Annotated in this window: 50 protein-coding genes, 2 tRNA genes and 2 pseudogenes; 34 read left to right on the top strand and 20 right to left on the bottom strand. The window is 42.1% G+C overall.

All coding sequences use genetic code 11. The annotated features are described in order from the left end of the window. Positions 1-241: 241 nt before the first annotated feature. The 11 genes from JOC94_RS14935 to JOC94_RS14985 all read right to left on the bottom strand — a co-directional run bounded on the left by JOC94_RS14935 (position 242) and on the right by JOC94_RS14985 (position 13,424). Positions 242-502, bottom strand: coding sequence for an acyl carrier protein (locus JOC94_RS14935; protein WP_077113919.1), 261 nt, complete (start codon positions 500-502; stop codon positions 242-244). Between the two features lie 42 nt (positions 503-544). After that, positions 545-1,291, bottom strand: a complete 747-nt coding sequence (locus JOC94_RS14940) for a 3-oxoacyl-ACP reductase family protein (RefSeq protein ID WP_077113918.1) — start codon at positions 1,289-1,291, stop codon at positions 545-547. A gap of 52 nt (positions 1,292-1,343) precedes the next feature. Next, the gene (locus tag JOC94_RS14945) at positions 1,344-2,423 is read right to left on the bottom strand and encodes a beta-ketoacyl synthase N-terminal-like domain-containing protein (RefSeq protein ID WP_077113917.1); all 1,080 of its coding nucleotides are present in this window, start codon (positions 2,421-2,423) and stop codon (positions 1,344-1,346) included. 886 nt (positions 2,424-3,309) lie between these two features. Further along, entirely contained in the window at positions 3,310-4,380 is a 1,071-nt protein-coding gene (locus tag JOC94_RS14950) for a DmpA family aminopeptidase (RefSeq protein ID WP_077113916.1), read from the bottom strand. A gap of 52 nt (positions 4,381-4,432) precedes the next feature. Continuing rightward, on the bottom strand, positions 4,433-6,160 hold the full coding sequence (locus JOC94_RS23400; protein ID WP_083717727.1) for a sigma 54-interacting transcriptional regulator: 1,728 nt from the start codon (positions 6,158-6,160) through the stop codon (positions 4,433-4,435). A 330-nt stretch (positions 6,161-6,490) separates the two neighbouring features. Then, the gene (locus JOC94_RS14960) at positions 6,491-7,459 is read right to left on the bottom strand and encodes an ABC transporter ATP-binding protein (protein ID WP_077113915.1); all 969 of its coding nucleotides are present in this window, start codon (positions 7,457-7,459) and stop codon (positions 6,491-6,493) included. Next, positions 7,452-8,453 (bottom strand): ABC transporter ATP-binding protein, encoded by a 1,002-nt coding sequence (locus tag JOC94_RS14965; RefSeq protein WP_077113914.1) that lies wholly within the window; start codon positions 8,451-8,453, stop codon positions 7,452-7,454. The genes JOC94_RS14960 and JOC94_RS14965 overlap by 8 nt, the downstream gene beginning before the upstream one ends. An 18-nt stretch (positions 8,454-8,471) precedes the next feature. Further along, a complete protein-coding gene (gene nikC / locus JOC94_RS14970) occupies positions 8,472-9,338 on the bottom strand; it encodes a nickel transporter permease (RefSeq protein ID WP_077113946.1) in 867 nt (288 codons plus the stop codon). Between the two features lie 56 nt (positions 9,339-9,394). After that, positions 9,395-10,315 carry a glutathione ABC transporter permease GsiC gene (gsiC, locus tag JOC94_RS14975; RefSeq protein WP_077113913.1) on the bottom strand — a complete coding sequence of 307 codons (921 nt, stop codon included), beginning with the start codon at positions 10,313-10,315 and terminating at the stop codon, positions 9,395-9,397. A gap of 442 nt (positions 10,316-10,757) precedes the next feature. Beyond that, positions 10,758-12,374, bottom strand: coding sequence for a glutathione ABC transporter substrate-binding protein (locus JOC94_RS14980; protein ID WP_077113912.1), 1,617 nt, complete (start codon positions 12,372-12,374; stop codon positions 10,758-10,760). Between the two features lie 15 nt (positions 12,375-12,389). Then, positions 12,390-13,424 carry an asparaginase gene (locus JOC94_RS14985; RefSeq protein WP_077113911.1) on the bottom strand — a complete coding sequence of 345 codons (1,035 nt, stop codon included), beginning with the start codon at positions 13,422-13,424 and terminating at the stop codon, positions 12,390-12,392. Positions 13,425-13,573: 149 nt separating this feature from the next. On the opposite strand from JOC94_RS14985, the gene JOC94_RS14990 reads away from it, so the two are divergent. The 6 genes from JOC94_RS14990 (at position 13,574) to JOC94_RS15015 (ending at position 18,812) form a co-directional block, all read left to right on the top strand. Continuing rightward, positions 13,574-14,392, top strand: coding sequence for a M55 family metallopeptidase (locus tag JOC94_RS14990; protein ID WP_077113910.1), 819 nt, complete (start codon positions 13,574-13,576; stop codon positions 14,390-14,392). 241 nt (positions 14,393-14,633) lie between these two features. Beyond that, positions 14,634-15,584, top strand: a complete 951-nt coding sequence (locus tag JOC94_RS14995) for a phosphate/phosphite/phosphonate ABC transporter substrate-binding protein (RefSeq protein WP_077113909.1) — start codon at positions 14,634-14,636, stop codon at positions 15,582-15,584. Between the two features lie 305 nt (positions 15,585-15,889). After that, positions 15,890-16,678, top strand: coding sequence for a phosphonate ABC transporter ATP-binding protein (phnC, locus tag JOC94_RS15000; protein ID WP_236017116.1), 789 nt, complete (start codon positions 15,890-15,892; stop codon positions 16,676-16,678). Next, positions 16,675-17,472, top strand: coding sequence for a phosphonate ABC transporter, permease protein PhnE (phnE, locus tag JOC94_RS15005; protein WP_077113908.1), 798 nt, complete (start codon positions 16,675-16,677; stop codon positions 17,470-17,472). Before phnC ends, phnE (JOC94_RS15005) begins: the two co-directional genes overlap by 4 nt. Continuing rightward, entirely contained in the window at positions 17,469-18,254 is a 786-nt protein-coding gene (gene phnE / locus JOC94_RS15010) for a phosphonate ABC transporter, permease protein PhnE (RefSeq protein WP_077113907.1), read from the top strand. The genes phnE (JOC94_RS15005) and phnE (JOC94_RS15010) overlap by 4 nt, the downstream gene beginning before the upstream one ends. Positions 18,255-18,560: 306 nt before the next feature. Further along, positions 18,561-18,812 carry a hypothetical protein gene (locus JOC94_RS15015; protein WP_139345729.1) on the top strand — a complete coding sequence of 84 codons (252 nt, stop codon included), beginning with the start codon at positions 18,561-18,563 and terminating at the stop codon, positions 18,810-18,812. 80 nt (positions 18,813-18,892) lie between these two features. Here JOC94_RS15015 and JOC94_RS15020 read toward each other — a convergent pair whose 3' ends face one another. Further along, the gene (locus JOC94_RS15020; RefSeq protein ID WP_171974036.1) at positions 18,893-19,036 is read right to left on the bottom strand and encodes a hypothetical protein; all 144 of its coding nucleotides are present in this window, start codon (positions 19,034-19,036) and stop codon (positions 18,893-18,895) included. Positions 19,037-19,303: 267 nt separating this feature from the next. Between JOC94_RS15020 and JOC94_RS15025 the strand changes: the two are divergent. The 4 genes and pseudogenes from JOC94_RS15025 to JOC94_RS15040 all read left to right on the top strand — a co-directional run bounded on the left by JOC94_RS15025 (position 19,304) and on the right by JOC94_RS15040 (position 23,005). Further along, positions 19,304-20,039: pseudogene (locus JOC94_RS15025) on the top strand (LytTR family transcriptional regulator DNA-binding domain-containing protein). Beyond that, entirely contained in the window at positions 20,040-21,353 is a 1,314-nt protein-coding gene (locus JOC94_RS15030) for a GHKL domain-containing protein (RefSeq protein ID WP_077113905.1), read from the top strand. A gap of 585 nt (positions 21,354-21,938) precedes the next feature. Beyond that, positions 21,939-22,622 carry a YhfC family glutamic-type intramembrane protease gene (locus tag JOC94_RS15035; protein ID WP_077113904.1) on the top strand — a complete coding sequence of 228 codons (684 nt, stop codon included), beginning with the start codon at positions 21,939-21,941 and terminating at the stop codon, positions 22,620-22,622. Beyond that, positions 22,619-23,005, top strand: a complete 387-nt coding sequence (locus JOC94_RS15040; protein WP_077113903.1) for a DUF3887 domain-containing protein — start codon at positions 22,619-22,621, stop codon at positions 23,003-23,005. The genes JOC94_RS15035 and JOC94_RS15040 overlap by 4 nt, the downstream gene beginning before the upstream one ends. 321 nt (positions 23,006-23,326) lie before the next feature. Here JOC94_RS15040 and JOC94_RS22690 read toward each other — a convergent pair whose 3' ends face one another. Continuing rightward, positions 23,327-23,488 (bottom strand): hypothetical protein, encoded by a 162-nt coding sequence (locus JOC94_RS22690; protein ID WP_213089074.1) that lies wholly within the window; start codon positions 23,486-23,488, stop codon positions 23,327-23,329. An 888-nt stretch (positions 23,489-24,376) separates the two neighbouring features. Here JOC94_RS22690 and JOC94_RS15050 point away from each other — a divergent pair. The 4 genes from JOC94_RS15050 (at position 24,377) to JOC94_RS15065 (ending at position 28,442) form a co-directional block, all read left to right on the top strand. After that, a complete protein-coding gene (locus JOC94_RS15050; RefSeq protein ID WP_077113900.1) occupies positions 24,377-24,706 on the top strand; it encodes a hypothetical protein in 330 nt (109 codons plus the stop codon). A 693-nt stretch (positions 24,707-25,399) separates the two neighbouring features. Next, positions 25,400-26,314, top strand: coding sequence for a DoxX-like family protein (locus JOC94_RS15055; protein WP_077113899.1), 915 nt, complete (start codon positions 25,400-25,402; stop codon positions 26,312-26,314). Next, positions 26,315-26,926 (top strand): DUF4166 domain-containing protein, encoded by a 612-nt coding sequence (locus JOC94_RS15060; RefSeq protein WP_077113898.1) that lies wholly within the window; start codon positions 26,315-26,317, stop codon positions 26,924-26,926. It begins immediately after the preceding gene. A 10-nt stretch (positions 26,927-26,936) separates the two neighbouring features. After that, a complete protein-coding gene (locus JOC94_RS15065; protein WP_328799805.1) occupies positions 26,937-28,442 on the top strand; it encodes a YndJ family protein in 1,506 nt (501 codons plus the stop codon). 161 nt (positions 28,443-28,603) lie between these two features. On the opposite strand, the gene JOC94_RS15070 is transcribed toward JOC94_RS15065, so the two are convergent. Then, positions 28,604-29,080 (bottom strand): PaaI family thioesterase, encoded by a 477-nt coding sequence (locus JOC94_RS15070; protein ID WP_077113896.1) that lies wholly within the window; start codon positions 29,078-29,080, stop codon positions 28,604-28,606. Between the two features lie 313 nt (positions 29,081-29,393). On the opposite strand from JOC94_RS15070, the gene JOC94_RS15075 reads away from it, so the two are divergent. The 11 genes from JOC94_RS15075 (at position 29,394) to JOC94_RS15130 (ending at position 41,893) form a co-directional block, all read left to right on the top strand. Continuing rightward, complete coding sequence (locus JOC94_RS15075; RefSeq protein ID WP_077113895.1) at positions 29,394-30,332, top strand: metal ABC transporter solute-binding protein, Zn/Mn family; 939 nt, start codon at positions 29,394-29,396, stop codon at positions 30,330-30,332. Between the two features lie 15 nt (positions 30,333-30,347). Continuing rightward, positions 30,348-31,094: a metal ABC transporter ATP-binding protein gene (locus JOC94_RS15080; protein WP_077113894.1), complete on the top strand. Its 747-nt coding sequence runs from the start codon at positions 30,348-30,350 to the stop codon at positions 31,092-31,094. Positions 31,095-31,134: 40 nt separating this feature from the next. Then, positions 31,135-32,427 carry a metal ABC transporter permease gene (locus JOC94_RS15085; protein ID WP_077113944.1) on the top strand — a complete coding sequence of 431 codons (1,293 nt, stop codon included), beginning with the start codon at positions 31,135-31,137 and terminating at the stop codon, positions 32,425-32,427. Next, a complete protein-coding gene (locus JOC94_RS15090) occupies positions 32,417-33,301 on the top strand; it encodes a metal ABC transporter permease (protein WP_077113893.1) in 885 nt (294 codons plus the stop codon). Before JOC94_RS15085 ends, JOC94_RS15090 begins: the two co-directional genes overlap by 11 nt. A 1,167-nt stretch (positions 33,302-34,468) precedes the next feature. Next, positions 34,469-34,816, top strand: a complete 348-nt coding sequence (locus tag JOC94_RS15100; RefSeq protein WP_213089076.1) for a Na-translocating system protein MpsC family protein — start codon at positions 34,469-34,471, stop codon at positions 34,814-34,816. A gap of 195 nt (positions 34,817-35,011) precedes the next feature. Beyond that, positions 35,012-36,328 carry an NCS2 family permease gene (locus JOC94_RS15105; protein ID WP_205179785.1) on the top strand — a complete coding sequence of 439 codons (1,317 nt, stop codon included), beginning with the start codon at positions 35,012-35,014 and terminating at the stop codon, positions 36,326-36,328. Positions 36,329-36,381: 53 nt separating this feature from the next. Continuing rightward, a complete protein-coding gene (ade, locus tag JOC94_RS15110) occupies positions 36,382-38,151 on the top strand; it encodes an adenine deaminase (RefSeq protein ID WP_077113891.1) in 1,770 nt (589 codons plus the stop codon). A gap of 378 nt (positions 38,152-38,529) precedes the next feature. Further along, a complete protein-coding gene (locus JOC94_RS15115; RefSeq protein ID WP_077113890.1) occupies positions 38,530-39,432 on the top strand; it encodes an ABC transporter ATP-binding protein in 903 nt (300 codons plus the stop codon). Then, positions 39,433-40,167: an ABC transporter permease gene (locus tag JOC94_RS15120; RefSeq protein ID WP_077113889.1), complete on the top strand. Its 735-nt coding sequence runs from the start codon at positions 39,433-39,435 to the stop codon at positions 40,165-40,167. A gap of 2 nt (positions 40,168-40,169) precedes the next feature. Further along, positions 40,170-41,294, top strand: a complete 1,125-nt coding sequence (locus JOC94_RS15125) for a sensor histidine kinase (protein WP_077113888.1) — start codon at positions 40,170-40,172, stop codon at positions 41,292-41,294. Then, positions 41,291-41,893 carry a response regulator transcription factor gene (locus tag JOC94_RS15130; RefSeq protein ID WP_077113887.1) on the top strand — a complete coding sequence of 201 codons (603 nt, stop codon included), beginning with the start codon at positions 41,291-41,293 and terminating at the stop codon, positions 41,891-41,893. Before JOC94_RS15125 ends, JOC94_RS15130 begins: the two co-directional genes overlap by 4 nt. Before the next feature lie 208 nt (positions 41,894-42,101). Here the strand turns inward: JOC94_RS15130 and JOC94_RS15135 are convergent, their stop codons facing one another. After that, entirely contained in the window at positions 42,102-43,295 is a 1,194-nt protein-coding gene (locus JOC94_RS15135; RefSeq protein ID WP_077113886.1) for an MFS transporter, read from the bottom strand. A gap of 299 nt (positions 43,296-43,594) precedes the next feature. Here JOC94_RS15135 and JOC94_RS15140 point away from each other — a divergent pair, with 299 nt between their 5' ends. Both JOC94_RS15140 and JOC94_RS15145 read left to right on the top strand, forming a co-directional pair. Continuing rightward, positions 43,595-44,341: a YqjF family protein gene (locus tag JOC94_RS15140; RefSeq protein ID WP_077113885.1), complete on the top strand. Its 747-nt coding sequence runs from the start codon at positions 43,595-43,597 to the stop codon at positions 44,339-44,341. Between the two features lie 62 nt (positions 44,342-44,403). After that, the gene (locus tag JOC94_RS15145; RefSeq protein ID WP_077113884.1) at positions 44,404-46,527 is read left to right on the top strand and encodes a bifunctional diguanylate cyclase/phosphodiesterase; all 2,124 of its coding nucleotides are present in this window, start codon (positions 44,404-44,406) and stop codon (positions 46,525-46,527) included. Positions 46,528-46,973: 446 nt separating this feature from the next. On the opposite strand, the gene JOC94_RS15150 is transcribed toward JOC94_RS15145, so the two are convergent. Then, positions 46,974-48,116, bottom strand: a complete 1,143-nt coding sequence (locus JOC94_RS15150) for a glycerate kinase (RefSeq protein ID WP_077113883.1) — start codon at positions 48,114-48,116, stop codon at positions 46,974-46,976. A 176-nt stretch (positions 48,117-48,292) separates the two neighbouring features. On the opposite strand from JOC94_RS15150, the gene cwlD reads away from it, so the two are divergent. Beyond that, positions 48,293-49,006, top strand: coding sequence for an N-acetylmuramoyl-L-alanine amidase CwlD (gene cwlD, locus JOC94_RS15155; RefSeq protein WP_077113882.1), 714 nt, complete (start codon positions 48,293-48,295; stop codon positions 49,004-49,006). 554 nt (positions 49,007-49,560) lie between these two features. Beyond that, complete coding sequence (locus JOC94_RS15160; RefSeq protein ID WP_077113881.1) at positions 49,561-50,625, top strand: Mrp/NBP35 family ATP-binding protein; 1,065 nt, start codon at positions 49,561-49,563, stop codon at positions 50,623-50,625. Between the two features lie 169 nt (positions 50,626-50,794). Here JOC94_RS15160 and gerD read toward each other — a convergent pair whose 3' ends face one another. After that, complete coding sequence (gerD, locus tag JOC94_RS15165) at positions 50,795-51,385, bottom strand: spore germination lipoprotein GerD (RefSeq protein ID WP_077113880.1); 591 nt, start codon at positions 51,383-51,385, stop codon at positions 50,795-50,797. Positions 51,386-51,532: 147 nt separating this feature from the next. Between gerD and JOC94_RS15170 the strand changes: the two genes are divergently transcribed. Continuing rightward, a complete protein-coding gene (locus JOC94_RS15170; RefSeq protein ID WP_077113879.1) occupies positions 51,533-52,213 on the top strand; it encodes a KinB-signaling pathway activation protein in 681 nt (226 codons plus the stop codon). 60 nt (positions 52,214-52,273) lie between these two features. Here JOC94_RS15170 and JOC94_RS15175 read toward each other — a convergent pair whose 3' ends face one another. After that, entirely contained in the window at positions 52,274-53,023 is a 750-nt protein-coding gene (locus JOC94_RS15175; RefSeq protein WP_077113878.1) for a polysaccharide deacetylase family protein, read from the bottom strand. Between the two features lie 142 nt (positions 53,024-53,165). On the opposite strand from JOC94_RS15175, the gene JOC94_RS15180 reads away from it, so the two are divergent. From JOC94_RS15180 to JOC94_RS15190, 3 genes are all read left to right on the top strand, one after another. Beyond that, positions 53,166-53,396 (top strand): hypothetical protein, encoded by a 231-nt coding sequence (locus tag JOC94_RS15180; protein WP_077113877.1) that lies wholly within the window; start codon positions 53,166-53,168, stop codon positions 53,394-53,396. A 132-nt stretch (positions 53,397-53,528) separates the two neighbouring features. Beyond that, positions 53,529-53,603 (top strand) — tRNA-Asn (locus JOC94_RS15185). A gap of 1 nt (position 53,604) precedes the next feature. Next, a tRNA-Thr gene (locus JOC94_RS15190) sits at positions 53,605-53,677 on the top strand. A 732-nt stretch (positions 53,678-54,409) separates the two neighbouring features. Here the strand turns inward: JOC94_RS15190 and JOC94_RS23655 are convergent. Continuing rightward, positions 54,410-54,759, bottom strand: a pseudogene (locus JOC94_RS23655) (transposase); the annotation flags it as partial. A gap of 178 nt (positions 54,760-54,937) precedes the next feature. Between JOC94_RS23655 and JOC94_RS15200 the strand changes: the two are divergent. Further along, positions 54,938-56,053 (top strand): hypothetical protein, encoded by a 1,116-nt coding sequence (locus JOC94_RS15200; protein WP_077113876.1) that lies wholly within the window; start codon positions 54,938-54,940, stop codon positions 56,051-56,053. Between the two features lie 1,239 nt (positions 56,054-57,292). Here JOC94_RS15200 and JOC94_RS15205 read toward each other — a convergent pair. Next, entirely contained in the window at positions 57,293-57,448 is a 156-nt protein-coding gene (locus tag JOC94_RS15205) for a hypothetical protein (protein WP_171974033.1), read from the bottom strand. Positions 57,449-57,671 lie beyond the last annotated feature (223 nt).

Consider the following 57,671-nt stretch of genomic DNA (forward strand, 5'->3'; position numbering starts at 1 on the left):
CAAAAGGTCTAAGTGTGAGAAAACGGCACCTAAATGCCCGATTGGTTCAACTAACATTCAGTAGGAGTTCCTACTGAATGAAGTTTCACTTTATCCCGCATGTAAGGTGCCGTAAGACTCCCACTTCAAGACCTGATTTGACACAAAAGGTCTAAGTGTGAGAAAACGGCACCTAAATGCCCGATTGGTTCAACTAACATTCAGTAGGAGTTCCTACTGAATGAAGTTTCACTTTATCTAATTAGACTAGCTGACTATTTTTTTCGCGAATAAAATGACAGATTGTTTCAATCGTATTTAACACTTCATATTCATCGTCACCAATTGTGACATCAAATTCTTTTCCAATAGCAATTACGAGTTCTAATGAATCTAAGGAATCGAGTCCTAATCCTTCATTAAATAATGGTTCACTATCGATAATTTCCTCGGGTGTCACTTCTAAATCTAAACGGTCAATAATGCATTCTTTTACGCGGTATTCTAATGTTTTTTCACTCATTTTTTATTCCCTCCATTTTTGTGCAAAATGTCAAAATCATATTTAGACAGATAGGCCTCCGTCAATCGCAAAGACTTGACCAGTTATATAATTTGCTTTTTCAGACGCTAAAAAGGAAGCAAAATCAGCAATTTCTGTTGGTTGTCCAAATCTTTTTAGTGGAATGGAGTCACGATATTCCTCTAACATACGATCTGGAAAATCTCCTGTCATATCCGTTTCGATAAATCCCGGGGCAATGGAATTGACGAGAATATTAAAAGGGGCCAACTCTTTTGCCAACACCTTCGTCATTCCGTTTATTCCTGATTTACTTGCCGCGTAAGCGGCTTGTCCTGAAATCCCGCTAATACTTGCAACAGAACTAATATTAATAATTCTTCCCTGCTTTTTTTCAATCATTGGACGTAATACAGCTTTTATCCCGTAATATGTACCTGTTAAATTTGTATCAATCGTGGCATTCCACTCTTCAGGTTTTGTCATCATTAAATATTTAGGAATTAAAATTCCCGCGTTATTGACTAAAACATCAACCGTTCCAAGTTGATTGACAGTAGTATCAACCATTTCCTTCATTTTTTCAGGATCAGTGACGCTACCTTGATGAAGAATTGCTTCTCCTCCGTTTTCTTGAATGATCTCTACCGTTTTTTCAGCATCTTCCAAACTGCGATTATAGTTAACAACGACTTTATAGCCCTCTTTTGCAAGTGCAACTGATATCGCTCTTCCAATACCCCTGGAAGCCCCCGTTACAATAGCAACCTTTTCATTTGTGCTCATCATTTAGCTCCTTTAGTTGTTCAACTCTTCTTAGTCTCATCAAATGGTTTAACTTTCAACTATATGAGTCATTCCATTTTTTTATTTGAAGTGCCATATGGTTTCCACCAATTTCATTGTTTAACACCAACGCTTCTTTCGCATTTGTATTTCTATTTAGAAGGTGAACCGCGCTAATTGTATGTAAAATGCTAGAAGCACCAAATGTTTCTCCCAATTTTTCTTTGGGGCAATGCCATTCTATATTTGAATATGTATCGTTTAACGTCTGAAATATTGTTTCTTCTAATTTTTCGACCTTTTCCGAACCGTTCGAGGTTTTAACGACGATCAACTCATCGACATGTTCGTCAAGGGGAATCTGTTTAAGTAAATCAAGCATAATCGTACTATTCGGATCGATATCTTCAAACCAAAGGTGTAAAGATGGCTCACATCCAAGTGCATATTCACCAATTTCACCATAAATAATCGCATTCCTATTTTGTGCGCTTTCTAATGTTTCGAGCACGAGTACCCCAACGCCTTCACCGAAACGAATAGAACTGCCGAGATGGCAATAAGCCTCGACCATATTTTCATTCAATTCATCAGCTCCGGCTACAATAACTCTTTCTGCCTGTCCTTTTTTTAAGAGACTCATTGCATAAGGGATCGCAGATAAGCCTGTGAGGGTTGAGGTAGGTCCTTTTATGTTAAAGGAAATACAGACATGGCCTTGTGCAGAATTTAACACGGTATTGGGGAATAACCTTGGACTTGCATTCGATGGGCCGTCTTGAATTAATTGCTTTGTGTAACGATTTGTCGATTCCCAAGGTCCAAAAGTGGTGCTCATGATAAAACCAGATGTTTCCAAATCTTCTTTCTCTGTCAATTTTGCATCACAGAGACCATTGTGAACAGCGGCGATAGTTAACTTGGCGAAGCGGTCCATATTTCTAGTCTTATAGGGTGACAGTAATTCTTTGTATTGTTCATCATCGACCCGAAACCCAGTCAATGCGAGTTGCAGTTCTTCTGAAATCCAGCTGTCAGGTATGGGATCTTTATGATGGACGATAGCCTCGCGCAGCAACTGTTGACCAATGCCCAAATGTGTGACTGCACCCATGCCCGTAATGACGATACTCATAAATAACCCCCTCCTTTTCATGTAGTTTTGCTTTTTCACAAGCCAGATAGGACTAATGGATGGTGTCCTTCGTTTCATTTACTGCTTTTACAGCACCTAAATTCTACAATTTTTTTCCGATTTCACCCCTTATTTCCTATTTCTTACTCTTTATTAAATTATAACGCACTGCTTTCAGATTTCACCGCAATCCTTATTGCGGCTTTCCGTAAGGGAATTTACGTTAGGAAAAATCTAAATGGAAAATGACCGTTTTTTACTGCCTTTTTAGTAGTTTTGTTTCACGTTATTGGAATAATATGGTTTCCAAAATGCTAGATGGAGAGATTTGCAAGAGGGATATAAAAAGCCTGCACCATCCAGGCCTTACACGATATTGGGACGGAGCAAGGCTTTCTTTTGGCCTTCATTTCACGAGCTGTAGGTGAGGCATACTGTTTAGGGGAGTACTCAGTGCGGCATGCCGGGGAGCGCTTTTGTCATAGTAAATCCCCCGATTTGCTCACTCAATGAGGTATTTTCACTTGCGGTTTTCCGCAAGGTTGAAGATTCGATACGGTCATCATCACCGCCCTGAAGATCAATGCTAAAAAGATACAGGATTCGGCAAAAGAAGAAATGTATCCGGTGTATGATCAACAATACATGTCCAGACATAAAAGGCTTAGACCTTTGTTGCTCTGCAATTGGAGACATTCATTGCTCATTAAGTGGCTTAAAGGTTGCTGAGCTATTTAGAATCATCAGGCGCAGGCTCATTCCAAATGAGATACAGCACCCCGGACATTATTTATAAATCACATCCAAGCCATGGAGTGCCATATGGACAAAATGTATCGATCTTTTTTCTTATTTTTAATGGCCTTGCTTTTTGAAAAAGACCTTTTTAAGAAGTACCACCCAATAACATATCATAAGGTATCGCCTCCCGGACTCGTCCATGAATTCCTTCTGTAGTGGTCGCTTTACAAAGAGAATTCCAAATGGACTCTTCCACCGTATCTACAGTCATTTCAAACAATCGAGAAATAGTATCGCCGTCTTCTCTCAAAAATGTAAAGGGTATCCTTTTTGGGTGAGGGGGCGACTCATGAGGAATACGATGGGCAGTGGAGAAAGCAATGACAATATCTCCGCTCCCGTGAGCAGCATAAGAGCCCGTTCTGGAAAGTCCAAAAGAAGCGCGCTTTGCTAAGCGGCTTAATTGTCTTTCATTGAGGGGGGCATTTGTTGCCAGAATGATCATAATGGATCCGTCTGGCATTTTTTCTTCCTGTTCGGAGCAACTTGTCCAATCACCCCTTGGGGGACGAAGATCTTTTTTCAATCCAAAATTACTAACCACAAATGCTCCTACAGTAAATTGTTCCGTTCCAAAGGAGGCGACTCTGGAACTTGTTCCCACACCACCTTTGAACCCCAAACAAGACATGCCTGTTCCCGCTCCCACGCATCCTTCTTCAATCACTCCCGATTTAGCGGATAGAATCGCTTGGCGGGCATGGTGGGGCTTGACATGGAGTCCGCGAATGTCATTTAAATACCCATCATTGCATTCTCCCACGATCACATTCACGGTGCCTGTTGTATCGCCAATTTGTGGATTTTGATGAAGGAGATGCCGAAGGGTTCCTTCCGAGACTGCCGGTACTGAAAAAGTATTCGTTAAGAGGATAGGACTTTCTATAAGGCCCAGCTCTTGCAATTGGATCGTCCCTACTGTCTTTCCAAACCCATTAATGACATAAGCGCCGCCTAAAACCTTTTCTCGGAATACATTATCAGGATGAGGCAAAATGGCAGATACTCCTGTTTGGACTGTACAACCATTTTCTTTCTTGTCGGAAAGAGTGACATGGCCAACCATCACTCCTGGTATATCTGTAATGGAATTGTGCGTACCTGTTTTGTATCTTCCTATGGTTATGCCTAAATCTCTCAATCGAACTCTCGTCATTTATCTATACCTCCACCATTTTTAGCCATTTTCAACCGCCAACTGCTATTCGCTAAAAACTTTTTTGCTTAGCCATCTTTTTCAAGAAACGTTCCCCTTTTCTTGAGATAGTAGTTCCGGAACGTCCCTGGCGAACATTTAATAAATGCAATTGATTCAGCACTTCCAATCGTAATCGCAACTGTTGTTCGGAAAGGATGATACCTTGCTCCCGCAGTTTTTTTCTAACGATAGCGCGCCCAAAAGAAGCGCATTGTTTCTTACCTTTGGCGAAGATGTTAAGAATTGCGAGACTTTCTCCCAAAAAACCATGTTCTTCTATCCTTTTAATCAGCTCATTTACATCACTTTCGCTCATTTCTTCTGTTGAGTTATTTAGAAGCCTGCCTTTTATGTAAAATGGCAACGATTCTAACGTCAATTCTTTTTCTTCCAGACAGGCCATGTAGGATAAAGCGTTAAACAGTTCTCTTACATTTCCCGGCCATGAATACTGCTTTAAAAGTTCAATCATATTTTGGGGAATGATTAAGTCTTCCCGATGTAAATGAGAATGAAGATATGTTTCAATGAGCGACTCAAAATCTTCTTCCCGCTCTGACAAAGTTGGCATTTTACACGTTAAAACCGACAACTGATAGAATAAATCTTTACGAAAGCTATCTTGATCCACTAACAATGAAAGATCTATATTACTAGTTGTAATCATTCTTACTCGTACGGGGACAGGGTGATGCCCTCCCATTCTAATCACTTGCCCTTCTTCTATTACTTGAAGAAGTCTCCCTTGCATTGAAATAGAGAGTTCATCTATTTCTTCAATGCACAATGTTCCGCCGTTTGCCAATTCAAACAACCCTGGGGTAGTCTGCCCGTTTGCTTCAATACCGAACAATTCTCTTTCTAATAATTCCTTTGGCCATGCCGAACAATTAATATTTAGATAAGGTCCTTCCTTGTTAAAGGAGTCGTTATGAATAGACTGAGCCAGCACACTTTTTCCTGTACCAGTTTCTCCAAAAATATGTACAGGGTCATTCATCTTGGAAATTCTTTTTGCGATATACAAAACATCTTTCATTGCTTGACTATTTGCAATCATGTCATCAAGAAAATATTTGGCGTTTTTTTCGATTGTATTTCTTGCCCATTTACGAAAATAAGTGGATTCAATATTTGATTGGTTTTCATTTGCCAATGCCACTAAAGATTTCATATAACGATTCGTCAAAAAAAATTGGGAGCAATCTAATCTAATTTCTTTCACGACTTCAAAGACTGTTTCCAAGGCCAGCACACGGTAGCCGATGTCTATTACTTCAAAAAGCCCTTCTGGAACAAGTTGCATTTCTCCGGGAGTAATGACAAAGTCGATATCTAACGGAATCCCGGTATCTGGATTATAGGCATAATAGTTATGTTCAAAAACGACTTTTTTAAGAGCTTGAACCGTCTCTTCGGTGTTTTGCTTTGTATCATTTACGACAAGAATATTTTTTCCTTTCGTGGCAGAAAGCAATCTTGCCATATTCACGTAGTTAAATCCACGTTCGGCAATGATATATTTTACTTCTTTTGGTAAAAAAGGCCGCACAAGCGGTAATATAAATTTAGATCCCAATAAAATCGTTTCTTCTTTGGAAATCGTTTCTCTTGCGAGGTATTTAATAGAAATGGGGCGAATCTTTATTAAATCTCCAGCGATTTCTGTCATTTGCTTTGCAATCATATCCAAATATTCATCTTGAATTGAAATGATTGTCAGTATCTTTTCCGCCACTTTCTTTTCACTCCTTTGTCAATCACATCCAGTATATCCCGCATGTAAGGTGCCGTAAGACTCCCACTTTAGGAATTGAGTTGAAATAAAAGGTCTAAGTGTGAGTTGACGGCACCTAAATGCCCGATTGGTTCAACTAACATTCAAGGAGAAAAGCACTCCTTGAATGAAGTTTCACTTTATCCCGCATGTAAGGTGCCGTAAGACTCCCACTTTAAGAATTGAGTTGAAACAAAAGGTCTAAGTGGGAGAAAACGGCAGCTAAATGGCCCGATTGGTTCAACTAACATTCCGTGTAAAAAGCATTCCACTGAATGAAGTTTCATTTTATCATTTATATAAATGACAGGCAGAAAAGTGACCAGGCTCTATTTCTTTCAATTCAGGAATGACAGTTTTACAAATTTCCATGCATGCATTGCAGCGCGGATGAAATGTGCAACCTGTTGGTGGATTGGATGGGCTTGGAATATCTCCTTGTAAAATAATCCGCTCTCTTTTGATCCGCGGATTCGCAATAGGCACTGCGGATAGTAAGGCTTTCGTATATGGATGTAAAGGGTTCATATATAAAGACTCTTTATCGGCCATCTCAACAATTTTTCCAAGATACATGACACCAACTCGGTCACTAATATGCTCAACGACACTTAGATCATGCGAAATAAAGAGATACGTCAACCCAAATTCTTTTTGTAAGTCTTGCATGAGGTTTAGCACTTGAGATTGAATGGAAACGTCCAGGGCTGAAACGGGTTCATCTGCGACGATCAGCTTGGGATTGACAGCGATTGCGCGCGCAATTCCTATTCTTTGTCTTTGCCCGCCGCTGAATTCGTGGGCATAACGGTTGGCGTGATAGGAATTGAGGCCAACATACTCCAATAATTCATGTACGCGTTTATCTCTTTCTTTTTTAGTCATTATCTTATGAACAATTAATGGCTCGGCAATAAGGTCTCCAATTTTCATTCGCGGATTTAAAGAGGCATAAGGGTCTTGAAAAATCATCTGCAACTCTTTTCTTGTACTCCGCAATTGTTTGTCATTTAAACGGCTGATATCTCTTCCATCAAACCAAATTTCTCCTTCTGTTGGCGCCAATAATCTCATGACCATTCTGCCTGTTGTCGATTTGCCGCAGCCACTTTCCCCAACCAGCCCCAATGTTTCTCCTTTTTTTATAGAAAGTGATACGCCATCGACCGCACGGACATATGAATTTTTTCGGTGAACCAGTCCTTTTTTAAGAGGAAAGTATTTTTTTAAATTTTTTGCTCTCACCAAAAGCTCAGCCAATTATTTTTTCCTCCTTTGCAGTGACATTTTCATAGAGAAAACAGCGGCAGCGATGTCTTGTGGAGATGGGCAGTAATTCTGGATTTTGCTCTTTACAAACATCCATCACTTTCGTGCAGCGTGGAGAAAATTTACAGCCCTTGGGCATATTGGCGGGAGTAGGGACATTACCAGGGATAGATTCCAGCCGGTCTGCTTTTTGGCCTAATGTTGGAATCGAGTTAAGCAATCCTTTTGTATAGGGATGTTTGGGATTTTCAAATAATTCTATTACATCAGCCTCTTCTACAACTTGTCCGGCATACATGACCACAACGCGGTCACACATTTCAGCTACGATACCTAAATCATGCGTAATCAACATAATGGCAGTCCGTTTTTCTTTTTTCAATTTCTTCATTAATTCCAGAATTTGGGCTTGAATCGTTACATCGAGAGCAGTGGTTGGTTCGTCCGCAATTAATAGGGTTGGATTGCAAGACATGGCCATCGCAATCATCGCTCTTTGTCTCATCCCACCCGATAGCTGGTGCGGAAATTCATGAATGATTTCTTCTGCGCGAGGTATTCCTACTTGTTTTAACATGTTAATCACATGTTCTCTCGTCTTTTTTTTGTCGTATTTTAAGTGCAGTTTTACCGCTTCGCCGATTTGTTCGCCAATTTTATAGACTGGATTCAATGAAGTCATCGGTTCTTGAAAAATCATCGCCATTTCGTTGCCGCGAATCTGTCTCATTTCATTTTCAGACAAAGACAAAAGGTTTTTTCCCTTAAACCGTATTGTACCGCCCACGATTTTTCCCGGCGTATGAGAGAGCAGCCTCATGACGGAGAGGGAGGTGACACTTTTGCCACAACCTGATTCACCAACAATTCCCAAAGTTTCACCTTCGTTTATATAGAGGTCGACACCGTTTACCGCGGGAATTTGGCGATCATCCACGAAAAAGAAGGTCTTTAAGTTTGTAATTTCTAATAGCTTCCTGTTCATCTCATCACTTCCCGTCTCTTAATCTTTCATTTTGGGATCCAGGGCATCTCGCAATCCATCACCTAATAAGTTGAAGGCAAGTACGGTAATGAAGATCGCGAACCCCGGAAAGAAAGTAACATGGGGGGCAGTGTTCAAAAAGTCTCTCCCGGAACTGAGCATGGCGCCCCATTCTGGTGATGGCGGCTGAGCGCCCAAACCTAAAAAGCTAAGGCTGGCGGCAGTTAAAATGGATGTTCCAATTCGCATTGTAAAGTAAACAATAATACTAGATACTGTTCCTGGGAAAATATGTTTCCAAATAATCCGTCTGGCTGGTGCTCCAATGGATCTTGCTGATTCTACATAAACCGTCTCTTTAATAGACAGGGTACTGCTCCGAACAATCCTTGCGAAAGTCGGGATGCCAAAAATAGCGACGGCGATAATCACATTCTCAAGACCCGGTCCCAAAATGGCAATAATGCCAATGGCCAGCAAAATACCCGGAAAAGCAAATAAAACATCGCAAAACCGCATGATGATACTATCTATCCAGCCACCATAAAATCCACTAACGAGACCAAGAACAGTTCCAATGACAGCTCCGACGAAGACAGAACTTAATCCGACAAAAAGAGAAATTCTCGTTCCTTCAATAATCCGGCTAAAAATATCTCTGCCAAACGCATCTGTTCCTGCCAAATGTTTGAATGATGGGGAACTCAAAATATTTTCATAGTCGGGTTCTGTTGATGAATAAGGGGCGATAACAGGGCCGATAAGAGCAATAACAAATAGTAAAACAATAAAGCCTCCGGCTATCATAGCCAATCGCTGTTTTTTAAACTTCCGCCAAAACGCCATAAACGGGGTCCGAATCTTTTCATTATTCTGTTGCGCCATCTGTTCTTCCGTTGAAACAGTGACAGCTCCATGTTCCATTTCATTTATCCCTCCCGCTATTCATAACGTATTTGTGGATTCATGATTCCATATAAGATATCAACAAGCAGATTGATTAACATAAACTCCAATGCAAAAAGCAGCATTTCTGCTTGAATAACCGGATAGTCACGGAATGAAACGGAGTCTATCAGTAAACGTCCCAATCCGGGCCAACTAAATACAGTTTCAACTACTATAGAGCCTCCCAATAAAAATCCGAATTGCAAACCAGTCATCGTCACAACAGGAATCATTGCATTTTTCAGGGCGTGCTTCCATACGACAATACTTTCTTTTAAGCCTTTGGCCCGGCCTGTACGAATGTAATCTTCCCTTAAAGTGTCCATTAATGAAGAACGTGTAAAACGGGCAATAACAGCCGCTACTCCGGCCCCTAAAGTGACAGATGGCAAGATATAGCTTTTCCAAGAATCAATGCCTTCCGTTGGGAACCACCCCAATTTCACTGAAAATAATTGAATGAACATCAAGCCCAGCCAAAAAGAGGGGAGAGAAATCCCCGAAACCGCCCCAAACATACCTGCATAATCTTGCCATTTGTTTCGTTTGGTGGCAGAGACAACACCAATCAATAGACCAAATATAATAGCCCACGCCATACTCCAAATCGTTAACCAGAATGTGGGCATAAATCTATCGGCAATTTCATCAAAAACAGGACGTTTGGTTTTCATGGATGTGCCCAAATCTCCTTGCAATAAGTTGCTCATATAGGTTAGATACTGGGTCACGATCGGTTTGTCCAAGCCTAATTCCTGCCGAACTAGTTCAATATCTTGGTAACTGGCATCCGGACCCGCGATCAATCGTGCCGGATCTCCAGGAATTAAATGAACAAACATAAAAATAAAGATAGTTACGATCATGAGTGTCGGTATGATCCCGAATAACCGTCTCACAATATAGAGAAACATCGTTCTCCTCCTTCCCGAGCGTCATTTGATTAGGGGCTGGGACATAAGCAAATACATATTATTTGTGTTAAAAAAATCCCAAACATCGCTACGTCAACATATTTCGCTTTCCGCAGGTCTTTTCAGATTCCTCGGAAACCAAAGGTCGCTTTCTGCGGGATCTTCAGCTCGAGCTATTCCCGCAGGAATCTACCTATTTTGACTACGCTAAAAGCTTGCGTATTTTACACTGGGGCAATTGATCCGGCATGTAAGGTGCCGTAAGACTCCCACATCAAAATCTTGATTGAATACAAAAGGTCTAAGTGGGAGAAACGGCACCTAAATGCCCGATTGGTTCAACTAACATTCAAGGAGAAAAGCATTCCTTGAATGAAGTTTCACTTTATTGTTTGTTTTTTCATCAGCTAATTTAGTTGTGTCCCAGCCTCCAGTCCATGTTTTATCTTTTGATTTCAGCTTCTCTGGCATTCATAGAACCGTCAGGAAGTAGATAAACACCTTCTAAATAGTTCTTCTTGCCTGCCATCGTGTCCTCAACCATTAGAAATGCCCAAGGTGCGTCTTCCCAAATCAGCTCCTGCATTTTTGCATAAGCCGCTTTTCGCTTTTCCGGGTCTGCTGTCTGCAGGGCTTCATTAATTAGTTGATCCACTTTTTCGTTTTCGTAATATGCTACATTGTAAGATTTAGGGGGGATTGCATCTCCCGCCAACAATGGACGAATTCCCCAATCTGCATCCCCTGTGGAAGAGGACCAACCTCCATAGAAGAGCTCAACTTCGGCATCCTTTGCCTCTTGAACGGACCAAATTTTGTCGGATAACGTTCCTGCCTCCATGGGTACAACATTTACTTCGATCCCAATTTCACCTAATTGTTGCTGGATGAACTCCATGGCCTTAATGGCATCAGAGTTGTTTCCTCCCCATACCGTCGTTTTGAATCCGCTTTCATAACCTGCCTCTTGTAACAATTGCTTCGCCTTCTCTGGGTCATAAGGATAGGGTGTTTGTTTAGAATAAAATTGCAGTCCGGCAGGAATGACTGAATCCATCTCACTTCCATATCCTCGGTAAACAACCTTTAAAAATGCCTCTTTGTTAATTGCGTAATTAATCGCTTGGCGAACTTTTATATCATTAAAGGGCTTTTTTGTCGTATTCATTGACATATAGCGGGCTACAATAGAGGGGCTATTTTCAACAATAATGCCGTCAGTGCCATTGATGGATTCGGCTTGTTCAGTGGGGATGGGGTAAATAAAGTCAGCCTCTCCAGTCTGCAACATGGCTACACGCGCACCACTTTCTGGCACTGGCTTAAATTTTATCCCGTCCACTATTGGCAAGCCTTCTTCCCAATAGTCTGGGTTTTTTTCAACTGCTAAGTGATCACTTTGATTCCATTCAACAAACTTGAAAGGTCCCGTTCCAACAGGGTTCATAGCAACGTCTTTTCCATACTTTTCAATAGCGGCAGGACTTATGATTCTTCCTGCGGGATGGGCAAAATGATTGAGCATGGCGCCAAAAGGTTCTTTTAGAGTAACGCTGACTGTGTATTCATCTATTACTTCCGTTTTTTCTACAAGTTCAAACATGCTATAGCGCTTTAACTTGTTATCCGGATTGGCAACACGGTCAATATTGACTTTCACCGCTTCGGCGTTAAAGGGAGTACCATCATGAAATGTGACACCTTTTCGTAATGTAAAGGTAAAGACTTTGGCATCATCGCTCGCCTCATAACTTTCTGCTAATACAGGAATCATGTTCATGTCTTTGTCAAAACCGACAAGTCCTTCCAACATGGTCGATTGAATAGATCCGGATAATGTGTCATTTGTGTCATGTGGATCCATGCTGATGAGATTATCTTTGACGGCGATGACAATGGAATTTCCTTCTTTCTTGGCAATTGGTTGTTCTTCGGGGTTCTTGTTTGTTTTGCTTTTTTGATCCGCATTTGAACTAGATTGGCCGGAACATCCTGCAAGCACAAGGTTTAACGCAACGAAAATCGTTAAAAAAGCAGTAAAAAATCGTCTTTGAAACATGTTTTTTCCCCCTTGCTATTTTTTATTTACAATAGTGCTTTTGCACTTTTGTAACGTAAAGGATGGAATAAGCTCACCTACATGTTCATTTCTGGCATTTTTTAAAGCGGGACGGTAGTGATGTTGTAAATGGTGGAGTTGATCTTGACTCATCATGCCGAGTTGTCTTAATGTCTCTAATACTGCTGGATAGACTGCACGCCCATTTCCGTCTTCTATTTTGATCGCAATACCCATTCCAGTTTCTTTATCACCTATTAGGTAAACAGCTTCTGCTCCTGCTTTTCCCAATAGGCGTCCTTTGGCGGTTCTCATAAGTTGTGTGCAGAAACGGCCTGTTCCGCCGACCATTTCGGGGTGCTTTATCATAGCCGCTGTAATTCGCTTTACTGCTTCAGCCCTTTTACTTCCTAAAGAATGGGGATGAGCCATTCTGGCGAAGCCATAAGCCAATCGTTCCAAGGGCAAAGCATGGACTGGCACCCCGCATCCATCAACTCCCGTTTTGATTTTTTCCATTGGATAATCAGTGACCTCGGAAATGACTTGTATGATTCTTTGTTGGACAGGGTGGGTAGGCAAATAATAATCTTCTAGCGTTTCATGATGGTGTATAGCCGTTATGAGCATCCCTGCGTGCTTACCGGAACAATTGTTGTACAAAGGAGTAAGATCTTTTCCTGAAGAAATGAGATTTTTATATGTATCGTGCGCATGGGGGATATGTGTGCCGCATTGTAAAGAAGATACCTCAACTCCAACCCGCTTCAACATGGAAAGTACCCGATCAGTATGTTGGGATTCCCCGCTATGGGAAGCACAACACAACGATAGCTCTTGATCAGTCATTTCGTATTGATCTGCGGCCCCTGTTTCTACGATCGGTATCGCTTGTAGAGGCTTAACGGAAGAACGGGCATATGTTACCCGGTGAGGATCACCCACTGAATAGAGCAGTTCTCCTTCCGAGTTCACAACGGCGACATGGCCGAAGTGGGAACTTTCCAAATTTTCACCGCGGTATACATCTACTAGTTTGATAGGTTGCAAAGTACAACCTCCTTTTGTAAATTTTTAAATTTTTTGCAATCATTTGTCATATTGTAATACAATTAAAAACCTATTTCAACCTATTTAGGGAAGGGGTTGTTGTTATGTGAAGGGAATATACTTAAATAGGTTTTATTAGGGGGATTAGAATGAAGGTTTTTATATCGGCTGATATGGAGGGAGTGGCAGGGGTTGTCCATCGCGAGCATACTGCGCGCAATGGCCAGGAGCATGAGCGGGCAAGGTTGCTGATGACTGAAGAAGTAAACGCATGCATCGAAGGAGTCTTAACTTGTGGAGCTAAAGAGATAGTAGTCAATGATTCACATGGATCCATGCGGAATGTAATCCCTGAAGTGATCCATCCGGCGGCTGATTATATCACCGGCTCTCCCAAGCCGCTCGCAATGATGGAAGGGATCGGTTTTCACTATGATGCGGCTATTCTTTTAGGTTACCATTCTAAAATGGGGAGCAAGGGAGTATTGAATCATACTTTTCATGGAGGGGTGATTGAAAATATTAAAATCAATCAAAAAGATATGGGAGAAATCGCAATAAGCGCAGGAATCGCTGGACATTTTGGTGTGCCAGTTGTTCTTGTTACTGGATGTCAACATACTGCTGATGAAGCTAAAGACTTTATTCCGGGGATTGAGACAGCAATCGTCAAGCGGACTATTAACGAGCTATCAGCAAGGCATTTAAGCCCGAAAAATGCCCGCAACCTCATAAAAGAACAAACTATTTCGTCCATTTCTAATATTGCCCAAATAAAACCGGTTGTAATGAAAGGTCCTTTTGAAGTGGAGATCACTTATCTTCATACAGGGCTGGCGGATGCCGCCGCGATTTTACCGATTGTAAAGAGAATAAGCCCCAAAACCCACTGTTTCCGGACCGATGATTTTATCACTGCTTTTCGGTACATTCGCAGTTTAATCGCGATAGCAAGTGCTGTTGGCTAATCACAATTAATTCTCAGTTTGTTCTCTGGAACATTTCACTAAAAACTTACATTAATAAAAATACACAATAAATTTACAATCATTTAAAGTGGAATCAACAATCACTAGATATATTAGGAGGGAATGGAAAGATTAACCATTATAGTCTCAACAGCATATAGCATTTTATGCAGCGTATGCAAAAACCGGTAGTGATGGAATGTTCACTATAAAAATTACGCATGATGGGGGTCATTTTTTTATGAAGAAATGGTTGCAAGCGTGTTTCATTTTATTAATCATGTCCCTGGCGGTGTTATCGGCATGCAGTGGTGATGAGGGATCGAAAAAAACAGATGGCGAAGCGGCCAAAGATGGCGAAGGCGAAGAAATAGAAGAGTTGTCTGTACAGTTCGTTCCATCGCAAAATGCAGATACATTAGAAGCGAAAGCAAAGCCGCTGGAAAAGTTATTGAGTGATCAGCTGGAAATTCCAGTAAAAGTAAGCGTTTCTACCGACTATAACACGATTGTAGAAGCCATGAAATCGAAGCAAGTAGATGTTGGTTTCTTGCCTCCTACAGCATATGTACTCGCTAAAGAACAAGGTGCTGCAGATGTTATCTTGCAAGCACAGCGCTATGGGGTAAATGATGATGGGTCACCAACAGAAGAATTGGTTGATTCCTATAAGTCTATTTTTATCGTCAAAAAAGATTCTGATATTGACTCTGTAGAAGATTTAAAAGGAAAGAAAATTGGCTATCAAAACGTTACGTCCTCTGCGGGGTTTGTGTGGCCGGCAGCCACCTTGATGGAAGCGGGCATTCATCCTTTGGAAGATGTTGAAGCAGTTACATTAAAAGGCCATGACCAAGCGATTATTTCTCTCCTCAATGGGGATGTTGACGCGGCTGTTACATTCCAAGATGCCCGGAATGTAGTCGTTGATGATTATAAGACAGTTTTTGATGATACAAAGGTAATCGAATTTACAGAACCGATTCCGAACGATACGGTTACGGTCCGGCCAGACATTAGTGATGAAATGAAAGAAAAAATCACACAAGCCTTTATTGAAATTGGAAAAGATAAGGAAGGACAAGAGATCATTCGTGATATTTACTCCCATGAAGGATATGTGGAATCACAAGATAGTAATTTTGATATTGTAAGAGAATATGAAGAAAAGGTGAGTAAAGAAGTTAAATAAGGAGACTGTCTCGTAACTACATAGGAGAGAAAACCTATCTACCAAACAGGGAATGCCAAGTCTGTCTCGTAACTACATATAGGAGAAAAAGCATGATAAAGGGAAATGAAGGCCGGCAGGAAACGGTTGGGCCGCCAATTTCCCTTTTATCTCGCATGTAAGGTGCCATATACACCACATCAAGACCTGAGTTGATACAAAAGGTCCAAGTGGGAGAAAACGCACCTAAATGCCCGATTCGTTCAACTAACATTCAGTAGGAGATGGAAGAAAACGCCTACTGAATGAAGTTTCACTTTATGATGATGAAGGTAGGGAATATTTTGATTGAATTTAAACATGTTTCTAAAATATACCCAAATGGAGCGCGTGGTTTAAAAGATATTCATTTACATATTGATAAAGGGGAATTTGTAGTGATCGTTGGTTTGTCTGGTGCGGGAAAATCAACGTTATTACGGTCGATCAATCGACTGCATATGATTACGGAAGGAGAGATCATTGTTAATCAAAAGTCGATTACTCGCGCAAAAGGAAAAGAGCTTTATGAAATTCGCCGGGATATTGGCATGATATTTCAAAACTTCAATCTTGTTCGCCGATCATCTGTTATGCGAAATGTGTTGTCTGGGCGAGTGGGTTATCATTCTACCTTGCGAATGGTGTTAGGCTTGTTTCCGAATCGAGACAAAGAACTGGCGTTAGAAGCGTTGGAACGTGTTGGTTTACGAGAAAAAGCCTATGTACGGGCGGATCAACTTTCAGGAGGTCAGCAACAAAGGGTTTCGATTGCCCGCGCCTTAGCTCAAGAAGCAAACATTATTTTAGCGGATGAACCAGTGGCTTCTTTAGATCCGTTAACAACGAGACAAGTAATGGATGATCTGGCCCGCATTAATCAAGAACTGCATATAACGATGGTCGTTAATTTACATTCGGTCGAATTAGCGAAGGAATATGCGACGCGCATTATCGGATTGCGTGATGGGGAAGTTGTATTTGATGGGGCTGTATCCGAAGCGACTGATGAAGTATTTGAACAAATCTATACGAAAGAAGACAAGAAACATGCGAAGATGAGGGTCGCCGAATGAAAAAAGCATATGTTTTAGAGCAAGACGCATCTCTTCCGCCAACGAAAACGAAGCCGCTCATGACAGGTATACTCGTGATGGCGATTGTGCTGGCAAGCGGATGGCAGATTGGTTTTTCTTTTTCCGAATTAATGGATGGCCTTCCCAATATGTGGGAGTTAGTTGTTCAGTTGGTGCCCCCGGACTGGGCGTATTTTTCCGAGGTGACCGCGCCGATGCTGGAAACAATCAGGATGGCTGTTGTGGGTACAACATTGGGAGGATTAGTGGCTTTCCCATTAGCGATGTTGGCGGCAAGAAATATCTTTTTTTCACGGTGGGTGACTGTTCCGGCCCGTTTGATATTAAATCTGATCCGAACACTTCCCGAATTACTATTGGCAGCACTATTTGTGGCTATTTTCGGTATTGGGCCCATTCCCGGGATTTTTGCGTTAATGTTATTTTCTTTGGGGATCATTACAAAGTTATTTTATGAGTCGATTGAATCGATTGATCCAGGACCAATGGAAGCGATGACAGCGGTCGGCGCCAATAAAATCAAATGGATCGTATTTGGTGTCGTGCCGCAAGTTATGTCTTCGTTTATTTCGTTTTTCTTATATGCATTTGAAATCAACATTCGGGCGGCGGCTGTATTAGGATTGGTTGGTGCGGGGGGAATCGGATTATATTATGAAAAAACACTTGGATTTTTTCAATATGGGCAAACATCATCCGTCATTGTATATACATTAATCGTTGTCCTTATAATTGATTACTGCAGTATGGGGATAAGGGAGAAACTAACATGACGCAGCGCAACAATATCGTTTATATTCGCCGTTTTTTCATCGGATTGGTGATACTTGCCATATATGTATGGGCCTTTGCCGGATTACCCGCCATCGAACTAAAGGAAACCTCTATGGAAATCGTCTCGGCCATTATGGCGGGTTTATTTTCGCCTGATTGGGCGTATGTGTACGATCCTGGTGGTGAAGATTTACTTCGCGGATTGTTGGACACCGTTGCCATTGCGGTTCTTGGAACATTTATCGCGGGAATTCTCAGCATTCCTTTTGCGTTTATGGCATCCAACAATATTACAAAAAGCAAAACATTAGTGGGAACAAACAAGTTTATACTAAGTTTCATTCGTGTTTTTCCCGATATCGTTCTTGCTTTACTATTTATTAAAGCGGTGGGGCCCGGGGCTTTCGCTGGTGTACTGGCTTTAGGGATTGGCGCAGTTGGCATGTTGGGGAAGCTGATTTCCGAAAGCATTGAAAATGTGGACTTGAGCGCAAGGGAAGCGTTAATCGCAACGGGGGCAAATCCGGTTAAAACGTTTATGTTTGCGGTTGTTCCGCAAGTGTTGCCAAACTATTTTTCTTTTGTCATGTATCGGTTGGAAGTAAATATGCGGGCCGCTTCAGTATTAGGAGTCATTGGGGCAGGCGGCATTGGCACACCGCTTATTTTCGCTTTAAGTGTTCGCGATTGGGAGCGGGTAGGCATTATTTTGCTGGGGATCATCGTGATGGTTACCCTGGTTGATCTTTTATCTGGTAAAATTAGAGGTCGCTTTACCTGATAATATAAAAATAGATTCAGCTCCAGGCCTGCCAGCAGCTTGGGGCTGCAAGGCGTGGGGGAGAATGGTCCGGGTGCGAAGGGCTATCCGAAACGAAGAGTGTTCGACTGAAGTGTCGACCGGATGAATGAATGTTGTCAGTTCCTTGTTCAAACGTTATTCATGCGATCAATAACTTACGGAAAAGTCGACAATATCCCACATTTTGGATATGAGCAAAGTTGTTGTACAAGAGTCGTTTCATTTTCACGTCAAACGACTTAAACAACAGGGCTTGTGTTTATTTTGGCCTTGGACTCATATCAATTGATGGTTTTTAATTCGGCTAAAATGTCCGATTTCGCAATGAAAAGGACTGCCGTTGTTTCACTGCTTCTTGGAAAAGATGGAAGGGCGCTTGGATGTTTATTCGTTCCTTCGATAGCTCCAAAGTTGAACATTCGTTTCGTGAACAAGCAGGAAATTGCCCATATGACAAAAAGGGTATCTTTAGCAGGTCTTATCAGTTTTACGGAGAAGGGGGTTGAAACAGCGATTAGTTTTATGGGGCATTTGTGAGACTGATGGATGGATCAGTAAATCCGGTCGAATGAACGTAGAAGGAATCATTAGCTTGTGGAGAAAGCAGATATTGTTCTCTACATGCTATTTTTTCTTTTGAGCAGATGGCGTGTCTTTGCAGCAACTTGTTCTAAGATAAGCTTCCTGTTTTTTGTTGCGGCGCCGACTGTATGAATAGCCATTTTTAGAAAATGGACGTGTGAAAAGGCAGTCTTGTCCAAAGTGATTCCTCCCTTTTAAAAATCATCAATGTTTCTCGGTTCATTACGGCAATAGAATTTAAATTTTTCTTGGGCTGTTTTTTTACAATCAGATTGCTTTTCGGTGCTGTTAAGCCAAGTCCAGGTCTCAGCGAATGTCTGCGCTTAACAGCAAACGTATTCCATCCGGTTTAGTTTTAGACAAGAAAACAATTGGCGAGTATGCTTCAACGATTGGGCAAATCCGTGCTATGCTATTGAGAGACTGCCTTAAAGCGAGTGATGGCATTGAGTATTTTTATTTTGGAAGATGATGTGATTCAAGCGCAGCATCTAAAGCGGCTGGTGGAGGAAATTTGCGAGAAACATCAGTTGCCGCATGATTTTATAGAAGTGACGAGTAAAAGTGCGGATATTATCGAAAAAATACCGCTGACGACTTTTGTGCCGATCTATTTTTTAGATATTGAAATTAAAAGTGAGGAGCGCAAAGGTTTGCAAGTCGCGCAAGAGATTCGCGAATATGATGCCCCAAGGCATTATTGTATTTGTCACAACGCATTCCGAATTTGCGCCGATCTCTTATCAATATATGGTGTCTGCTTTAACGTTTATTGATAAAGGATTGCCTTATGATGAGCGCTTCCGCATGTTTGAACAATGTCTTCTTCATTATAAGGCCCGCAATATGGCTGATATGCCGGCTGATGATTTTATTGTTGAAAACGCCCGGGCAACGGTACGTGTGCCGTTTGCCACAGTAGAATATATCATGACAGATGGGCCGCATCGTTTAGCCTTGGTCACGACGGACTGTTTGGTTTATTTTTATGGGGCGTTAAAAGAGATGGAAACACTGGACAACCGTTTGTTTCGCTGTCATCAATCTTATATTGTGAATACAGTGCAGATGTCCTCTTATGACGCAACGCAGAAGATGATCGTTTTAAAAAGCGGCAAACGTATCCCGGTGTCGCGCCGTTTAGTCCGCAAAGTGCGCCAACTGTTAAAGGGTGAGCTGTAAATGTATGTGTATGATATTGCCGCGATCGTGCTGATTGGTATTAGCCATGTGTTATTGTACATTTGGTTAATCCGCTATAACCGCCTGTCCTATACAATGGTGATCACTGTTAGCATTGTCTTTACGATTTTGCTTGGGATTGTTGTGCAGACAACGGGTTATCCGGAATTTAATTTGATTATGTTGCTGCTGTTTCTGTTAAGTTTGGGTTTATTGAAGGACGACTTAACATTTATCCAAAATCTTTACTTTGCATTAATGAGTATCGTCGTTATCACATTGGCGAAAATGGTGTTGATGGAGCTGGGCATGAAGCTGTTTATGTTAACGCCATTTAATTTGTATTTATGGACGTCTAGCATCATCCATCTCCTCAGTTCGATCGTCATTTTCATTGGCATTGTCCTGTGGCGTAAGCAGATTCAAAAGCTTGCACAATTTATGGTGGATAGCCCTCTTTATTATGTAACCTATATGCTTCTTATTGCCGGACTCATCGTGGAGCTGATTTTGACGGTGCCATCCACCAATTTATTGGCCGCCTTACATCAACAATATGGACAAGTAAGCTATATTGCGGCATTCATTTTATTTTTTGTGTTGCTATTAATCATATTGATCAGCTCGCATTTGTCAAAAGAAAGAATGTTGGAAGAACAACAGGAACGTTTAGACAAAGAATTGCTCGATTATGTGGGGAAGCTGGAGCTGTTGCATGAAGAATTGGCCAGTTTTCGCCATGATTATATGAATGTATTATTGGCACTGGATGCGGGCGTGCGCTCGAAAGATATCAAGCAAATTGAGCAGGTTTATCATGATGTGATCGCTCCGACTTCCAAGCTGATGAATAATCGCGAGTTGGATATTGTGAAGTTATCGCGCGTCGCTATTCCAGAAGTGAAAAGCGTGTTGAGCGTAAAATTGATCGCCGCCCAGCAACAACAAGTAAAAGTGATGGTCGATATTCCTCAGACGGTTGAAGAGATTGCTATGCCCAAAGTTGCTTTTATTCGCGCCCTTTCTATTTTAGTGGATAATGCGATTGAAGAAGCGGTTCAAAGCGAGGAAAAAGTGTTGCAACTGGCCTTTTTTGAAAAAGAGGATCGCCAATATTTTATTGTCCGTAATAGTTGCCGGGACGAGGCGGTAGATTTGCAGAAAATATATGAGAAACGCTATTCCAGCAAAGAAGGGAACCGGGGATATGGGTTATTTTCGTTAAAGCGTTTGATTGATAAAACAGCAAATGTGACGTTAGAGACGACTTTTCATGCCCCATATTTTGTGCAAACTTTTATAGTGAAAAAGTAGGGGAAAGGGCTTTATTTCCTAACCATATCGTGAAAAAGTTCTGCCTCGGTACAGGCAGAAGCTCTTATCTAAAGCAATGGATTTTGGAAAATCAATCGTCGCCTTTCCCTTTTTGATGAAAAATAGGCAACTAATCTCATTCCATAACAATGTGCCATCTTTATGTGTGGAAATCCATAAACAGTGCGAATGTTCCGGTTTTCGCTTTGTAAATTATTCTATCTTCCTTTGTGAGTGATTTTTTAACGGTCATAATGAAACAAACCGCGTGAAATCAAGTTTAAAAACCTTGATTTCACGCAATTTTATTCTCACGATCAATCAGCTTTCAACTTATGTCCAGTCCCATTTGTGTAAAAAAATCCCTATCATCGCTACGTACGTCAACATATTTCGCTTTTCGCAGGTTTCTTCAGCTTCCTCGGAAAGCAAAGGTCGCTTTCCTCGGGATCTTCAGCTCGGGCTATTCCCGCAGGAGTCTACCTATTTTTTATGACCAATTATGATGAAAAATGAACCGAATATGATAAAGCTGCATACTTTATCCGGCTGTTATTATACCCTTTTATAAGGGAGTGATTTGTTATGGCTGGCGTTATTTTTGCCGCGGCCATAAGCGTGGGGTTGCCGCTTGTTGCGCTTGTGTACGCGTTTTATCGGAAACGATATATTCCGTTTTTGTTAGGTGTATTGGCATTTGTTGTATCTCAAGTTTTATTTCGTGTTCCGATCCTGAAATACTTGGGGGAAAATAGTATAGCCTTTTCCATGTTTAGTGCCACGCAGCCTGTTCTATTTGCCATAGTCATTGGTTTATCGGCCGGGATTGTGGAAGGACTTGCTCGTTTTATCGCGATGCGTTTTTTTATGGTGCAGCGTGATTGGAAATCCGGGTTTTTATTTGGTGCGGGGCATGGCGGTATTGAAGCAGTCATATTTGTAGGGATCCAAGCATTAACCTTATTGTTTTCACCAACTGCTCTTGCCTACAATGAAGCTTTTTTTCTTGGCGGCATTGAGCGTTTCTTTGCGATATTATTGCATATAGGGCTTTCGATTATGGTGTTGCAGGGAGTTGTGCATAAGAAATTTCTTTATGTCGTACTGGCTATTTTCATCCATGGTCTAGTAGATTCATTAGTTGGAATTTTACCATTATATGTGCCGAAAGAGAGTGTAATGATTGTATTGGAAGTTACGCTGGCGATGATTGCGTTGGCTCTTTTCTCTTATAGTATATGGATTAAAAGAAAGGGAGTTTTAACATGAAGAGAATGTTATTCACTATGTTGAGTGTTGTTGTCATGCTTGCGCTTGTTGCCTGTGGGGGCAACAAAGTTGACGATGCGACTGCGGAGAAGTACGTGGCGAAGGCTGAAGAAGTCGTCTCATTAATTAATGAAGCCAAATATAAAGAAGTACGCGCCATGTTTGACGAAACAATGAAGGAAAAGCTACCGGAAGATCAAATGGAGGAGCTGACTCCGATTATCGAGCAATCCGGCACTTTTGAAAAAATTGATAAATCTTCAGTTGAAGAAAAGGACGGCTTATATATCGTTATTTTCGTTGCCAAATATAGTAAGGACAAACGCACTTTCACCATCACTTTTAATGATAAAGAAGAAGTGGCGGGGTTATTTGTTAAATAAGCAGAGAAGGGTAAATGGACGAAATGTCTAAATGAAAGAGCTTTGAAATCTAGTTTCTCACCGGATTTGACATAAAATAGACGAAATGACCAGAGGGGGGCGCCAAAATATCGTTGGATGCCCTTTTTTTGTTTTAAGAACTTTTACAAAAGGAGTTGTTCCATGGATTTCACACTTTCAGCCAGTTCAAAAAAGTTGAGAAATGCAGTTCCCTCTTAGTAATTCAAGTTGTTTTAATCAAATGTTTGATTAGCTGAAAGAGGCTTATGATGAAGTCTGTATGCACGGATTACTTCTTCAATAATCAAATGTTTGATTAAACTATTTTTCTTCCGTCACAACCGTTGCATAGATGACGAACCATTTTCCATCTAAATCAAACAGTACTTTACTTCCATATTCCGTATCCTGGATATCCATTTTTTCCTTCATGCTGTTCAATGATCTCGCATTCGTGCTATATACTTTTACAACCCTTTCCATTCCTCCGGTATTGTTGGATTAATACTCTTCAAGAGTTTTTCCCTAGATAAACTGCACCCTCCAATTCTTAGATGTGTCTAACAATTGGGGGGCAGTGGAAGCGGTGTTAAAATACCATACGACTGCGCCAATAATGAGTGCAAGAGCAATTAGTGAACCCCAAATGCCTGTTTTTTATTTGTCTTTCTCTCGTCTGAATGACCATGTATACGAGTGCGGGAGAGGAAAGCTTTTTCAGAGGCGGCAATGAAAAAATTTTACCTAGAAGACATTTTTTTGCTTGCAAAAACTTGGCCAGAAACTTTTTCATTTTGGGCGGAATTTATGTTATCTTAATGAAGATAAAGGGAAATCAATCGTTTCAGCGTTTAACGCAACGTCATGAAGTGAAAAGATTGGTTAAAGGTTATGCGGGAAAATGTAAAAGTGACATACACAAAGACTCATTTATCACGAAAAAAAGATGTACAAAAAAGCAAAGATTGTTTTGATCATCCGGGCTTAACAGTGGGTGACAATGCAAACAATCAATTCGATATGGCGAATAGATAAATATAAAGAGATGGATCCCGCTTGTTATGTTGATGCCATCGTGTACAACTGGGGGCAGTCGGCATTTACAGAAAAAGATTGCTTACAGCGGATGAGCAAAAGGAGATGGACGGTCAGTTGATTTGGTAAAATAGGTGTTGAATAAATATGTGAAACATTGGCTTTATACCTAAAAAACTGGAACGATATATTTTGTACCGTTCTGAAGGATTATGCGCGTTCGGCTAATGGCTGGGCTTTTGAGACTGAATTACTTGGGTCCGTTGGCGACCCATCCAGACAATATAAAAGGATAGAAGTCTGGAAGTTTTGTCATGAAATGAAAGGGGCGGGGAAATGAAACCAAAAATAAAAACTAGTTTTTTCTGTAATAGGTGTGGTCGTTATCATGAGTGTGAACCCGAGGACATTGATTTTACAGGCAATCTGTTTCACGATTTTCATGCGTATTTTGGCTATAGCAGTCCTTTTGATGGTGACTTACTGGAATTCAGCTTGTGTGAACTGTGCCTTTTTGAGATTCTGAGGGATTTTAAGCATGTGCCAAAGCTTGATGGTAAAAATCCAGTTGAAGCTTTTGACAGATGCAGGACGGAAAAACATCCATACTATGAGGATACTTTTATAAAAAATTATAAGGAAGTCGAGGACTTATCCAAAAAGTGAAGGGGAATTCGAGACTCCCGCGATGTTACAGTGTGACGAATGGGATTCTCGAATAACTCAGTGTTTTGCAGTCCATTTCTGTTGTAAAAACATAAACATTAGGAGGGCTGGAATAGCATTTTATCATCATATGCCATATCTTTTTACTCGCAAGTTTTGGTTCGAGAAGATACAGATTGGGATTCGCAACAGGGCGTTTTTGGCACTGCTTTAACAGAAATAGAGCGATTCCCACCAACATAGCCGTGTTATCGGGCTTTCATGTCTAAATTGTTAAGTAATCAGGCGGCGATCCCTCCACTCTTTGATTTCCCGGCACCTGTAGAAGAAGTATGGAAAATGACGCAAATCCTAAGCTTCATGGGCAATAGGATTTGCGTTTCCTCTATTACATATTTACCCAAAAGTCGGAAGATGCTCGGCAATCCTTTCGATACGAAAGGCGCCTGGGGTGCGGCGTAAAAGTCACTGGCTGATGGGGGAAAAGCATCGGCACCAGTAAGAATGACGGTTCATAAGCATCTTCCCTGCATTTTGGGACAATATTGGCCATTACAGAAGGGAAAAAGGCTATTGGAAGTATTGCCATCAAATAATGAAACCATTTTTATCACCTAATATGACCAGATGGACAGGAATTTTTCATTATGGGGCGGGATTTATGTTACGTTCATAAAATGAAGGGGGGATTTGGTGAAAGGAAAGCCTATTTATGTGGAAATACCGATTGACGCATCTGTAGAAGAAGTATGGGAAAAGACGCAAAATCCTGAACTTCATGAACAATGGGATTTGCGTTTTTCCTCTATTACATATTTACCCAAAAAGTCGGAAGATGATCCGCAATCCTTTCGATACGAAAGGCGCTTGGGGTGTGGCGTAAAAGTCACTGGCTGGGGTAAAAGTGTCGGCACACATAGTAAGAAGGACGGTTCAAAAGCATCTTCCCTCCACTTTGGGACCGATCAAAAAATATCGCCCATTTCAGAAGGAAAGGGCTATTGGAAGTATGTGCCATCAAATAATGGAACCATTTTTATCACCCAGTATGACTATGAAGGTCGGTTCGGTTTATTTGGCAAGTTTCTCGACCTTTTATTTCGCCCTGCCATGGGATGGGGGACCGCTCTTAGCTTTGATGTACTAAAACGGTGGATTGAACGGGGAGAATTGCCGCGATCACAGTATTTGCGTTTTTTTAGTATTGGCATCATCACCATGTTCTTTTTTTTTATATGGTTATACCACGGCTTGGTACCGAAGATGATTGCAAAACATCCTGAGGAAGTATCCATGCTTTCCAGCTTCATCTCCTTGGAGGAGACTGTTGTTGTAAAATGGGTATGGGTCATTGGGTTATTGGAAGTGTTATTTGCTGTGGTTTGGCTTCTTTATCCAACTAAAAGACATTTATTCGCACTGCAAATGATCATATTTCCAATTTTAACGATCAGTTCCTTCATTGCCAGTCCTTCGCTTTGGTTGGCTCCGTTTAATCCTGTTACTTTTAATGCCAGTCTTTGGGTCCTGTCCATTATTGGTTTTTTATTGGCCAACGATTTGCCATCGGCTTCAAGTTGCAGGCGTGCAAGAAGGGAGGCGGTCTAATTGCCCATTTACAAAGAGCTTTTGGGCAAGGATTTTCATAGACTTCATCCAAAGTTGCAAGAGCGCTATGCACTGACGATTGGCGAACCGTTTCATGGTGTCGGAACGATGGAAAAAATTGAAAAGGGTGCTGCTTGGCTGACTCCTTTGTTAAAAGCGGCCACACGGTGGCACTTTCTTTTTCCTGAAAATGGGGAGGGTATACCTTTTGACATCAAAAATACAAGTCGCTTATTACCGACGGATGAGGTAGAAATCTATTGGGAGCGCACTTTCTATTTTGAAAAAGTTACTCGTCATTTTAATGCGTTTATGACGATTGATGCGAAACGCAAAATGGTGAAGGATTATGTAGGTGAGCCGCGCTTATTTTATTCGGATTTACGATTTAAGGTGACTCCTGAAGGATACATGCACATTCGTTCTGGTTCTCAACGACTTGTTATGGGTAAATTCGAGATACCATTGCCTCGTTTATTAGAAGGAGTGGTAACCGTTGAGGAAAGATATGACGATGCCCGGGACGTATTTACGATTCAAGTTGATATTCAAAATAAACTTGCGGGAAGGTTGATGGCTTATAAAGGAGAATTTAAGGAGCAATCTGTTTAATTCCATTTCGGTGGCGGGTATATTCTTTTTCATAGCCAGTTGCATTCTGACCCCGAAACCATATTTGTTCATGTTGACTGCTGCCCAGTTGATTTTCATACCCGTGATGCTCCAGCTACTCGTTGAATTAAAGAGGAGACAGGTCATTTTCATTTGGTTTGTTATGGTTTCCCTCGTTTTATTGCAAGTTGTGCCTTCGCGTACAGGGCAGATGCTGCTCGCTTTGGTGTATGTGGCGTTCACCTTTTTTGTGGCTTTTCATGGGCTAAGGCGTTTTTTTAAGCGCGGTTTTACAAACTGGGCAGAAATGTCAATTGATATCGGGATGATGTATTTATTGATCGGCGGCCTCTGGTTTTTCGCTTATGTAACGGGAATTGATACGGGTTTTAGTCCATTGATCACTTGGCTTACAGCTATTCATTTCCATTATTCCGCTTTTTTATTTCCTATATCTGTCGGGTTGTTTGGGCGCCTGCACGAGTCGGGGTGGTATCGACTGATTGTAGCCATCATCTTGGCCGGCCCGATGCTTGTTGCTATGGGCATTACTTTTTGGCCTTTGCTTGAATTTATCTCAGTTATGTTATACATATTTGCTATTTACGGCTTAATCATACTGGCCTTCCGAACACATTTCCCTTTAAAGGTTCAGGCTATTTTGATACGGATCTCTTACAGTGCGCTGGGTGTGACCATTTTATTTTCACTGCTTTATGTAACGAATCACATATTTTGGTTTGCTCGTATTGATTTTATGCTAATATTCCATGGTTTCACGAATTGTTTCTTTTTTGGCATGTTGGGTGTGCTTGGCTGGGTGGTCGCACCACCTAAAACGAGTCAGGCTATTTGGCGTTTCCCCGTTAGCCAAATACGCGGTTCACTAGAAAGTACTGGCGGACAGCGGGCGGGATTGGTGGATAACCTAAGCGACTTTGTGCATATCAAAACTTTACCGAAAACGATCGTTGATTTTTATGAACATACAGATCAATATCGGTTATTTGCTTCGGTAAAGTGGTCAACCTGGTTTAAGCCATTAGCCGTCTGTTACAAATTGATCAGTACACAATTGCAGCAATTAAATTTGCCGCTCTCGAGCAAATGGACTGAAATGACATGTAACATATGTGCGGTCGATCCAATGTTGGATGGAAGAAAAAATCCGCGCGCGTGGATTCGCCAGGTGAAGGAAAAAACCGTATTTACAGCCATTTACTCCCGGCATGAAACAAAGGGCATGACGTATATGAATATAGCACTTCCTCTGCCCCATTCGTCAATGATTGGTATTTTACAGCTCAAAGCTAGCGATGGCACGCTCATTCTCACAAGCGAGGGAGAAGGAGATCCCGGTATATATTTGGCAATCGGGAAAACACTTTTCAAGCTGCCGTTATCCGAAAACTTCATCATTCAAGAAACACGTGAGGGTAAGCTTGCGGCACATCACAACATGAAAATTTTTGGGATCCCTTTTTTAAAAATTAATTACAGCATTATTCAAAAATAACGGTGGGAAATTACTGCTCAAAGACAATTTTTTTCAAGGAGTTGGAATGAGGTTCCTGTTATCCACAACACGCATTTTTCATGTGGATAACCCATAGTTTCCTTTACGAACTTAAGTTGTATTTGTAAAAAAAGCATCCCGGGAAAGGATGCTTTTTTCAGTCATTTTTTAAAAGTATCCGGCATGACGACAGCAACGACTTCGCCTGTTGCACAAACCGTATCTTTCGCAAAAACCTCCACATGTACTTTATATTTCTTCGGATGAATTTCTTCGACCTTCCCGACCGCTTTTAATGGTACGCCTTGCGGTGTTGGTTTCACATATTGAACTTGCAAAGAGGCTGTTACAAAGCGGGGAGGCTCGTGTCCGCTCCCGGGCTCATGGCCATTTTTTCTATGTAAAGCAAGCGCCGCGGAGCCTGTTCCATGGCAATCAATGAGGGAGGCGATCAAGCCGCCGTACACGAATCCGGGTATAGCCATATGTTCCTTTTTTGGCTCATAAATGGTCACTGTTTCTGTTTCTTGCCACCCCGTTCGAATATGGTGTCCGGCCTCATTTAACCTCCCACATCCGAAACAATGGGCGAATTCATCCGGGTAATCATCTTGAATGGCGTGAGTAATGTGTTCCATATTGATATCCCCCTTCATTTAAATACGAAATTTTTCTAATTATCATTATACTACATAATATGATTTGTGGAAGAAATGAACCACCAAATTTCGGAAAGAGATGTGGATAACTCCAGTTCGCAATAACTTTTTCATCATAATAAGGAACTTCATTTTGGACTTATCAACATATCAAAATATATAAAAATTTTCCCTATACCAAAAAAATTGTTGACGGGAAACAGAAGTGTAAAGTAAAGTTTTAGTAACGTTTAATTTTGCCTATGGAAACATTTTGGTGATGAGGAAAATTAATGGAGAAAAGGAGATAGAAATGAAAAGACGATTACTTGCATTAACAGCATTCATTATTCTTGTCTTCATGACAGCATGTTCGGAAGGCAGTTCCAAAACAGAAGCAGAAAAGAAAGGCGAGGGACAAGACAAAATGAAAGTGACTTCCACGACTGCCCAAATTGGGGATATTGTTAAAAATGTCGGCGGAGAGCATGTTGAAGCCGAAAGTTTGATGGGGCCGGGAACAGATCCGCATCTGTATCAGGCGACACAACAAGATATCGGAAAGTTGAATGGCGCGGACATCATTTTCTATAACGGTCTTAACTTGGAAGGGAAAATGGGGGAAATTTTCGAAAAGATGAACAAAGAAAAGCCAACCCACGCGGTCGCTGAAGGGGTTCCTGAAGAGAGCTTGATCCGGGAAGGGGAAGATGCGTTTGACCCGCATGTATGGTTTGATATCGAACTTTGGCAGTATGCAGTGGATGAAGTAGTGAAAGGTTTAAGCGAAGTGGATAAGGATCATGCTGATGAATTTAAAGAGAACGGCGAAAATTATAAACAAGAATTGACGGAACTTGATGCTTGGGCGAAAGAAAGCCTTCATGAAATTCCCGAAAAAAGCCGGGTTCTTGTCACAGCGCATGATGCATTCACTTATTTCGGAAATGCGTACGGCATGGAAGTAAAAGGGCTTCAAGGATTGAGCACAGAATCGGAATACGGAATCAAAGACGTCCAGAACATTGTAAATGTCTTGGTCGAGCGTGAAATAAAAGCGGTATTTGTTGAAAGTTCCATCTCAGAAAGGTCAATCAATGCCGTTGTGGAAGGCGCGAAAGAAAAAGGACATGATGTTGAAATCGGCGGAGAATTGTATTCTGACGCCATGGGTGAGGAAGGAACCGAGGAAGGGACATACATCGGTATGTTTAAGCACAATATCAACACAATCAAGGATGCTTTAAAATAAAGGAGCGACTAAAGGATGGAACCGCTGAAAGTTGAAAATATCACTGTTGCGTATCATAAGAAGCCTGTCTTAATGGAGGTCGGCTTTTCGGTGCCTGAAGGGAAACTGATCAGTATTGTGGGCCCTAATGGCGCGGGGAAATCTACTTTGATTAAGGCCATCTTGGGACTTGTGCCAAGAGCAAGCGGGACAGTTGAAATTTATGGCAAACCGTATCGGAGTCAAAGGAAATTGGTCGGGTATGTGCCACAGCGCGGAGAAGTGGATTGGGACTTCCCGACCAATGCGCTGGACGTTGTGTTAATGGGGCGGTACGGACATGTCGGTTGGGTTAAAAGACCTTCGAAGAAAGATACCGCTTTTGCCGAAGAATGTCTCGATAAAGTAGGTATGTCGGCTTATGCGGGCAGACAAATCAGTCAATTGTCGGGCGGTCAGCAACAGCGGGTGTTTCTCGCTCGAGCGTTGGCGCAGGACGCAACGATTTATTTTATGGATGAACCGTTTGTTGGTGTTGATGCCGCGACGGAAAAGGCGATCATTACGCTTTTGGACGAACTCAAAAGTCAAGGAAAGACGGTACTCGTCGTCCACCATGACTTACAGACTGTCCCGGAATATTTTGATTGGACATTGCTTGTCAACAAACGCTTACTTGAAGCAGGTCCAACAGAAAGTGTGTTTACTGTGGAGAATTTGCAGAAAACATACGGCGGCCGGCTTGCTTTTCTTAAAAAAGGGACAGCATTAGTCGAGCAATAAAGGAGGAAAAATTGTGGCTCAAGAATTGTTGGGATTGCTTATGGATGCCAATACCCAGTGGGTGCTTTTCGGCACCTTGCTGCTTGGAATTGCAAGCGGGGTGCTAGGCAGCTTCGCATTGCTCAGAAAGCAAAGCTTAATTGGAGATGCGATGGCGCATGCCGCATTACCCGGTGTCTGCTTGGCTTTTATGCTGTACGGGGAAAAGTCGATGCCGATTTTTTTATTGGGCGCCGCTTTGGCTGGGCTTTTGGCGACGTACTGTATTCAAGTGATCTCCAAACAATCTCGGATTAAAGAAGACACTGCCATCGGGCTTATCCTTTCTGTTTTCTTTGGATTCGGGATTGTTCTATTAACACGGATTACCCAGTCTCCAGCAGGGAACAAAAGTGGATTGGATGCTTTTATTTTTGGAAAGGCAGCCTCTTTGGTCGGCAGTGATGTAACTTTTATTGCCATATCAGCAATTGTTCTGCTGTTCATTACGGCACTTTTCTTTAAAGAATTTAAGCTGTTGAGCTTTGATCCGCAATTTGCACAAGGCATCGGGATGCCGGTCAAATGGATGAATGGCTTGTTGATGGTCCTCATTGTTGGAGCCGTGGTGATCGGAATTCAGGCAGTTGGGGTTGTTTTAATGTCCGCCATGCTGATCACACCTGCCATTGCCGCAAGATACTGGACGGATAAGCTCAGTACAATGGTGCTTCTATCAGGGGCGATTGGCGGAATATCCGGGATATGCGGCACTCTGTTAAGCACCATGGCGGAAAAAATGGCTACAGGGCCAATTATCGTAGTGGCCGCAACGGTTGTTTTCCTCTTCTCTTTGCTTTGCGCTCCAAGAAGAGGGCTTATTTCCAAAGCTTTAAAACACATTCAAGTTAAAAAACAAACAGCAAAAGAATATGTCATGATTTCTTTATATGAGTTATATGAAAAAACGAATGACAAAAACGTTTATTCATTTACGGTTGAGCAAATCAATGAGCGGCGCCCGTTCGGAACCTATTTTCTCAATCAGGCTATCACACGGTTGGAAAAAGAGGGTTATATAAAACCGGCGGGGGAGAACCGTTATATGCTGACAAACAAAGGATTAACTGTGGCGCATGAATATACATTGAACCATCGTTTGCACGAGGTATATTTAATGCATGAGCGGGAATTCGCTGTTCCGGATGTTGAGGACATTCGCACAGACATGGAGAAGTTGCCTCCTCAAATCATGACAAAGCTCAAAGAAAAATTGAGCCAATATGGGCGTGAACCCATGTTACTGAACAATCAACATCACATAAAAGAGAGGAAGGCCGTAAATGAGCTATGAAGCATGGATTATTTTGACAGGCTCTCTGGTGGGCATTACATGTGGAATCACTGGATGCTTTCTCATATTGCGTAAGATGGCGATGCTTGCGGATGCTATTAGCCATACGGTGCTTCTTGGTATCGTACTCGCTTTTCTTATCAGCCAATCACTTGACGGAATATATATGCTTATAGGCGCGACGGTTGTCGGCTTGCTAACCGCCTTTTTCGTCCAGCTCTTGAATTCAAGTGGCGTACAATCGGACGCGGCGATCGGGGTTGTGTTCACTTCTCTTTTCGCTGTTGGAGTCATTCTCATCTCGATGTATGCCGGCAACGTGCATTTGGATGTCAATCATGCGCTCATGGGCGAGATTACTTTCACCCCATGGGATACCGTCACAATTAATGGCATGAACATCGGTCCGAAAGCTGTCTGGATGCTTGGAACCGTATTATTCATTAATATCTTGATCATCTTCTTGTTTTACAAAGAATTTAAAATTGCGTCGTTTGATCCTCAGATGGCACTGGCGATCGGGATACCTGTCTTGTTTATCCATTACTTAATGATGGGGATGGTTTCCTTGACGACCGTTGCTTCATTTGACAGCGTCGGGGCAATCTTGGTCGTTGCCATGCTCATCGTTCCCGGAGCAACCGCTTATTTGTTAACAGATAAACTGCATGTCATGTTATGGCTCAGTGCTTTAGTGGGAGTTCTCAGCGCGGTCATCGGTTATTACAGCGCCACTTTATTAAATGTGTCCATTGCCGGCGCGATGGCTACTGCCGGGGGACTTATTTTTGCACTTGTTTTCGTGTTATCGCCAACCCATGGCCTGTTATCAAAATGTATGGCCAAAAGAAAAATTCATTCCCCTTCTTTGTAATGGGAACGGTGGAGAAGACGCATTTGTTTTCTCCACCGTTTTTTCGTTTTTTATAGTATGTGAAGACGGGAGTAACCGAGGACGTCTTGGTGAGTGGTATTCAATAAAATCGCTTGGCAAATTTACGGACTGAGGAATGCGGACTTTCGGCAATGCTTGATGGGTTGGATGAGTCTGAAAACGGGGATGGGGGAAATCTTTTCAATCAAAAGTATATGCAATAGCTCGGTTGAGGAAAAACCCGCTCCTCATGAGGTAAAAACACTGGTATCTGGTCGGTTTGTCCGGTGTAGGCCAGTGAACAAACGATGCCGTGTGGTCCAACCCGACTGGACGAAAACTTCGAACCATTAAAAGGAAACCAGACTGACATGGTATTCCGCGGGAAATTCCGAGGTGCTGAAGCAAGATAGTATGTATCATTTGTACAGCTCACATATTCTTTCTTCACAAAAAATCTCCCACTCCCCATTCCATAGAAACCTCAAGTATATACTTGGCTTCTATTGGTTGATTCGGAGGTGCTTATATGAAATGTATCAATTTCCGACAGAAGACTCTCTCCTCAAGTTTGTGAAAAATGTAGCCTAAAGATAGGTTCGAGATGAATGTCGGTCAGGCATTTGCTAAAAGATGCTCATTTTGATAGTTTTTTATAGCGAAGACTCAATCAGAACAAGTGTTGCTGGTCTTCATCTTCCATTAAAAAATAAAGTGATTTGAAACACATTTTTAGTCACTAAAGCATACATCTATTCCGTACCTATCCAAAAGTTAAAACAATCGGCTGTTCTCGCTTTGTATTCAATCACTTGTTGGTATGATGGCATGATGCTTACAAGGAAGCAGGTAAAGGATTAACTTCCAGTGCATGTTCTAAACAATTTTTCATCTGCCCTATCATCGTAAATAAAAAGTTGATCCAACAAGGGGAATATCGGCATTTCATGAAAATGAGTATTGACTTTTTAAAGTTAGTTTTATAGTATCATACTAACCGAAAGCAATTAAATGCGGAGGGTATGGCTCATTCTTAAGGTGATTTTTCGTTATGCAGTACCTTAACATATACACTTTTGCTGTTCCCTCCATGTATACGGCAATTATAAATGGATGTCGCGATATTTCTCTTAATTAAGGTTGATGATATAAGGTGATAATGTGTATTTGGGAGATACGGCAAACAATAAGAAACAGCTTTACCATATTTATAATGAAGTTTCCAAACAAATATTGGGCGTTGGAACGCTGTCATTAAAAATTGTTGTTGACGATGATACAATCATATTTCGAGCCAAGCATCGACGTGCACAACGCTCTATTATATTAGAGCAGGAGTCGCCGCACCTCAAGAATAAGGTTGATTATCAATTGTCGAATATCTTTAAGACTTGTGTAAAAGAAAAGCTGGAAAAAACGATGGGTTTACATGTTGAGGCCATATTGAGGGATTATGATTCAAAAACGCAATTAGCTTTTACAATTGTTGTACTTAACGACAATCAAATACAATAATCGATCTCTTTTGATCTATTCTTAAGAGAGAGAGCAAGAAAAGTTTCATACAGGTGGCACGATTTTTTGTTTACAAAAAAAGTGCTCTTGTTAGACGAACCGTCTACACAAGAGCGCTTTTTTTCATTTTACCGCGGAAAGGAGAATCGATTCATTTGAAGTATGCAAAGATAAACATCATAGGGAGGTATCGTTTTGAGCAGCTTGAGAACTTCTGCCGAACGTTTGTTTAAGCTATCGGCACATCATACCGATTGGCGAACGGAGACAATTGCCGGATTGACAACATTTGTGACAATGCTGTACGTGTTGGTGGTCGTACCGGGCATACTGGAGGAGGGAGGAATGCCCAAAGGGCCGATTACGGTTGCAGTCATTTTAATGACGGGGCTCACAACGATCGCCATGGGATTTTTTAGTAATCGTCCTTTTGCACTGGCTCCAGGGCTCGGATCGGTGGCTTTTCTCGCTGTCACGCTCGTCTCTACTGAACATATTCCTTGGCAAACAGCCATGGGCATGGTCTTTATCTCAGGTATTCTTTTTTTACTTTTTACAATTTTAGGGTTGAGAAAGCTTATTGTAAGGCTCATGCCGCCGGCGATCAAACTATCTATTGGTGCCGGTGTCGGTCTTTTTATCGCCTTGATCGGCTTTAGAAACGCAGGGCTGGTCGTGGCCAGTGAATCCTCCAATTCGCTCACCCTTGGGGACATTGGCTCACCGAATGCCATTTTGGCGTTATTGGGGTTTTTGATTATGAGTGTCTTGCTGGCGAGAAAAACGAGGGGCCACTTGCTGATTGGCATCGTTGTGACGACCCTTATCGGCATCCCGATGGGAATTACTGAACTTCCAAGCTCTATTTTTTCTTTGCCGGAAAGCGTTGCCCCTATAGTCATGCAATTAAATATATCGGATGCCATTCAGCTCGCCTATTTTCCATTCATTCTTGCTTTCTTCGTACCTGATTTTTTTTCAACGCTGGGAACATTGCTAGGGGTGGCATCAAAAGGCGGCATGCTTGATAAAGACGGGAATTTGCCACAAATTGACAGGCCGTTCCTCGTGGATGCATCCGGAACTACGTTGGGTTCTTTATTATCCGTTCCGGTTATCACCACTTATGTGGAATCGGCCGCAGGAGTGGAGGCGGGCGGTCGTACCGGTCTCACGGCTGTCACAACAGGTTTGTTGTTTCTGTCTACATTATTTGTCACTCCGCTGATTATGATTATTCCAAAAGAAGCAACCGCACCAGCACTGATTTTGATCGGGTTAATGATGTTATCGTCCGTCCAAAATGTAAATTTCGGCGATGCGACAGAATCGTTGCCTGCATTCATGACAATTGTTGTGACGATTTTTACCTTTAACTTCGGCAATGGCATTGCCGCGGGTATTATTGCGTTTGTATTGGTAAAAAGCCTATCAGGCCGACACAAGGAAGTCCATCCGGGTCTATACGTATTGCTAATCCCGCTTATCCTTTATTTTGTTACCTTGGCTTGATCATAAGGGCATAATCGATTAAACAGGATGAACATGAAAGGAGTACATGAAATATGAATCACTCACGTGAAGCAATTGTTGCTGCAGCGAGAGGGGATAAACAAATGGATCTTGTTATTCGGTCGGTTCAACTTATTAACGTATTTACCGCCGAAATATATCGGGCTGATATTGGGATAAAATCTGACCGCTTTGCGGCCGTCGCCCGTTATGAAGCCGGGCGGCCGCAGTTTTGGATGGAAGGAAAGAAAGAAGTGCATGCTGACGGCTTATATGCGATGCCCGGCTTCATAGACTCACATGTCCATATCGAGAGTACGATGGTTCCCCCTGACATGTTTGCGCGGGCAGTCCTGCGCCATGGCACGACAGTGGCGGTAGTCGATCCGCATGAGATCGCCAATGTGATGGGCGTCGAAGGTGTGAAGTATATGGTGGAAGCGAGCCGGGGGCTGCCAGTCCATATTCTGACGACGATCCCATCTTGTGTCCCGGCTGTTCCAGGTGTGGAAACAGCGGGAGCGGAGTTCAAAGCAGAAGATATTTCTGAGCTTCTCAGTCTTCCCAATGTCGTGGGAGTGGCGGAAATAATGGATTATCCGGGCGTGATTCATCAGCACCCCAGAATGGCGCAAATCGTACAAGCCGGTTTAGAGAAAAATGTACTGAATGAAGGGCATGCTCCAAGGGTGACCGGGCGTCAACTCCAGGCCTATCTTGCTGCTGGCGTAAATTCGGATCACGAATGTCGCAGTGATGATGAAGTGTTGGAGAAGTTGCGTTCTGGCATGATGGTCTACATTCGAGAATCGAGTGTCAGCAAGTTTGCCGATGTAGCAGCCAAAGCGTGGCAAACGGTGCCACATGCGCTGAATATTGCGATGTGTACGGATGACATCGAGCCGAATGACATGCTCCAAAATGGACAGATGAATCGGGTGGTTCGCCGCGCGATCGAGGAAGGTATACCGGCACCATTAGCTATACGGTATGCCACACTTGGAGGCGCCATACGGTTTGGTCTGAAGGAACGAGGGGCGATTGCGGCAGGCAGGTTGGCCGATTTGGTGCTGGTAGAGTCATTAGAAACAATGGATGTTTGCGATGTGTACGTTGGAGGTAAGCAATTCGTGTCTGAAGGAGAGCTAACGACCGACATTACCAGTTCTATACCGCCTTTGCTTAAAAACACTGTTCGCCTTCCCCAGCTAAGTGAAGACGACTTTGTCATACATGCTCCTATTCGTCAGGGAAGCGTAACATTAACGACCATGGAGGTCACATCTAACGGTACGACTGTTCAGGGGACGGTAGAGGCGGAAGTGCATGAAGGGAAAGTTCGGACGCTTCCTCCTGATCATATTTTCGTATCAGTGACAGGACGCCATGGGCAAGGGAAGAAACCATTCGTGGGCGTGTTGAAAGGAGCGGGACTGAAGGATGGCGCCTATGCTACCACTGTGGCACATGACAGCCACAATCTTGTTGTCGTTGGTACAAATGCGGCTGACATGTTGCTTGCCGCAAGAAGTTTGGAAGCGTGCGGAGGCGGGTTATGCCTTGTGCGAGGGAAGGAAGTAATAGCGAAGGTAGAGCTTCCGGTCGCAGGATTAATGGCTCCGGAACCAGTTGAGCAGCTTGCGCCAAAAGTGGGTTATTTTTCAAAGAAAGCATTGGAAATGGGAATTGCGGTCGGTAGAAGGGCGCCTGCCATGGCACTCTCTTCTCTAGCGCTTACAGTCACTCCGCACATTAGAATTACAGATAAGGGATTGATTGATGTGGAACAGCAGAAGCTGATTCCATTAATTCAATCGTCCTAAAAAGTATGTGCCTCGAAAGCATTTTAATTCAACATCTTTGTTTGATAAATCGAAGGTCTAGCAGTCTTTCTCTTTATAAAAATAGAAATCGATCTATCTGCTCTTATTTGTTCTGCGAAGCAAATAAGAGTTTTTTTATGTCTCCCAAGGACACATGCGAGTGAGAGCCATTTTATAAACCTCTATTGTGATCGAATTGCTAGGCTTTCTCATTCAGTATGGACAAGCTAGATTGTCGCCGTTTACATAAAGTCATCCCTTTCCTTTAGTCAGTTAAGCGCTCTCATGACATTTGTCACTTAAAGCCATGACAGAAGCTACTGATAAACCTGAAAGCCACAGATTACAATAAAGGTAAGATAACCGGGGGTGAGGGATTTGAGTACGATTGTTGAAGTGGATGGATTAGTAAAAGAATTCAATGAGAAAAGAGCAGTAAATGGGGTTTCTTTTTCGATTCAAAAAGGTGAGGTAGTGGCGATTCTGGGGCCGAATGGGGCAGGTAAAACGACGACGCTGCTGATGCTGCTCGGCTTGCTTCGTCCGACAGAAGGGAAAGCGGCTATTTTTCACAAAGATCCGAAAAGTAAAGCGGTTCGGGAAAGAATAGGTGTCATGCTCCAGGAAGTGAGTTTGATGGATGGTTTGAAGGCGAAGGAATTGATTAAGCTATTTAGAGGATATTATCCCAACCCGCTGCCGATGAATCATCTCATTCAGTTGACGGGGCTTGAAAAGGGAGATTTGGAAAAGCGGACGGAAAAATTGTCGGGCGGTCAAAAGCGGAGAGTGGCTTTTGCTTTGGCCTTAGCAGGCAATCCGGATTTATTGTTTTTTGATGAGCCGACGGTCGGGATGGATACTTCGTCACGCCGGATATTTTGGGAAACCGTCAAAGAACTTGCCCGGGAGGGGAAAACGATTATTTTTACAACGCATTATTTACAGGAAGCGGATGATTATGCGGAGAGAATGATTTTATTTAAGGAGGGCCATATTATCGCCGACGGAAAAACGGCAGAGATTAAAAGGAAAATGACGAAACAATCTGTCTCTTTCGTTGCTGGCGAGGATATTTCCAAAGAACGTTTTCTCAAATTGTCTTTCGTTACAGAAGTGACTGAAAAAGAAGGGCGCATGCACATCGTGACGGATGATACGGACTCTGTTTTGTCCATGATTTATAAGGAAAATCTGCATGTGAAAGATATTCGAGTGGAAAAAGGAAGGCTAGAAGAAGCCTTTGAACAATTGACTAAATCACAAGGGGAGGCTGTCTAAATGAATATATTCATACAACAAAGCAAGGCGGAAATGCTGCGGATGTTCCGTAATCCTTATTATATTTTTTGGTCGCTGACCATGCCAATTTTATTTTATTTCGTCTTTACAAAAGTAATGAATGTAACAAAAGATGACCCTGTATTGAATGCCCACTTTCTCATGTCGATGACGGCATTCAGTGTGATGGGAAGTTCGATTATGACGCTGGGAATCCGGTTGGTGGAAGAAAGAGCGCAGGGGTGGACGACTTTTATGCGGGTTACTCCCCTATCAAGCTATACGTATTTTGCCGCTAAAATTGTCGGCCAGACAATTGTTCATGTGTTTTCGATTCTGGTGATTTTTACAGCGGGAGCTCTGGTTAACAAAGTTACCCTTTCAGTGGGAGAATGGCTTTTGAGTGGCGGGTGGATATTGCTTGGTTCGCTTCCTTTCCTATGGTTGGGTGTTTTAATCGGCACGATGAAAAGAGTGGATACGGCCGTTGGCGTAAGCAATATCCTTTATATGGGCTTGGCGATTACAGGCGGCATGTGGATGCCGATCGACATAATGCCGGAAGTGGTTCAATGGATTGGTAAATCCCTTCCCGCTTTTCACTTTGGGAACGGCGCTTGGTCCATCATTCGGGGAAATGCGCCTGATTGGATGAATATTGTCATGTTAGCAGCTTACCTCGTTTTGTTTATGATATTATCTACTTATATAAGAAGGAGACAGGAAGCGGTGTAAAAATGAGCAGGACCTTCGAAATTTTTCCGAAAAGGTACGGATTTTTTCCATATATTTTCTTAATATATTTGATGATGCCGGCTTATTATATATCCCGAACGGAAGGCTGGAAAGCGCTACTGGGCTGGGGACTGCTTTTGCTTTTTCTCATCACCTACAGACAGTTATACATCCAGCTTGACACGCAAAAAACATTCACGTTTTGGTTGGTTGTGCAAATCATTACGATGATTTTTTTAACCTTATGGTACAGTCCATATCATCTCTTTTTGGGATTTTTTTCGGCTCATTTTATTGGATGGTTTAAGCATAAAAAGGAATTTTATATAGGCTTAATAGGACTGGCCACAGCCTTGGCGATCGGTGTGGCCATATCAATCGTTCAAGGGATTAACACTTTATACTTTCTGCCGTTTGTCGCCATTATGCTCGTGTCGCCGTTTGGCCTTCGTTCCATGAACAAGTCAATGGAGTTGGAGAAGCAGCTTGACGAAGCGAATGAGCAAATAAGGGTATTGATTAAGCGAGAGGAAAGGGTCAGAATTGCCAGGGACCTGCACGATACTCTCGGTCATACACTTTCCCTTATTACACTTCAAAGCCAGCTTGTACAACGGCTCTCTGAAAAAGACCCGATTCGCGCGAAGGCGGAGGCGAAAGAAATAGAAATCACGTCTCGATCAGCATTGCGCCAAGTACGGGAGCTTGTTTCCAGTATGCGGGCCATTACGATTAAGGAAGAGCTGGCGGATATGCAGCGGATTATCAATGCGGCCGGAATGCAATTTATCGTAAAAGGGGAAGAGGATGTTGCGGACATCCCGCTTTTGCAACAAAATATTTTGGGCATGTGCCTGAAAGAAGCGGGGACCAATATTGTGAAGCATAGTAAAGCGAAACATTGCACCGTCTATATTGAAAGAGGTCGTGGCAAGATAACGATTACGGTGCAGGATGACGGGGGTGGCATCGATCAACAGAACATGAATGGAAATGGATTGAGTGGCATGAAGGAAAGGTTGAGTTTGATTGATGGAAAATTAACTATTCAGTCCAATGCCGGAACGACAGTCAAAATGCAAGTGCCGATTGTCATGAAACAAGATGAGGAGGGGGCAGTCATATGATTCGCATTGTGATTGCGGAAGACCAGGGGATTCTCAGGGGAGCACTCGGTTCGTTATTGGATTTTGAAGACGATATGGAAATTGTCGGACAGGCGGAAAATGGGGAAGAAGCCGTCCGGCTGATTGAGAAGCTACAACCCGATATTTGTTTGCTGGATATTGAAATGCCGCTTAAAAGCGGTCTCGATGTAGCAGATGAGTTGAAGGAAGGCGGTTCGCCCTGCAAGGTGATCATCTTGACCACTTTCGCCAGGCCCGGATATTTTGAAAGGGCGGTAAAAGCCGGTGTACATGGGTATTTGTTGAAAGATGGCTCTGTCAATGATTTGGCGGAATCCATAAGGAGGGTGATGCGAGGAAAGCGGGAATTTGATGATGAGCTTGTCATGAACTCATACCGCCAAGATAATCCGTTAACGAAGCGTGAACAGGAAATATTAATGCTGGCGGCATCCGGGAAGACGGCAAAAGAAATTTCCAGCGAGTTGTTTTTGTCTTCGGGAACAGTACGGAATTACATGTCTGAAATCTTTCAAAAGCTCCATACGAAAAATAAAATTGAAGCCATCACCTTGGCGAAAAAAAAAGGCTGGATCTAAACGCTCACGTTTCGGATGTTTTGTTTCTTGGCTACGGCTGCTTTTACCATGTATCGTGGGACATTGCATCCGCTCTCCCTTGGGCCAGGATCGGCCTGAACCCGGCACTTTCCCTATCACTCCTTAAAGTCCGGATTGCGGCCTCTGAACAGGAACTTCCGTTCGATTACATGAAAGCGACTGCCCCATTCACTTCATATTGCTGCGCTTAAACACTTTCTGCTTCGTTCATCACCTTTTCGGTTTGTTTCCTCGGCTTCAGGTACAGAGTCAATAACAGCACAACGCAAACAAGTGCACCAGAAAGCAAGTAAATCGCTTCATAGCTATAGGAAGCGGCGATGATGCCAAATATATAGGACCCTGCGGCAATTCCCACATCGTAAAACGTGTAAAAGGTGGCGGTCGCATATCCGCTCCGCTTGATATTTGTTGACTGAATGGCAAGCGTCTGCAAACTTGGAATAAGTGCGCCGTAACCCAGGCCAACGAAAGCACCCGCTAATAAAAACATTGTGCCTGAGTGCATTTTGGCCAATACAACAAATCCCATCATAAATAAGATCAATCCCGGGAAAAGAATATAGTTAGGCCCCTTTATATCAAATAATCTCCCAGTAAATGGCCTTGCCAGCAACATGACAACGGCAAATACTAGGAAAAATGTACTTGTTAATCCCAGCAAGTTTTTACTCTGAGCATAGATCGACAAATAGGATAAAATGCTTGCATATGATAATCCGATCAAACATGCAAGAAATGCGACAGGGATCGCTTTTGATTCAAAAATATCATTAAATGAAAACTTCTTTTTCGTTTTCATTGGTTTAAACTGGCTTTTGTCGGGGATCGATAAGGACAAAAGCGCACCAATGATCATCAACAGGCTGAGTATGATGAATAATGCATCAAATGAGTATGTTTGGATGAGGAACAGGGCAATAAGCGGGCCAAGCACGACGCCCAAATTCGTAGACATTGTAAAATAACCGAGACCTGTCCCTCTTCTTGCCGGAGGGACAAGATCAGCCGCAATGGCTCCGCACGCTGTTGTCACAACGCTGAACCAAATTCCGTGTATAAAACGGAGAACAAGCAGCCACTGGAATGGTTTTATAAAATAATAGGCGATTGTGCAAAGCAAATAGAAGCCGAGACTCATCCACAACATTTTTCTTTTGCCGGCAGTGTCCAACATTTTTCCGGTAAACGGCCGGACGATGATAGCGGACAGCAAAAAGATCGACATTAATAAGCCCGCCTCTTGATCGGTTTTATTTAAGGCCCCAACAGCGTAAAGTGGCAATGTAGAGACCAAACCATAAAAAATGACAAACACGGATAAATTTGAACAAAATAAACTGATAAAAGGCTTTGTCCATATTCGGTATTTCTTTTTCAATCTATCTACTTCCTTTCATAATACAGGCTGTCTAACAGCACCAGCATCCATTATACTTAGGGACACGAAATTTGTAAAGAAAAATACCAAAAAATGGAAACCATTGATTGGTCACGCCCTCACATAATCAACAATAATCGCTTGGATTATAGCGTTTTTTCACTCTGTCCGTTGCCGCAAACAGATAGGAAATATTTGTAAGTGATTCCTACTCCTTATGAATCAGCCAAATAGGGTGTATGGCAAACTATTCGCGGGAATACATAAGAACAGAAGTATGTGGAAAGGAGCGTTCTTGATTGTATGATGAGTTTTTAGAAACGTCCCAGCGTCCGTTTCCTTTACCCCAAAGTCGATGGCTTATGACACAAACATGGCATAACTTGCTATTTTGCCACTGGCCTGTTTCATCAAGGATTTTGAGAAAGCATGTCCCGTCTACTTTAGATATCCATTTATATAATGGAACTGGCTGGATCGGCATCATCCCCTTTCAGGTAACAAATGCGAGGCTGCGGGGTTTGCCTTCACCTCCCTTTATTCACTCCTTTCTGGAAATGAATGTAAGGACATACGTGACTTATAAGGGGACGCCCGGCGTTTACTTTTTTAGTCTGGATGCCAATAAGCGGATTCCTGTTTGGGGTGGCCGGCTGGGAGCTTTTCTTCCTTATCGGCATGCTTCGATTGAAATGGAAGAAGAGGGAAATACGCTCCATTTTAGAAGCAACAGAAAAAAGGAGACATTTTCTGTCAGTTATGAACAGGCTACGGATTTTTTTATTCCGCAGGAAAACAGCTTGGCGTTTTGGCTATATGAAAGATACTGCTTCTTTACGGAGATAGGAAATCGTTTGTATGTAGGGGATATTCACCATGACAGGTGGCGGATAAGCGAAACGAAGGCTCTTATTCATAAGAATACGATGGCTTCCTTTTTGCCAAGGACTTATTTTCATGACGAGCCGCTTGTGCATCTTTCCAAGGAAAAGCGGTCTTTTGCCTGGGCTTTGACAAAGGCTTTTCATAAAGAACGAAAATTTTGACATAGTTGCCATGATATGATCAAATCAAATCAAGTAAAATATTAGGATTGGGGCATTGTCATATGGATCAAGAAATTAACGTTCAATTTCTCGAAATGCTGCATGGACAAACAACTGATGGAATCGTAAAGGAACTCGCCGATATTAAGTATGCTCTTGATCAATCTTCAATCGTGGCAATAACGGATAAAAGAGGCACAATCATATATGTTAACGACCTGCTTTGTAAAATTTCCAAATATGAACGAGAGGAGTTGATGGGGCAGGATCACCGGATTCTCAATTCAGGTTTTCACCCAAAGGAATTTTTTAAAAGCATGTGGAGAACGATCGGTTCTGGACAGGTTTGGCACGGGGAAATTAAAAACAAGGCCAAGGATGGCACGTATTATTGGGTTGATACGACGATTGTTCCCTTTTTGAACGATCAAGGAAAGCCGCACCGTTATATTGCCATTCGCAATGATATTACGCTTCGAAAGCAGATGGAAGAAAGTATTCGGAAAAGTGAAGAAAGATACCGTTTAATCACTGAAAACTCGCTTGATCTAATTGCCACGATTGATCCAGAAGGCAATTTTTTATATGTATCGCCGTCTCACCAAACGGTAGTTGGAATGGACAGGTCACAACAAAAAAGCGGCAAATTATATGACTGGATTCATCCGGAAGATCGGGATCTTGTTAAAAATGAGGTGCGAAAGCTTGTTGATAAACAGAAATCTTCCTCCATTATGGAATTTCGTTTACAAGCGGCGAACGGTAAAGTTATTTTTGCCGAGACAAAAATAAGTGCGATCACGAATGAGGGCGGTCTAATCAAGAAGCTGTTATTCGCAACGCGAGATATGACCGATCGAAAAAACTGGGAACAAAAGATTTACCATCTGGCCTATCATGATACGCTAACGGATTTGCCAAACCGCAGGCTCTTTATGAACAATTTGGATAAGGCTATTTCCAGTCTGAACAAACAGGAAAAACTCGCTATTTTATTTATTGATTTGGATCGGTTTAAATATATAAATGATTCGTTTGGACATGATATGGGCGACTATATTTTGATTGAGGCCGCCCAGCGTATCAAACAAGCCCTTAGATCAATGGATTTGGTCGCGCGCCTGGGCGGGGATGAATTTACCGTCATACTTCCTCAAATCGAGGATGTAGAAATGGTAAAAGAGATCGCGGAAAAGATTCAACAAAAGTTCAAGGAACCTATTCAAATACCTGGGGAACAATTGTACCTTTCGTGCAGCATCGGCATCGCTCTATATCCGGAAAATGGGCGGAATGCGGATGATTTGCTAAAGAGGGCAGATACCGCCTTGTACACTGTCAAGGAGCGGGGAAGAAGCGGTTTTGCCTTATTTAAACATGAAATGGAAGAGAAGTCGCTTGAGCGAATTATGCTGGAAAATGAATTGACGAAAGCTGTGAAAGAGGAGCAATTTCATCTCGATTATCAGCCGAAACTTGACTTTTCCAACAATGAATTAATTGGAATGGAAGCTCTCGTCCGTTGGAACCATCCCGAGCTTGGGATGATCCCGCCGAACAAGTTTATTCCAATTGCCGAAGAGACCGGTTTAATTATTCCGATTGGCGAGTGGGTGATTCGGGAAGCGTGTAAGCAAAACAAAAGTTGGCAAAACCTGGGCTATCCTCCGTTAACCATTTCGGTGAATATATCTGTCCGTCAGCTGGAGCAAACAAATTTGCTTGGCACTATTCAGCAAATTTTAGCTGAAACGGAACTTGATCCCCAATGGCTGGAAATAGAAGTAACTGAATCCATTCTTTCAGACTTGGAAAATGCGGCGGACATCTTGCAAAAAATCCGAGATTTCGGAGTTCAAATTTCGATAGATGATTTTGGAACGGGATATAATTCCTTTAGCTATATTAAACATCTTCCCATTGATACGGTAAAAATCGATTCTACGTTTGTCCGGGATATTCAAAACAGTGAGGAAAGCCAAGCTATCATTGAAGCCATTTTAGTGCTGGCGAGAACACTGGGCATCAACGTCGTGGCGGAAGGGGTAGAGAGCAAAAGTCAGCTTCACTTTCTCGAAAAAGAAGGCTGCAATCAAGGACAGGGTTATTTGTTCAGCAAGCCGGTGGCGAGCGATGTGTTTGAACAATATTTACAGGAAAGGAAATTGTTGTTATCAAACGTTTAAAGGTATACAAAAGGGAAGGCGGTGGCCCGCTTTCCTTTTTTGATTGTACCCGGGCGCTTCATTTTATAAGTGCGCTTGGTCAAGCTTTTGATCGCTTATACAAGTGTTGAAACATTTTGTTGATATGTGGAAGTACATTTGATTGAGCACACATTTTTCCAGGTCTGAATAAGCAGCCTCGTTGTATCAAATTTCGTTTCTTGTAGTGGGGGATGTCCAGAAAGGTTGTATTTTTTCAATTGAAGAGAAGGGCATCCAAAGCCGAGAAATCGCCTAATTGGACGCCTTTTGACTTCCATCGGGCCTGACAACTTTTTTTGGGTTATTCCTTCAGATGTATGAGAATCCTACAAGTGAAAAAACCGGGTGAAGAGAACCGTTTTTATAGCCATTTTTTAGATAGTCCCATTTTTTGTTAGAAGAAGCGCCCCGATATTATGTCCGCCCTATTTATTACTTATATCATAAAAATACGTGCGGCAAACTTGTTCAGCGGCCATTTCTAATAACGGTCGCGCCTGTCGCAGCGCACTTTCCAAGTCCATCGGCCGATTAATAATGCTAAAAATTCCGATGATTCCATATTGGTAAAGCGTCTCTATGCCTTTGCCTATAGTGCCGGCAAGAATAATGGTTGGAACATGATGCTCTTTTGCTGTTTGGGCGACTCCCATCGGCGTTTTTCCGTATGCTGTTTGAAAATCGACCTGTCCTTCCCCCGTGATCACAAGGTCGGCTCCTTTCAGGTGTTCTCCCAGTTTAGAATAATGAAGAACGACATCCACTCCTCTTTTCATGATAGATGGAAAAAAAGCTTGAAAAGCGCCTCCGATTCCTCCGGCAGCACCAGCACCCGGCATATGATGCAGCCTGACACCTGTAGCCTGTTCTACGACATCCGCCCAGCGGGTCAAGTTTTGGTCGAGTATTTGCACCATTTCATCTGACGCTCCTTTTTGCGGGCCAAACACATGGGAGGCGCCGTTCTTTCCTATAAGTGGATTTTCAACATCAGAGGCAATTAAAAAGCGGCTTTCAGATATGCGTTTGTCAAAGCGGTCCATTTGAATGCCGTGAATTTTGCCTAAAGCTCCTCCTCCCCAGCCGATTTCCTTTCCGGACTTGTCCAATAATTGCATACCGAGTGCTTGAAGCATTCCGGCTCCGCCATCGTTTGTGGCGGAACCGCCGATCGCCAATACGAACTTCCTGTATCCTTCATCCAGTGCCCTTTTAATTAATTCGCCAGTGCCAAACGTTGTTGCAGCCAAGGGATTTCGTTCGGAAGAATGGATTACATTCAGGCCGGATGCGCAAGCCATTTCAATGATGCATGTTTCTTTGTCACCCAGCACACCGAAAAAAGCCTCGACGGGTTTTCCTAAAGGGCCCGTAGCCGTAACGGGGACTTTATGGCCGTTGGTGGCTGACACAAGGGTTTCCATCGTGCCTTCTCCGCCATCGGCGACCGGAATTCGCTTGGTTTCTGCTCGGGGAAATACATTCTTTATCCCTTTTTCAATGGACAGCGCTGCCTCTATGGCTGTAACGCTGCCTTTATATGAGTCGGGGGCGATTACGATCTTGATTTTTCATCACTCCATTATGGAAAGGGTCATTTGCTTGTGTTTGCTATTATACTACCTTTGATGGAAGGAATCATAAAATTCGCATATTTTTTCTGGATCATGATTGGAAGGTGTACTAATCCCGGTTCTTGTCCCATATATTTTGATGAGGAAAGGATGGCGGAAGGGGAGGTTCCATGAGGAAGAAGGCGAAGATTATCTTGCTTTCCATTGCGGCTGGTTTGTTGTTTTTAATTATTCAATACGAGTTCTTTCCGAAAGATTCGTTTGACTCGTGGAGTCTTCCGTTGACGGGGAAAATCATTTATTTGGATCCGGGCCATGGCGGGCCGGACGGGGGCGCGGAAAGATCTGACGCTGTTGAAAAAGAGATCGCCCTAGATGTGGCGTTTAAGCTAAGGGATTATTTGCAGGAGCAGGGGGCACTCGTATTAATGACGAGAGAGGAAGATACCGATCTTGCCGATCCGGACATCCGAGGCTTGAGCAAAAGGAAAACAGCTGATTTAAAGAAGAGATTGAAGTTGATCAATGAATCGGATGCAGACTTGTTCATCAGCATTCATTTAAATTCAATTCCGTCCCCTCGTTGGAGGGGGGCGCAAACTTTTTATTCCCCCCACCTTGTTGATAATAAACGGGCGGCCACATTTATCCAAGATGAACTAATTACGAGTTTGGAAAATACAGATCGGCACGCCAAAATCATTCAAAATGTCTATTTAATCAAGCATGCCAACAAACCGGGAGCGTTGGTGGAGATCGGTTTCTTATCAAACCCGACGGAACGGGAATTGCTGAAACAAGGAGATTATCAGGAAAAAATGGCTGTCGCTATTTATAGGGGGATCATGCGGTATTTTACAAATGAAAAAACGCTGGAAGACTAATGTGTAAAAGGAGCGAGTCTGGGACACAACTAAATCAGCTGATGAAAAAACGAACAATAAAGTGAAACTTCATTCAGTAGGCATTTTCTTTCACCTCCTACTGAATGTTAGTTGAACCAATCGGGCATTTAGGTGCCGTTATCTCCCACTTAGCCCTTTTATATTCACTCAAGGTTTTGAAGTGGGAGTCTTACGGCATCTTACATGCGGGATAAATGGTCCTAGTATATAATACGCAAGCATTTAGCGTAGTCAACATATGTAGACTCCTGCGGGAATAGCTCGAGCTGAAGATCCCGCAGGAAAGCGGCCTTTGCTTTCCGAGGAAGCTGAAGAGACCTGCGGAAAGCGAAATATTTTGACATAGCGATGATAGGGATTTTTTTAACACAATAAACCGAACAATTATAAATGAATTGTTCGGTTTTTGCTATTTCGTATTTGCTTATGTGCCAGACTCGTTTTATTTGTTGGCGGGCGTCTTTTCTAAGAGAAAAGGACAGATGTGTTATACTAAAACAAGAATGCAAAACGAAAAAGGACGGTGACGAACTTTGATTACTGAACAAATAGCAGTAGATATACTGAATAAGTTGGAAGATCCGCTTTTACATAAGACGCTTGAAGAAACAAATGGGATTGTGGAGGTCAAAGTAAAGGAAGAAAAGGCGCATATTAGTGTGAAAATCGCTTTGGCCAAAACAGGAACACCGGAGCAACTTCAGCTTCAAACAAAAATTGTTGATGTATTGAAAGAAGCAGGTGCTGCAACGGTCGGCATTCGATTTACTGAGCTGCCACAAGAAGAGCTCGAGAAACACCGGGCTTCGGGAAACATGCCCGGGGAAGAGCCCGGTGGATTGCTTTCTCCCAACAGTAAAACAACTTTTATTGCGATTGCGAGTGGAAAGGGCGGGGTAGGAAAATCTACCGTTTCCGTGAATCTTGCGGTTGCTCTGGCCAGACTAGGGAAAAAAGTCGGTCTCGTTGATGCAGACATATATGGGTTCAGCGTTCCGGACATGATGGGTATTGAAGAGCGTCCGGTTGTTCGGGGCAAGAAAATTATTCCGGTTGAGCGCTTTGGAGTGAAGGTCATATCGATGGCGTTCTTTGTTGAAGATAATGCTCCTGTCATTTGGCGCGGGCCGATGCTCGGAAAAATGTTAAACAATTTCTTTACGGAAGTGGAGTGGGGAGACCTCGATTATTTGCTGTTGGACTTGCCGCCAGGAACAGGCGATGTGGCGCTCGATGTCCATACCATGTTGCCTAGCTGTAAAGAAATCATTGTGACAACGCCGCACCCAACGGCTGCGTTTGTTGCAGCTCGTGCCGGGGCAATGGCTTTACGTACGAAGCATGAAATCATTGGTGTCATCGAAAACATGTCCTATTTTGAAAGCAGACTGACTGGTGAAAAAGAATACGTCTTTGGCCGTGGCGGCGGAGAAAAATTGGCGGAGGAACTCCAAACAGAAGTCCTCGGAAAACTGCCTTTGCAGCAGCCCGACTGGAACGAAGATGATTTTGCCCCATCTGTTTATGATGAAACCCACAAGGTAGGTAAAATCTACCGGGAAATCGCGGAGAAAATCAATCAGCAGCTAAGGAAATAATGACAGGAATGTCCACTTCCAGTTCAACATGATTGCAATCAAACAGGCCAACATAAGTTGAAAACGAACCTATAGAAGTGTGAAAATGAAACCGCGTGAAATCAAGGCTTTTACAATTGATTTCATGCGGTTTATTTATTTTTATAGCATTTGTTCCCAGCCTGTTTTTCTATTGGCTATCCCCGCCGCCCTGTTCTTTATCTTTTTTATTGCCGCCTTTCTTCTCTTCTGCCGCTTTCATCATAATTTCCTGCATTTTGGCCTGATAGAGCGGGCTTTCAATTGTTTCTGTTACAACTTCTCGGAGATGTTCGCGGAATTCCTGGCTTTTAAAGCCCTCAGCCAACTCTTTTTGCGTTGCTGGATCTTTCATGATGTCGATCATCATCTTTTGATATTCCGGATCTTTCATTAATGATTTCAGCAGTTCTTCGTGTTGCTTTTGCATTCCTTTGGCCATCGCTTCCGCAAACTTGGGATCTTGAAGTGATTTTTTCCAAAAGTCTTCCGCTTTTTTGGAGGCGAGGGACTGCTCGATCGTTTCGGTGACGACGGCTTGGTCCATAACGAACTGCTGTTGTACTTGTTCATCTGTCATAATATCTTTAATCGCTTTTTTTCCATCATCAGTTTTGAGTATATCAACGACCATTTTTTTAGTTTGGTCATAATCCAATTGTCCTGTCTCCATTTCATTTCCGCCACATGCAGAAATGAAAAGGATAATGCACACCAGGAGCAACAAGACTCCCTTTCTCATGAGGAACGCTCCTTTCTTAATATGTTCCCGATAGTTTTAATATGGGATTTTGTGAAGAATTTATGCATATTCCACCGGGCAATGGCATTTTGTATAAAACATTGTTAAAATCGGTGTAATAAAGATTTTTGTTGGAGGAACACGATAGTGACGATCCGAAATTGGTTACGATTTTTCTTTACAACGCTTTTTTTAGGTGGTATCATTACCGGCATTTTAGGCTTTGTCATTCGCTGGAATGAATTTCAGCCATATTTTACAAAATTTGATATCGGTGCCATTTTATCCACTTTTATATGGCTGGTTGGTGTTGGCTTTATATTTAGTGTTGTCAGTCAGGTTGGTTTTTTCGCCTACTTATTTATTCATCAATTTGGCCTGGGCATTTTTCGGTCGCTTTCATTATGGAACGCGGTCCAAATTTTCTTGATCATTGTTGTCTTGTTTGATCTTGTATATTTGCGCTTTTCATCATTTGCAAGCGAAGGGGAGAGCTTGCTTCCATATATTGGATTAGCCATTTTTATTTTGGCTGCAGGGCTTGTCACCGCTTATTTCAAAGCAAAAACAACCGCAAAAACGACATTTGTTTCCGCTTTATTTTTTATGATCGTCATCACGATCATGGAATGGTTGCCTGTTTTAAGGACAAACGAAGAAAATTGGCTATATTTAATGATTTTTACGCTCATTCCTTGTAATGCCTACCAATTGTTGATCCTGCCCAAGTATAACCGATTATCCGAAAAAGAAATTGCCAGCCGTGCTGCCAAAAGGCAAAAAGCACAGCCAGCCCCTTCGGGAAAGAAAAAAGCGAACCGGACGTGATGGTTCGCTTTTTCTCGGTTATCGATGGGGAGCGCTGATTATGCCCCAAGGATTAGGCCATTATGGAATAATGGTTGTTTTTACCTTTCCGTTAGCGATTAGATGGGAAATCGTGACCATTTCGCCTTTTTCGCGAATAATGGAAATGACTTCAGGGAGCGCTTTCGCTGTTTGGGTAGCGGAATCAGACGCATGCATTAAAACAATGTCTCCTTTTCTCGCCTTCTGTACTTCCTTCACGATTGCTTGAACACCCGGGTTTTTCCAGTCTTGGGAATTTAGACTCCAATGAACGATGGTAAGACCTAATTCATCTGCGATTTGCAACGATCGCTTGTCAAAGTGGCCTGTCGGAGACCGGAGCAATTTGACTTCTTTTACATCGAGTTTGTTCAACACCTCTATGGAGCGATCCATATCCCTGCGTATTTTTTCTTCTTCGATCTCGGTGTAATCCTCATACGCGTAACCCAAACTTCCGATTTCATAGCCCAGGTTCTTTATTTTTTCAACAAGATCCGGATGCCTTTCCGCCCATGAACCTGACAGGAAAAAGGTGGCGGATTCGACCTTTTCTTTTTCCAATATTTCCAGAATGGGCTCCGCCTGGACATCGCCCCAGCCAATGTTAAAAGTTAAAGCAATTCCTTTGTCGCCTTTGTAAATGGCTTTGGGACCATCTTTTCCCGACAAAACCGGTACGTGCACGGATGCTTGCGAGAAGTAAAAGAGGGCTGTAAAAAAAGAAATAATGATAATAAAAAAGCCTTGCTTCACCCGTTTGCCGCTCAGCGTGATAAAAAAGTTCATCTCATCATCCTCTTTCATTCATCCTTGTACAATCTATGCTTGAATGAAAGGGGCATATGCCTGAAAGCGGCAAGAAAAATAAGTATGATCAAAATGTTTTTGGATATAGCTATAAATACAAAAATATAGACGGGGTGTCATCATGCACGGTATGTTAATCAATGATATGGAAAAAGAGGAAATCATTTATCTTTTAAAGAGAGAAATGGATGAAATCTTATTCGATCTTAAAAATGTTCACCTTGAACCAATTGTGAAACGGGCGATGGAAGAGCGGTATCGTACGTTGTTCACCCTTTTTAAGCGTGTTGCGGATCATCGGGAATGTATAAAATATATACTTCCAAGAGCAAACGTAAGGCGGGAGCGGTAAATTTTAAAAAAACGTTGACAAGCCCGGGAAGGCTTGCTAAAGTATAAATCGTTCGCCTGGCGGTTGTTTAATAAAAACCGCTTGAATAATTTTTAAAAATGGTTATAATAATAATTGTCTATTCGTATACAATCCGCAGTAGCTCAGTGGTAGAGCTATCGGCTGTTAACCGATCGGTCGTAGGTTCGAATCCTACCTGCGGAGCCACGCTTCCATAGCTCAGTAGGTAGAGTGCTTCCATGGTAAGGAAGAGGTCGCCGGTTCAAGCCCGGCTGGAAGCTTCGTTTACAATAGCGGATATAATGCGATTCCCGGGTATTCCGGGAGTCGCTTTTTTTCTTTCCTCAACCCCAATTTGCCGACATTTTGACTGCGAAACGTTGTTTCATGATGATTTTCATTGTTCTTTATTGGTTCGACAGTGCGTCATCCAATTTTTTCGTCGCATTTTGAGAGCATGTCCATATACATTCATAGTTGTTTTTATATCCCAGTGGCCGAGGCGCTCGGAAATATTTTGGCATGCACTCCCTCATTGATCAGAAGGGACAAGGTTATACCAATAATGATCCGACCATCTCTCTTGATATCAACGGAGAAAATGGGGAGATTGCTTTGATGACTAAATCTCGATGATAAGGAACTGCTCGGAATCAGTTATAGTGCTTCATATAAGTCCTCTCTGGAGGAATCTGAAAGGCTCTTTAAGGAGTTGAGGAAAAAGCCAAAGAGCTTGAAAAGTAGATCCTGCAGCTGGTTAAAATCAAACATCCACCATGAGGACATTGATTTGGACTGTAAAAAAACATATATGCACAAGGAAAGGCCTGTGTAATGCTATCAAGCAGTATACAGGCTTTGTCATATTTAAATTGGCAAAAGTAAAATAAAACAGTTGTTCGTCTATAGTTACAAGTTAAAAAATGAAACTAAGTGACAGGAATGCACGTATTTTATAGAGGAGGATGACATTTTTTCTCCAGAAAAGGTGAGATAATTGACAAAGAAAACGGTATTTTTATCGCCAGTCCAGTTTTGGTCAGTGACGCAAACACCCGGCTAAGCGTAGAGATGGAAGGGGCAGGCCGACTGATATCCAGGCCACATTGATAACGGAAACGTTTATCTTTGTCCAATCGATGATACAGACCGGTAAAAGTACTGATGCCTTCCAGCGGGGCAGCCATAAGGGCCCTTAATATCCCTTTCTTGGAATGCCCTTCAGCCCCTTGGGGTATGAACTTTTTAAGTGTTTCGCATAAGGTTGCAAGTCAAGAACACCAAAAAAGATGGGCAATTTATCTTTTGACTCTGATATTTGCAATTCCTCAAAAGAAAATAGACTTTCTTGTAGAATATACAATGTGACTTCCTCCTAACGGATTTTGTGGTTTGGTCACTTCAAAATTCTACAAATTAGGGGTGAAGTTCTTTTTTAATACCTTTCAAAACCTTATGGTTCTTGATGTAAAAAATGTGCAAAATGCTCATGATAAGTAATAGCAAAAATGAAAGCCAGAATACTACAAGGAGGATTATGATTGAGGTCAGATTTCAAATATGTACAAAAAATTACCAGACAGTCTAAAGGTTTTCTTTATGGAATTATATTTTTTATTTCTTTGATGACATTAGCATGTGGGATCATGGCCTTCTGGATTTTTTTCTTTACTTCCGAGCCATTAATCGGTCTGATTCCTTTTGTTAGTGGACTTATTACATATATCGTATTGCATTATTCATTTAAACTAGTGAAATCACAGCCGTTGCAGACAGATTTACGAGAAATAAAGGATGGGGCGGTTCACCATGTATGGAAGAATGATGAAACAGGGGAGATGGAAGAAACGTGGGTTCCCTTTAAAGAGATTACAGCAATTTATATTGCAAGACATTCTCAGGCGGTTGGGACAGACTCAAATAGATGGTATATTATTTATCCAAAATTGATCGTCGAATGGGAAGAGGACGGGAGTAAACAATATATCTCTTTTATTGAGGAAAAATCAGATGCCTTTTATGAGTTATATGAGCAATTTCCGGTTGACCAGATTCCAGTGTATACAGCGAATATTGATTTGAAAATGTGGCCGGATCATCTATTGTCAAACGTGTTTGAAGTAGAGAAAGTCAGAAAAGTAGAAAATAAGCGTCCGCTGAAGTTGCCCTTTAAAGCAAGGACGTCGTCATTATGGTCTCCTCCGTTACCGAATGTTAAGGAGAACGAGGAAATAAAACAGGCAGATTTGCGGAAATTTAATGTAATAGGCGTTATTACGTTTACAATCGGATTGATCATTACTTTCTTTTCTCTATTATCTGTCTTTCCACAATGGGCTATTGAGGATGGAGTATTTAGAAGCGATACGTCCATTTTATTCACTCTGATATATGTTTTTCCTTTATTGATTTTTTTTCATGTAAGAAAGAAGTGGAATGTCCACTGGCTCTTTGTTCAAATGGCGGCAGTTGCCTCTATCTATTCGCTAAGCGGTTGGATCGTTACTCGAATAAATCAAGTGTCAAATGAATTTACCGATGCTCTTATTATGGAAGTTTTTATGGCTTGCTTAATGGTGTTCGTATCTTATCTTTTTGGAAAACTTCTTGTTTTGATCGTTGTCATACATGAGAAAATTAACCATAAAAGAAAATGAAAGTACGGTATTGACAAGGTACAGACAAAGGGTAAAAATCCCGCCGAAGGCATTGGCAGTTTAGTAAAAAAGGGCTTAAATAAGCGCTTTCATAAAATATCTATATTTTGTAAGGAATGTCTATATAATAGATTTAGGGAAGGGCACTACAGTGTATGAAGTGCTCCCTGTCAAGTAGACAGTGGAAATAATAAAAATGCTTTATGCGGCTTGTGGCCTAAATTCTGACAGGTAACGAGCGTTAAGAGGCTTGGACATAACTAAAAAGGCCGACTCAAAAGGCGAATGATTATAAAATATTATATCTATTAAACAACAAAATCCGAACAAGTTTCGATTTCTAACTTAAAGAAATTTGAATCATAGTTCGGATTTTTCATTACCTAAAATGCTTTTGTCCCAGCCTTGTATATTAATGAATAGAGGTTCGCTACCTCTGGCGCTTTTCCACAGTGTAATTATTTATACTGGAAGCAGCTGTGGATTAGTGACCCAAACTACAGTACTTTTTAGTAACTGGTGTTTAGAGAGTCTAACCACATCTCTTTGTTTATCTGTTGATCAGTCAGATAACGCTAGACGTTTGATTTCACACAAGGATACAGGGCAAAGGGTGCGTGGCTTGAGAACACAGCGTAATAATAAAGAAGGAAGGTATTTTAATATAGTCATAGAGGCTTGATACGCTTTTTGTAGTTGAATAATCAGGGAATTTTTCCATCCATCCAAACCGTTGGAATATCAATGTTTATGGCATATAGTCCTGATTGGAATGGGACTAGATAATAGAAATGGTCAGGAAGAGGCCGCCAGTGCAAGCCCGGCTGGAAGTTGTTATGAAGGGGAATATAAAGCAATTCCTGAGGAGGTCGGCCGTTGCTTTTTGTTGGTGTCTTCTGCCGGTAAAATTTGAAAAAAGAGAGATGTCTGTCAGCTAATGACGCCTGCGCTTTATGTGACATCTCTCTCCAATAACCATTTTGCTTTCTCTATTTCCCGGATATCATCCAGCCGCTTAAGTTCGCTTTCAATGTACTGCGGTCCATTTAGAAAAAGCCATACCAGCGCAAGATTGGATGCCTTATAATAAGTGGATTCATCTATTTGAACTATGCAACTAAAGTATAAGTTGCCTTCGCGATTAATAGAATCCAACTTCATTTTAACTGCTTGAGCCGCAAGGTTTTCTTTGATAATCTCCTCAGTTGATGTAAATAGGTCGGGTAACGACCCGGCTTTTCATAAATCAGGCTCAGCTTTATGCCTCGTTTCAATAAAATCTTCTATCCATCCACGCAGAAGTGCGGAAGGGTTGATGTATTCTTCCCGACATATGGCATAGAACTTGTCTTTTAGGTCTTTTGGAATCCGAATGCTCATTTGTTCGTTTTTCATTTTCATTACTTCCTTTCATTATTATACATGTCTATATTTTACTAACTCTGCCTATACATTTTCTGAACAAGCAAAACGATCATGATTTTTATGCCTATTTGCCATATGTAAAGCTTGTCTCATTCCATCTCATTTCATGTATTTAAGCCAAGAATGATGAGTTAAACCGGCCATCATACACATACTTTTGTTAAAATCATAATAGCCGGATTGTCCTATCAGC

Source organism: Siminovitchia thermophila (genome assembly GCF_016909185.1).
In the GTDB taxonomy this organism is placed as follows: domain Bacteria; phylum Bacillota; class Bacilli; order Bacillales; family Bacillaceae_C; genus Siminovitchia; species Siminovitchia thermophila.

Excerpts from the sequence above, each read along its gene's own strand:
- JOC94_RS15145 (WP_077113884.1), top strand. The coding sequence starts at position 44,404 with ATGGATCAAGAAATTAACGTTCAATTTCTCGAAATGCTGCATGGACAA.
- JOC94_RS15050 (WP_077113900.1), top strand. The coding sequence starts at position 24,377 with ATGAAACCAAAAATAAAAACTAGTTTTTTCTGTAATAGGTGTGGTCGT.
- JOC94_RS15080 (WP_077113894.1), top strand. The coding sequence starts at position 30,348 with ATGGAACCGCTGAAAGTTGAAAATATCACTGTTGCGTATCATAAGAAG.
- nikC (WP_077113946.1), bottom strand. The coding sequence starts at position 9,338 with ATGGCGCAACAGAATAATGAAAAGATTCGGACCCCGTTTATGGCGTTT.
- cwlD (WP_077113882.1), top strand. The coding sequence starts at position 48,293 with ATGAGGAAGAAGGCGAAGATTATCTTGCTTTCCATTGCGGCTGGTTTG.
- JOC94_RS15075 (WP_077113895.1), top strand. The coding sequence starts at position 29,394 with ATGAAAAGACGATTACTTGCATTAACAGCATTCATTATTCTTGTCTTC.
- gerD (WP_077113880.1), bottom strand. The coding sequence starts at position 51,385 with ATGAGAAAGGGAGTCTTGTTGCTCCTGGTGTGCATTATCCTTTTCATT.
- phnE (WP_077113908.1), top strand. The coding sequence starts at position 16,675 with ATGAAAAAAGCATATGTTTTAGAGCAAGACGCATCTCTTCCGCCAACG.
- ade (WP_077113891.1), top strand. The coding sequence starts at position 36,382 with ATGAATCACTCACGTGAAGCAATTGTTGCTGCAGCGAGAGGGGATAAA.
- JOC94_RS14980 (WP_077113912.1), bottom strand. The coding sequence starts at position 12,374 with ATGTTTCAAAGACGATTTTTTACTGCTTTTTTAACGATTTTCGTTGCG.
- JOC94_RS14950 (WP_077113916.1), bottom strand. The coding sequence starts at position 4,380 with ATGACGAGAGTTCGATTGAGAGATTTAGGCATAACCATAGGAAGATAC.
- JOC94_RS14935 (WP_077113919.1), bottom strand. The coding sequence starts at position 502 with ATGAGTGAAAAAACATTAGAATACCGCGTAAAAGAATGCATTATTGAC.
- phnE (WP_077113907.1), top strand. The coding sequence starts at position 17,469 with ATGACGCAGCGCAACAATATCGTTTATATTCGCCGTTTTTTCATCGGA.
- phnC (WP_236017116.1), top strand. The coding sequence starts at position 15,890 with ATGAAGGTAGGGAATATTTTGATTGAATTTAAACATGTTTCTAAAATA.
- JOC94_RS14965 (WP_077113914.1), bottom strand. The coding sequence starts at position 8,453 with ATGAACAGGAAGCTATTAGAAATTACAAACTTAAAGACCTTCTTTTTC.
- JOC94_RS15035 (WP_077113904.1), top strand. The coding sequence starts at position 21,939 with ATGGCTGGCGTTATTTTTGCCGCGGCCATAAGCGTGGGGTTGCCGCTT.
- JOC94_RS15130 (WP_077113887.1), top strand. The coding sequence starts at position 41,291 with ATGATTCGCATTGTGATTGCGGAAGACCAGGGGATTCTCAGGGGAGCA.
- JOC94_RS15180 (WP_077113877.1), top strand. The coding sequence starts at position 53,166 with ATGCACGGTATGTTAATCAATGATATGGAAAAAGAGGAAATCATTTAT.
- JOC94_RS14945 (WP_077113917.1), bottom strand. The coding sequence starts at position 2,423 with ATGAGTATCGTCATTACGGGCATGGGTGCAGTCACACATTTGGGCATT.
- JOC94_RS15120 (WP_077113889.1), top strand. The coding sequence starts at position 39,433 with ATGAATATATTCATACAACAAAGCAAGGCGGAAATGCTGCGGATGTTC.
- JOC94_RS14990 (WP_077113910.1), top strand. The coding sequence starts at position 13,574 with ATGAAGGTTTTTATATCGGCTGATATGGAGGGAGTGGCAGGGGTTGTC.
- JOC94_RS14995 (WP_077113909.1), top strand. The coding sequence starts at position 14,634 with ATGAAGAAATGGTTGCAAGCGTGTTTCATTTTATTAATCATGTCCCTG.
- JOC94_RS15070 (WP_077113896.1), bottom strand. The coding sequence starts at position 29,080 with ATGGAACACATTACTCACGCCATTCAAGATGATTACCCGGATGAATTC.
- JOC94_RS15175 (WP_077113878.1), bottom strand. The coding sequence starts at position 53,023 with ATGAACTTTTTTATCACGCTGAGCGGCAAACGGGTGAAGCAAGGCTTT.
- gsiC (WP_077113913.1), bottom strand. The coding sequence starts at position 10,315 with ATGTTTCTCTATATTGTGAGACGGTTATTCGGGATCATACCGACACTC.
- JOC94_RS15030 (WP_077113905.1), top strand. The coding sequence starts at position 20,040 with ATGTATGTGTATGATATTGCCGCGATCGTGCTGATTGGTATTAGCCAT.
- JOC94_RS15040 (WP_077113903.1), top strand. The coding sequence starts at position 22,619 with ATGAAGAGAATGTTATTCACTATGTTGAGTGTTGTTGTCATGCTTGCG.
- JOC94_RS14940 (WP_077113918.1), bottom strand. The coding sequence starts at position 1,291 with ATGATGAGCACAAATGAAAAGGTTGCTATTGTAACGGGGGCTTCCAGG.
- JOC94_RS15125 (WP_077113888.1), top strand. The coding sequence starts at position 40,170 with ATGAGCAGGACCTTCGAAATTTTTCCGAAAAGGTACGGATTTTTTCCA.
- JOC94_RS15085 (WP_077113944.1), top strand. The coding sequence starts at position 31,135 with ATGGATGCCAATACCCAGTGGGTGCTTTTCGGCACCTTGCTGCTTGGA.
- JOC94_RS22690 (WP_213089074.1), bottom strand. The coding sequence starts at position 23,488 with ATGGAAAGGGTTGTAAAAGTATATAGCACGAATGCGAGATCATTGAAC.
- JOC94_RS15205 (WP_171974033.1), bottom strand. The coding sequence starts at position 57,448 with ATGAAAAACGAACAAATGAGCATTCGGATTCCAAAAGACCTAAAAGAC.
- JOC94_RS15090 (WP_077113893.1), top strand. The coding sequence starts at position 32,417 with ATGAGCTATGAAGCATGGATTATTTTGACAGGCTCTCTGGTGGGCATT.